This is a genomic window from Streptomyces sp. NPDC006691 (assembly GCF_042869955.1).
Taxonomy (GTDB): Bacteria; Actinomycetota; Actinomycetes; order Streptomycetales; family Streptomycetaceae; genus Streptomyces.
The window spans coordinates 1-55941 of the sequence record NZ_JBIAGW010000014.1 but is presented as its reverse complement, the minus strand read 5'-3'; the positions used below and the strand labels follow the sequence as shown (position 1 = coordinate 55941).

Sequence of the window (55941 nt, the reverse complement as noted above, 5' to 3'; positions counted from 1 at the left end):
CTCGGCCTCGTACATGCGGCTGTCCGGGACCGTCTTCAGGGTCGTCACCGCGTGGGCCAGCGGGGCCATCACGATGTCGGTGCCGCGCAGTGCCGTCATGTTGCCGAACTCGCCGCGGTGCACGGCCTCCACCGCGTGCCAGCCGAAGCGGGTCGCCAGGACGCGGTCGTAGGCGGTCGGGACGCCGCCGCGCTGGACGTGGCCGAGGATGACCGGGCGGGCCTCCTTGCCCAGGCGGCGCTCCAGTTCGACGGCGAGCCGGTTGCCGATGCCGGCGAAGCGCTCGTGGCCGTACTGGTCGATCGCGCCCTTCTCGTACGGCATCGAGCCGTCGGCGGGGTGCGCGCCCTCGGCGACGCAGACGACCGCGAACTTCTTGCCGCGCGCGAAGCGCTCCTCGACCATCTTGACCAGGTCGTCGACCTGGAAGGGCCGCTCGGGCAGGCAGATGCCGTGGGCGCCGCCGGCCATGCCGGACTCCAGGGCGATCCAGCCCGCGTGCCGTCCCATGACCTCGACGACCATCACGCGCTGGTGCGACTCGGCGGTCGTCTTGAGCCGGTCGATGGCCTCGGTGGCGACGCCGACCGCGGTGTCGAAGCCGAAGGTGCGGTCGGTGGCGGAGATGTCGTTGTCGATGGTCTTGGGTACGCCGACCACGGGCATGCCCGCGTCGGACAGCATGCGGGCCGCGGTGAGCGTGCCCTCGCCGCCGATCGGGATGAGCGCGTCGATGCCGTAGCGCCTGGTCAACTCGGCGCAGTTCTCGGACGCTTCGCGCAGCCGGTCGCGCTCCAGGCGGGCCGAGCCGAGGATGGTGCCGCCGCGGGCCAGGATGCCGCTCACCGCGTTGAGGTCGAGCGGGCGGAAGTGGCCGTCGAGCAGGCCCTTGAACCCGTCCTCGAATCCGATGACTTCATCGCCGTGACCGACCACGGCTCGGTGCACGACCGACCGGATCACTGCGTTCAGGCCGGGGCAGTCGCCGCCTGCGGTGAGAACTCCGATGCGCATCGTGGTCAATCTCCTGCTTCGCTGGTGCTGGGAGGTCACGCCCTAATCCCCCGTAACGTGAGCAATTCAGATTGTCCCACGCACCCTGGGCCACCCGCCCGTCCTGCTACTCCGACCATCATGGGGGGCGGGTCTTCCGACCCTTCCGCCGGGCCTTTCGTCCGGCGGGCGTCCTATCCATTGGCAGAGGTATTGTCAAGGGGGCAAGACCGCCCTATATGGACAATTTCCTGCGATGCAGAACGGGAGAGCACGCGTGACGCGCAGCGTGTACGTGACCGGGATCGACCGGGGAGACGGCCGCCAGGTCATCGAGCTGGGAGTCATGGAGCTCCTGACCCGCCAGGTGGACCGGGTGGGCGTCTTCCGCCCCCTGGTGCACGACGGACCGGACCGCCTGTTCGATCTGCTCCGCGCCCGCTACCGGCTGGCGCAGGACGCCGCCACGGTGTACGGGATGGACTACCACGAGGCGTCCGCGCTCCAGGCGGAGCAGGGTACCGACGAACTGGTCTCACGGCTCGTCGACCGCTTCCACCGGGTCGCCCGCGACTACGAGGTCGTCCTGGTCCTCGGCACCGACTTCGCCGACACCCAGCTCCCCGACGAGCTGGCGCTCAACGCCCGGCTCGCCAACGAGTTCGGCGCCTCGGTGATACCCGTGGTCGGCGGCAAGGGCCAGATCGCCGAGTCCGTACGGGCCGAGGCGCGCAACGCCTACCGGGCCTACGACGGGCTCGGCTGCGATGTGCTGGCCATGGTGGTCAACCGGGTCGCCCCGGCCGACCGGCACGAGATCGAGGAGCGCCTGGCGGCCCGGCTGCCCGTGCCCTGCTACGTCCTGCCGGACGAGCCCGCGCTCTCGGCGCCCACGGTCGCGCAGATCACCGCGGCCCTGGACGGCACGGTGCTGCTCGGCGACGACGCGGGGCTCGCGCGCGACGCCCTCGACTTCGTCTTCGGCGGCGCCATGCTGCCGAACTTCCTGAACGCGCTGACCCCGGGCTGTCTGGTCGTGACCCCGGGCGACCGCGCGGACCTGGTCGTCGGCTCGCTCGCCGCGCACAGCGCCGGCACCCCGCCGATCGCGGGCGTGCTGCTCACCCTCGACGAGCGGCCGGGCGAGGCGATCCTGACCCTGGCCGACCGGCTCGCGCCGGGCACCCCCGTGGTCGCGGTCAGCCACGGCTCCTTCCCCACCGCGCAGGAACTCTTCGCCCTGGAAGGGAAGTTGAACGCGGCGACCCCCCGCAAGGCGGAGACCGCGCTCGGCCTCTTCGAGCGGCACGTGGACACCGCCGACCTGCTGCGCCGGGTCTCGGTGGCCCGCAGCGGCCGGGTCACCCCGATGATGTTCGAGCACGTGCTCCTGGAGCAGGCCCGCGCCCACCGGCGCCGGGTCGTGCTGCCCGAGGGCAGCGAGGACCGGGTGCTGCGCGCGGCCGACGTGCTGCTGCGCCGGAACGTGTGCGAGCTGACACTGCTCGGAGACGTGGAGGCCATCCGCAAGAAGGCCGCCGACCTCGGCATCGACGTCACCAAGTGCCAGATCATCGACCCGGCGACCTCCGAGCTGCGCCAGCCGTTCGCCGAGCGCTACGCGCAGCTGCGCGCCCACAAGGGCGTGACCGTGGAGCTGGCGTACGACGTGGTCGCGGACGTGAACTACTTCGGCACGCTGATGGTCCAGGAGGGCCTGGCCGACGGCATGGTGTCGGGCTCGGTGCACTCCACCGCGGCCACCATCCGCCCCGCCTTCGAGATCATCAAGACGAAGCCGGAGGCCTCGATCGTCTCCTCGGTCTTCTTCATGTGCCTCGCCGACAAGGTGCTCGTGTACGGCGACTGCGCGGTCAACCCGGACCCCGACGCCGAGCAGCTCGCGGACATCGCGGTGCAGGCCGCCGCCACCGCGCAGCAGTTCGGCGTGGACCCGCGGATCGCGATGCTCTCGTACTCGACGGGCACCTCCGGTTCGGGCGCGGACGTCGACAAGGTGCGCGAGGCCACCAAGCTGGTGCGGGCGGCGCGGCCCGACCTGAGGATCGAGGGCCCGATCCAGTACGACGCGGCCGTGGAGCCCTCGGTGGCGGCGACCAAGCTGCCGGACTCGGAGGTCGCCGGACAGGCGACCGTGCTGATCTTCCCGGACCTCAACACCGGCAACAACACCTACAAGGCCGTGCAGCGCTCGGCCGGCGCCGTGGCCGTGGGCCCGGTGCTCCAGGGTCTGCGCAAGCCGGTCAACGACCTCTCGCGCGGCGCCCTCGTCCAGGACATCGTCAACACCGTCGCCATCACGGCCATCCAGGCCCAGGCGCAGGGGCAGGAGGCCTCCGCATGACCACCGCCAACCAGGGCACCCGCGTCCTCGTGCTCAACTCCGGGTCCTCGTCGGTGAAGTACCAGCTCCTCGACATGCGCGACGCCTCACGCCTGGCCGTGGGCCTGGTCGAGCGGATCGGCGAGGAGACCTCCCGGCTCAAGCACACCCCGCTGGTCACCGGCGGCGAGGCCCGTGAGCAGAACGGCCCGATCGCCGACCACGCGGCCGCGCTCAAGGCGGTCGCGGCGGAGCTCGCGGTGGACGGACTCGGCCTGGATTCCCCCGAGTTGGCGGCCATCGGCCACCGGGTGGTGCACGGCGGGCTCAAGTTCAGCGCGCCGACCGTGATCACCGACGAGGTGCTCGCGGAGATCGAGCGCCTGGTGCCGGTCGCCCCGCTGCACAACCCGGCGAACATCACCGGCATCCTCACCGCCCGGGCGCTGCGCCCCGATCTGCCGCAGGTCGCGGTGTTCGACACCGCGTTCCACACGACGATGCCGGAGTCCGCGGCCCGGTACGCGATCGACGTGGCGACGGCCGACGCGCACCGCATCCGGCGCTACGGCTTCCACGGCACCTCGCACGCGTACGTGTCGCGCGAGACGGCACGGCTGCTCGGCAAGGCGCCCGAGGACGTCAACGTGATCGTGCTGCACCTGGGCAACGGCGCCTCCGCCTCGGCGGTCCGCGGCGGCCGGTGCGTGGACACCTCGATGGGGCTCACGCCCCTGGAGGGCCTGGTCATGGGCACCCGGTCCGGTGACATCGACCCGGCGGTCACCTTCCATCTCAAGCGGGTCGCGGGAATGTCGGCGGACGACATCGACGCGCTGCTCAACAAGAAGAGCGGTCTGGTGGGCCTGTGCGGCGACAATGACATGCGGGAGATCCGTCGCCGCTGCGACGAGGGCGACGAGAAGGCACAACTCGCCTTCGACATCTACATTCACCGTCTGAAGAAGTACATCGGCGCCTATTACGCCGTGCTCGGCAAGGTTGACGCGATCGCGTTCACGGCGGGTGTCGGCGAGAACGCCGCCCCCGTCCGCGAGGCCGCGATCGCGGGTCTTGAGGAGCTGGGCCTCGCGGTGGACGGCGAGCTCAACGCCGTACGGGCCGACACGGCGCGGCTGATCTCGCCGGAGTACGCCAGGGTCGCGGTGGCCGTGGTACCGACGGACGAGGAGCTGGAAATCGCCTCGCAGACGTATGCGCTGGTGACACCGGGGGCGAATTCCTGACCGAATTTCCGGTTTGCCTGGACGACACCTGAGCGTCATCCCGCCCATTTGTACATTCCACCAGACGGAATATTCCGTAGCGAAACAAACCGATAGGATCCGCCTTATGCGCCGTTCCAAAATCGTCTGCACCCTGGGCCCCGCCGTCGACTCTCACGAGCAGCTTGTCGCTCTGATCGAGGCCGGCATGAGCGTGGCCCGCTTCAACTTCAGCCACGGCTCCCAGGCCGAGCACCAGGCCCGGTACGACCGGGTCCGCAAGGCCGCCGAGGAGACGGGCCGCGCGGTGGGCGTGCTCGCCGACCTCCAGGGCCCCAAGATCCGCCTCGCCAAGTTCGCCGAGGGCCCGGTCGAGCTGGTCCGGGGTGACGAGTTCACCATCACCGCCGAGGACGTCCCCGGCGACAAGTCGATCTGCGGCACCACGTACAAGGGGCTGCCGGGCGACGTCGCCAAGGGCGACCCGATCCTGATCAACGACGGCAACGTCGAGCTCAAGGTCGTCTCGGTGGACGGCCCCCGGGTGAAGACCATGGTCATCGAGGGCGGTGTCATCTCCGACCACAAGGGCATCAACCTGCCCGGCGCGGCGGTGAACGTCCCGGCGCTGTCCGAGAAGGACATCGAGGACCTGCGGTTCGCCCTGAACATGGGCTGCGACCTGGTCGCGCTCTCCTTCGTCCGGGACGCCGACGACGTCAAGGACGTCCACAAGGTCATGGACGAGGTCGGCCGCCGCGTGCCGGTCATCGCCAAGGTCGAGAAGCCGCAGGCGGTCGCCAACATGGAGGGCGTCGTTGCCGCCTTCGACGGTGTCATGGTGGCCCGTGGCGACCTCGCGGTCGAGTACCCGCTGGAGAAGGTCCCGATGGTGCAGAAGCGCCTCGTGGAGCTGTGCCGCCGCAACGCCAAGCCGGTGATCGTCGCGACCCAGATGATGGAGTCGATGATCACCAACTCGCGGCCGACGCGCGCCGAGGCGTCCGACGTCGCCAACGCCATCCTGGACGGCGCGGACGCGGTCATGCTCTCCGCCGAGTCCTCGGTGGGCGCGTACCCGATCGAGACGGTCAAGACGATGTCGAAGATCGTCGAGGCGGCCGAGGAGGAGCTCCTGTCCAAGGGCCTCCAGCCGCTGGTGCCGGGCAAGAAGCCGCGTACGCAGGGTGGTTCGGTGGCCCGTGCCGCCTGCGAGATCGCGGACTTCCTCGACGGCAAGGCGCTCGTCGCCTTCACCCAGTCCGGCGACACGGCCCGGCGCCTCTCGCGCTACCGCACGTGCCAGCCGATCCTCGCGTTCACCACGGACCCGAGCACCCGCAACCAGCTCGCGCTGAGCTGGGGCGTCGAGACGTACGTCGTCCCGCACGTGGACTCCACGGACGCGATGGTCGACCTGGTCGACGCCGAGCTGCTCAAGCTCAACCGCTACAACGAGGGCGACACCATGGTCATCACGGCCGGTTCGCCTCCCGGCATCCCCGGCACCACGAACATGGTCCGGGTGCACCAGCTCGGCGGCTCCGAGCAGCGGTAGCCCTCGGCTCCACCGCTTCGGAGGGCGGCATCCCGTCGTGGACGGGTGCCGCCCTCCGGCGTGCCGTCGGGTGCGCGCAGGCGCGGGCTTCGATACCTGTGCTTCCGACGTGCACATGCTTACGGCATCCATGCGCTTCCGACGTGTACGCGCTGGTGCCGCACGGCGCTTCGGTGCGCCGACGCGTGGTTCGTACGCCCTCCGGGGGGGGCGGGCCACAGCTGTGTCCGGGGCGGCCGGGAGGCGTGCGACGCGGCCGGTGTCCTGAGGTGTCCCATGGCGGACGGGCTGCGGCGCTTGGCCGTTCCATGAACAAGACGTGGCAAATTCCACGGTCGGACGGCTCAGAACCGTGACACCTCCTGAGGTACGTTCGCGTGCATGCGTCCTCCCATATCGCCGCAGGTCCGACGCGCACTCGTGGCGCTCACCGCCACCGCGGTCACCGCCGCCACCGCCGTCGCCCCGGCCGTCGCGAGCGGTCATCCCGCGAAGCCGGTCAAGGCGGTGAAGTCGGCGACGCCGGGGGCGCCCGGCGGCGAGCCGAAGAAGGAGCCGCCGGCGAACATGTCGGAACTGGGCGGCGCGCAGTTGGGCCGGGCGGGCGATCAAGTCGGCCCGGGCGCACCGGCGTTGCCGCCGGGACTGTCCGCGCTGTCCTGGGTGGTGGCGGACGCCGACACCGGCCAGGTGCTCGGCGCGCGGAACGCGCACTGGCCGCTCCCCCCGGCCAGCACCCTGAAGATGCTCTTCGCCGACACCGTGCTGCCCGGGGTGCCGCACGACGCGAGCCGCAAGGTCAGCGACGAGGACCTCAAGGGCATGGGCGACGGCAGCAGCGCGGTGGGCATCGTGCCCGGCCAGACGTACCAGGCGCCCGATCTGTGGCGCGGCGTCTTCCTGCGCTCGGGCAACGACGCGGTGCACGTCCTCGCGGCGATGAACGGCGGCGTCCCCAAGACGGTCGCCGACATGCAGAGGAAGGCGGAGGCACTCGGCGCCAAGGACACCCACGTCCTGAGCCCGGACGGCTATGACGCCCCCGGCCAGGTGTCGTCCGCGTACGACCTGGCGCTGTTCCTGCGCTCCGGTCTGAAGAACCAGGACTTCAAGACGTACTGCGGTACGGCGTCGGCCGACTTCCCCGGCGGCCCCAACACCAAGGGGAAGCCCTTCGGGATCTCCAACACCAACCGCATGCTGTCCGGCATCGACGGGGTGGCCAAGTACCCCGGCCTGATCGGCGGCAAGAACGGCTACACCACGAACGCCGGCAACACCCTGGCCGAGGCCGCCCAGCGCGATGGACACACCCTCGTGGTGACGGTGATGAACCCGCAGGAGAACAAGCACGACAAGGTGTACACCGAGATGCGCCAGCTCCTGGACTGGGGCTTCGCTGCGGCCGGCAGGGCCAAGCCGGTCGGCACCCTCGACCCGAAGCCGCCGGCCACCGGACTCCAGGCCTCCACCTCCGGGACGGCGGCCGGCTCGGCGGACTCCTCCGGGATCGGCGCGCTCGGCTGGACCGGGATCGGTGCCGCCGTGGTCGTGGCGGCCGGCGCGGGCGTACTGGTCGTGACCCGGCGCAAGCGGAGCAGTCCTCAGACCGACACGGTGGGCTGAGCGGGGACCACTGCCCCGGCCGTCGGGACCTCGGCCGCCCGGACCCCGGTCATCCAGTCGATGACCTCGGCGGCCGTGTAGGGACGGCCGTCCGGGCTGATGGCGTCGAGGAAGCCGAGGTCCTGCCCGATGGTCACGACGGGCGGCTCGACCGTGCCGCCGGGCCGGCGCTGGCCGAGCCCCACCGTCGCGAGCAGCCCGTTGCACAGACACACCCGCCCGGCGGTGTCCACGGCTTCGCCGCCCTTGCGCACGTACGCGGCGATCGGCTCGGCGGCGCAGCGGTAGACGAGGGCGCCACTCGCGGAGCGGGCGGGGGTGCGCAGGTAGCCGAGGTCGCACACGGGCCGGCGGGCCGCGCGTACGGCCTCCTCGGACAGGGTGCCGGGGAGTTCGGCGACCTTGAACGGGAAGGCGGTCGGCGAGGCCCGGGGATCGTTGCGCACCCGCAGGGTCCCGGCGCGGGCCCGCGTCCTCAGCTCCGCACGCAGATCGTCCCGCAGCCCCGACTCCTCGCAGAGCGCGAACACGCTCCCGAGCTGCACCCCGACGGCCCCCAACGCCCGTGCGGCGGCGAGCCGTTCGGGATGGGCGGCGCCACCCGCCAGCCAGAACGGGATGCCGAGGGCAGCCACCTTGGCGAGGTCCGGGTGGTCCCGGGGCCCGTAGACGGGCTCCCCCGCCCCGTCCAGCACGAGCTTCCCGCGCGGCGGCGCGCTGTGCCCGCCGGCCCGGTGCGTCTCGATGACGAATCCGTCGGGGCGGGTGGCGGGATCGCGCACGAGGTACGAGGCGAGCACGGGCAGCGAGACGATGGCGAGCACGTCGGGACGCCTCAAGGACGGTGCGCCGGCCGGGAGTTGTCCCATGAGAGCCTGTCCCGGATCGAACGTATACGGAAGCGGCTCGTCGTCCCCCTCCACGTCGATCAGGGTGGTCACGGGCTCGGCGTGGGCGAGCCGGGAGGCCAGGGCGGGAATCTGCCCGGGAATCCCGGCGCCGACCAGGACATGATCGACGCCCGCGAGGATCGCGCCGAACAGGGCGGGCGCGGTGGCCAGCTGGATCTTCGCGAGGTAGTTGACCCCGACGGGCCCGTCGTGGCCCTCCTTGGCGAGCCACACCTCGGCGAAATTGCCGAGCACGGTGAGCAGTTCGGCACTCTCGCCCCGGTCCACCCGCAGCCGCGCCATGGCCCGCATCCGCTCCCCCGGCGCGACCCCGCCCTCGACGAAGTACCGGTCGAGCACGTACGCGGCGGCCTCCTGCACGGGGAAGGCGGCGAGGGCCCGCCGCATGTGCCCACCGGGGTCACCGAGCTGGAGCCGCCGCGCCAGCACCGCGTCGAGCGCGGTCCCGGACACCACCCCGAGCTGCCCCCGCTCCGCCACGGCCCGGGCGAGCTGCCATCCGGACACGGCGACGCCCATGCCGCCCTGGATGATCTGGGGCTGGGCTCGGCGGAGTGTCGCCATCGGCGTGGTCCATTCGTCGGGGCGCGCGAGGACGCCCGGGCCGCACAACCTACGGAACCGTAGGTTGCTGCTCCGAGTCTCGGCCAGAGCGCCCCGGCGTGACCCCGCCGAAGGTCCCCACTTGGGGTGCCGTCAGCCCCGGGCGCACGGGGAATTGGGCCCGGCGCCGAACGGGACCCGGGCGTGGCCGTGGCCCGCACCCCCGGAGGGAGATGCGGGCCACGACTCAACTGCGGCTCCCGGATGGGCACTTTGGGTTACGTCGTCGGGTTGCCGTTCGTGATGTAGTTGTGCAGGCCGGGGACGGTCAGGGTGCCGCCGAACTGGCCGGCCTGACGGACCGTCACATTGGTGAAGAAGACGGCCGGGATGTTCAGCGGAGGCGGGGTGGCCGGGCTGAAGGTGATCGGGATCAGGCCGAGGAGATTGCCTTTCAGCTCCTCCGTGTACATCGTCACGGTGCCGTTGGTGATGGTCGAGGTCGAGCCGGAGCGCGCCACGACGTGGGCGGTCGTGGGCTTGCCGTTCACCTCGGGCCCGTACACCTGCTGGTCCAGGTTGTCGATGCTCACGGACGAGGCCGTGAACTTGAGGACCTTCTTCGTCGTGTCGCCCGCCTTGACCTCGACGATGCCCTCGTAGTTCAGGCCCAACAGGGTGAGCTTCGAGCTCTTGAGGATCCATGGCTGCGTGGGCAGTACCGGGACGCCGCCGTCCAGCTTGGCCGCCGCGAGCGCCTTCGGGTCGGCGGTCGGGCACGGGAAGGGGGGCTTGGCGCCATCGGGGATGGCCGCGTCTTTCTTGGGGTCCAACCCCTTGGCCGAGTCCGGGAGTTCGGAGACTTTCTGGCCCGCCTCCTCGGCCGCCTTCTTGATCTCCTCCGCCGTCTTGTCCAGCGCGCCGGCGCCCGGCTTCGCCGCGGGAGCGGTCGGCTTGGCCGACTTCGTCGACGGCTTCGCCGAGGACTTGGGCGTGGCCGTGCTCGCCGACGGCTTCGGCGCGGGCGGCGTCGAGTCGCTCGGCTTGGGCGTCGGAGTCGGCGTGTCGTGAATGCCGAACAGGTCCTTGAGCGCGTCGCCCAGACCCAGCGGGTCCAGCGGGTTCTTCGTCTTGGCAGCCGGCGGCGTCGCGGGCGCGGACTTGCCCGCCGGCGGCTGGGCCGTGGACGGCTTGCCCGAGGGCTGGGTCGCGGGCTTCAGGAGCTTGTCCACGGCGTCCCCGGCCGAACCGGAGGCGGTGGGCGTGGGCGTCTTGGAGTCGGCGGCCTTGTCGTCCGGCTTCTTGTCCGCCGACGCCGACGCCGACGGGCTCGGCGACGCCTTGCCGGACGCGCTGCTCGACGGGCTCGGCGAGCCCGAGGGACTGTCGGAGCGGGTCACACACGGGCCGGGAGCGAACGGAATGTCCGTCTTCTCGTCGGCCATCGCGAGCTTGGGCGTGAGGCTCATTCCGACCAGCACGGCCGTGGGCATGGCGGCGAGTGCCATCGCCTTGCCCGCGGGCATGTGCCACTTGGTCAGCAGTGACTTCCTCGGGGCCGCGTGCCGCGGCCCCTTTCTTCCCCGCGGGTCGCCGCCTCCGGTCGAGTCCAGCTGCGTCTCGTCACCCCGCACTGTTCCTCCCGCCGTTGGCGTCAACTGTCGTTTCGGTGGCGGCGGTTGCCGACGGCTCCGACTCGCCCTCCGGCGCGGGACCGGCGGGCGTGACGTCCGTCGACTCCGTCTGCTTGTCCCCTCGTCGCGGCTTGGCCGGCACCCAGGCACAGGCGAGCGCGCCGCCGAAGAGGGCGAGCAGGAAGCCGATGACGAAGCCGCCGATGTTGGCGATGGGGATGGAGATCAGCGCCAGCAGAATCGCCGCGATGCCCGCGAACGTCCGCACCACGCTGTGGAACCACATGGTGAGGCCGAGCGTGACCAACAGGACGCCAATGATGAGCGAACCCGCACCAGCCGTCGTGGACATCGCCAGCGTGACGTTGCCGAGGTGCATGTTGGCGTACGGGAAGTACATGATGGGCACGCCGCCGGCCATGGTGAAGAGCCCGGCCCAGAAAGGCCGCTGCCCCCTCCACGCCCGGAACCGAAGCCGCCAGTATCGGAAGTCGCGGGAACCCGTGGTCTCGGCGCTCATGGAAACAGCTCCCTGGTACCGCAATTGCTGTGAGAAAGATGGAGAGGTTCCAGCGGCCGCCGAACTCCGAAGCGGTCAGCGGCCACTGGACGGAGTGCTTACTGGTTGCGCCACTCCGTGGCCCAGGGCTGGCACTCGTTCTTCTTCGGATCCTTGTCCACGGCCAGACTGAGCTTGAGACCGGGAAGCTTGAAGGACCCGGCCGTGGTGGCCCACGCCCGCTGCTCCACGTCGCTCAGCACCGCCTTGTCGGCGCGCTGGGCGAAGCCGTACTGCGAACCGGCCGGGATGTTCCCGTCCTTGTCCCGCTGCATCTGCGTGACGAGGTTGCCGTCCTTGTCCCTCTTGCCCTCGCCCGCCGCGACACCGATGTCGATGTGGGTGAACTGGGCGTTGGTCGAGAGCTCGGAAACATCCAGGTAGATGTTGTCCGCCTCGATCTGCTGCTGGCCGCCGGCCTTCAGCTTCATCGTCACGTAGCCGAGGCTGAACGGCAGCGGCTGCACGACCGACTGACACATCTTGTCGATCCCGGCGTGACTGAAGCCCGAAACCACGACAGGGTTGTTCTGGTCCTCGCCCTTGAGCGACTTACCCGACGCGACGCTTCCGTACTGCAACAGATTGTCGCCGTCCAGCTTCTGCGCCGTCACCTTGAAGTCGACACCCGACACACTGAACGACGCCGCGAGCGCGCCCTGCGCCAGGCCGACGCCGATCGCGGCCGTCGCGGCCACGCTCGGCACCATGACCAGAGCGAACCGCTTCCATCTGGTCCCGCCACGTACTTGGGACTCCATGACTTTCCTCCTTCTCGGACGTACATCTCCGGGACGGACCCTCAAGGGCTGTCACGGGATGGGAGAAGTGCTACGTCCTCGGGAAGGGGAGCGCACGGGAGGTCGACCGCGTACGACTCGCGCACTTCGTCCGACACCGGCGATCACCCCCGAGCGACAACCACTGGCCACGCGTTCGCGCAACCTCTGGACAGGCCCTGCCGGAGAGCAGAGACCCCCCTGTCCACGGCCGGTGCCACTGTCACCGGCCGGCCCGGTGGGGACCCAAGTGGGCGGCAGCGCCGAGTGGCTGTCGGGCTGGTGCGTTATTGGACCGAGCGTGGCCGATCGTGGTCCATTCGGGGCCGTGGCACAAGGGGGTTCGTTACTAGCCAGTAACGGCCTGATAACCGAGGCGCGACCGGCGGGTATCGACCGGGCACGCAGGGTGCCGTCGAGGTGCCGGACAGAAGGTGAAATCGCCGCAGAAAAGCGGACGTAAGATGCGGCTCAACTTACTGGAAGTAACAGCGGCCGCGTTTACCAAGTTTTGGTAAAACGCGGCCGCCTCTTGTCTCTCTGTCGCCAAATCGTCCGCCGCGTATCGCGTTTCAGGACTCACTCGGTGACAGGTTCATGAACGTCCGAGGACGTTCAGAGGTGGGTCAGAAGAGCACCCTCGCCAGCGCGGTTCGGGCCGCCGAGACGCGCGGGTCGTCCCCGCCGATCACGTCGAAGAGCTCCAGGAGTCGGACCCGGGCGGCATCCCGGTCGTCACCGAACGTGCGCCGAACGGTCTCGACGAGCCGCCCGAAGGCGTCCTCGACATGACCGCCGACCAGATCGAGGTCGGCCGCGGCGATCTGGGCCGCCACGTCGGACGGCTTGTCGGCGGCGTCCTTGCGGACCTGGACGGGGTCGAGCGACTGGACGCGCTGGAGCAGTTCGGCCTGCGCCAGGCCCAGCTTGGCCTCGGGGTTGCCCGGGTCGTCGCTCAGCACGTTCCTGTACGCCTGGACCGCACCGGCCAGATCGCCCGAGTCGAGGGCGACGACGGCCGCTTCGAGCAGGGCGTCGTAGGGGCCCACCGGGGCCGGCGCCTCGGCCGCGGGGGCGGCTGCCGCGTCCGGGTCGACCGCGATGCCGGTCAGGCCGAAGCGCTCCTCGGCCACCTGCACCAGCTGGTCCAGGGTCTCGCGGATCTGCGCCTCCGGAGCCGCGCCCTGGAACAGGGGCAGCGCCTGGCCGGCGACGACCGCGAAGACAGCCGGGATCCCCTGGATTCCGAACTGCTGCATCAGCATCTGGTTCGCGTCGACGTCGATCTTGGCAAGGAGGAAACGGCCGTTGTACTCGACGGCGAGGCGTTCGAGCAGCGGGCCCAACTGCTTGCAGGGCTCGCACCACTCGGCCCAGAAGTCGATGACGACGGGCACCTCGGCGGAGCGGGTCAGTACGTCGCGCTCGAAAGAGGCCTCGTCGACATCGATGACGAGGGCGGACGGCGCGACCGCCGGGACCCCGCCCTGCCGGGCGGCCTCGGCTCGCGCCTGCTCCGCCTTGCTCTTGGCCTCACCGGCCGCCTTCACCGCGGCGAGGTCGACGACGCCGCTCATGGACATGTTCCTAGGCTGCATGCGTACATCCTCCCCCTTCCGCGACGGTGCGTGGTGATCCGGTGGCAGGATCCGGGTCCGCCCGACGCCTCCCGCCGGATTGCGAGACATCGAAGCGCCCGGATCGAGCCAGGCGTAACTTTTCTTGTGGCGCCCGGGTCCCCACCCGGTGCCCTCACATGTGGTTGTCGCGGAAGGCCGCTCAAAGGCTTTCGCTACGAGCCGTAGCGTAACTGGTGCGGGCCCTCGCGCGCAGGGTGATCTCGCGCACACCGCACGCCCCCTGGCGCGATTGCTACCGGCCGGTATGGTCGCCGTCATGCCTTCTTCATCCCGCGCCGCGAGCCCGTCCTGTACGGGTCGTACGGGCCGCCCCCGCAGCCCCGAGGCCGATGCCGCGATCCTGCTGGCGACCCGGGAGGCGCTGGTGGACCTGGGCTGGTCGAAGCTGACGATGGGGGACGTGGCGACCCGGGCCGGTGTCGCCAAGACGACGCTCTACCGACGGTGGGCGGGCAAGAACGAACTCGTCGTGGACGCGGTCGCGGTCCTCTTCGACGAGCTCGAACTCCCGGACCTGGGCAGCCTGATGGCCGATGTGGAGGGCGTGGTCCTCCAGTTCGCGGCGTTGCTCGAACGGCCCGAGACGAAGACCGCCCTGATGGCGGTGGTGGCCGAATCCACCCGGGACGACGCACTGCGCGGGCGGATCCGCTCGGCCATCGTCGACCGTCAGAAGCGGCTGGTCCTGGTCGGCCGCGAGCGCGCCCAGGCCCGGGGCGAACTCCCCTACGAGCCCGACCCCACGGCCTCCGCCCGCCACACCGACCTCATCTTCGACGTGGTGGCCGGCGCGGTCGTGCACCGGGCGCTGGTCAGCGCGGAACCGGTGGACGAGGAGTGGGCCCGCGACTTCACCCTGCTGATCTGCACGGGGCTCGCCGCGACGGCCTGACGCCGTATCGGAGAGTGGCCCGGATCAGCCGGTGGCCGGGATCAGCGGGTGGCCCCGGCATCAGCCGGTGGCCCGGTCGGCGGGTGGCCCCGGTGTGGCCGGACCGTGATCCTCCCGGTTCCGCGATGTGCCCCCGGCCTGCCACGCTCGCGGGATGGGACAGACACCGGGGTGGCCCGACGAACCCGACGGGGTGCATCAGGAGGGCAAGCCGGGCAACGAGGTCGACTGCTGCCTGGCCTCCTGCTGCCTCCTCGTCATCGGCGCCCTAGCCCTCGTGTGGTGGACGCTCGCGCACACGGACCATCTGTTCACGTTCTGAGGGCCCAGCCCCGATAGCAGCTCGGACCTGCCGACGGCTCAGCCCTGCCGGCGGCTCAGACCTGATAGCGGCCCGGCGCGAACAGGGCGAGGTTCTCCTCCACCCACGCCGAGGTCCGCTTCAGGCCTTCCTCCAGGGTGACTTCCGGGCTCCAGCCCGCCCACTCGCGGGCCCGGGTGTTGTCCGAGAGCAGTCGCTCCACCTCGCTGCCCGAGGGCCGCAGGCGGGCCGGGTCGACCACGACGGAGGCCTCTCGGCCGGACGCGGCGATCAGGGCCTCGGCGAGGTCCCCGATCGCTATCTCGCGGCCCGTGCCGAGGTTCACCGTATGGCCGAGCGCCCGGTCGCACTCGGCGACCGCGAGGAAGCCCCGCGCGGTGTCGGTCACGTAGGTGAAGTCGCGCGTCGGGGTCACCGAGCCCAGCTTGATCTCCCGTACGCCCGCGTGCAGTTGGGCCAGGATCGTGGGAATCACGGCGCGGGCCGACTGGCGCGGGCCGTAGGTGTTGAAGGGGCGCACCACGGTGACCGGGAGCTCGAAGGCGTGCCAGTGGGAGAGCGCCATCATGTCGGCGCCGATCTTGGAGGCGGAGTACGGAGACTGCGGCTGGAGCGGGTGCTCCTCGCTGATCGGCGCGGTCAGGGCGGTCCCGTACACCTCGCTGGTGGAGGTGTGGACGAGACGGCGGACGGAGTGGCGCCGGCAGGCCTCGGCGATGTTCTCGGTGCCGACCACGTTCGTCTGGACGTAGGCGCCCGGGGAGTCGTAGCTGTACGGGATGCCGATGAGGGCGGCGAGGTGGAAGACGGTGTCGCAGCCGGCCACCGCGTCCGAGACCCGGCCCGCGTCGCGGACGTCCCCGGCGATCATCTCCACCGCGGGGTGGTTCATCAGATGGGCCAGGAAGCCCTTCTCCGCGTACGGCTTGTAGTGCACGAACGCCCTGACGTTCGCGCCGAGTTCGACCAGCAGGTCGACGAGGGTGGAGCCGATGAAGCCCTCGGCGCCGGTGACGAGGACGGTGCGGTCGTGCCATGCGGTGGCGGTGTTCATGCCGACGGTGCTCATGCTGCGTACTCCCTGGTGTACGAGGTGGGGTAGGAGGCGAGTTCGAGGACCCGGGCGGCCAGCAGATCGGCGGCGCGGGCGTGGTTGCCGGGGTCGGCGGCGCCGCTCATCGCGGCGAGCCGGGCCGGGTCGGCCAGGAGCGGCTCGACGAGTCCGGCCAGGCGGAACGCGGTGGTCTCGGCGTCCGGCACGAGCAGTCCCGCACCCGCGTCGGACAGGACCCGCGCGTTGTGGGTCTGGTGGTCGCCGGGCGCGTGCGGGTAGGGCACGAGGACGGCGGGCACTCCGGTCGCGGCGAGTTCGGCGACGGTCGCGGAGCCGGCCCGGCACACGACGAGGTCGGCGGCGGCGTAGGCGAGGTCCATCCGGTCGAGGTAGGGCACGGCCCGCGCGCCCGGAAGTCCCGCCAACTGACGTTCGGTGTCGGCCAGTTGGGCCGGTCCTGTCTTGATGAGGAGGTGGACGTCGCGCCGGTCGCGCCACCGCTCGGCCAGGCCGATGGCCGCCGCGGTGAGCCGGGCCGCGCCCAGGCTGCCGCCGTTGACCAGCACGAGCCGCGCCCCCGGCGGCACGCCGAGCGCCCGCCGGGCCTCGGTGCGCAGCGCCGGGCGGTCCAGCGCGGCGAGTGCGGCGGCGATGGGCATGCCGGTGGTGAGGGCGTCCTGGCCGCCCGCGAGGTGGGCGCGGCTGCGGTCGAAGGCGACCGCGATATGGGGGGTGAGCCGGGCCGCGAACTGGTTGGCGCGCCCCGGCACCGCGTTGGACTCGTGGATGAGGCTGGGCAGCCCGGCCATCCTGGCGCCGACGATCACGGGCGCGCTCGGATAGCCGCCCATGCCGACGGCGACCTGGGCGCCCTGCGCCTTGAGGATGGCCCGGCACTGCGCGCCCGACCTCAGCAGCGCGGCGGGCAGCAGATACCGCTTGGCACCGAGCGAGGGGTCGAAGGGGATCATGTCGACGGTGTGCAGCCGGTACCCGGCGCGGGGTATCAGCTCGCCCTCCAGGCCCCGGGTCGTACCGACGAAGGAGATCACCGCGTCGGGTACGGCCCGCCGCAGCGCCTCGGCGAGCGCGAGCCCGGGGTAGATGTGCCCGCCGGTACCGCCCGCCCCGATCACTACTGACAATGGTGTGCGCATGGCACCGAGGTTCACGGGGCGGCTTAAGAGGGTTCTAAGAGCGCTGTTTGGCAGGCTTTGCCCATGAGCACCACGCGCGCGGTCAGAATTCTCGTCGTCGACGACGAACCGGAGGTACGGGCGGCCGTCGAGGACGGCCTGGCGGTGGAGGGGTACGAGGTCCACGGCGCCTCCGACGGACTCGCGGCCCTCTCCGAGGTGGCCGCCTGGCGCCCCGACGCGATCGTCCTGGACGTGATGATGCCGGTGCTCGACGGCCTCGGGGTGTGCCGTCAGCTGCGGGCCATGGGCGACCGCACGCCGGTCCTGGTCCTGACCGCCCTGGACTCGGTGAGCGAGCGCGTGGACGGCCTGGAGGCGGGCGCGGACGACTACCTGGTCAAGCCCTTCGCCCTGGACGAACTCATCGCCCGGGTAAGGGCGTTGCTGCGCCGGGCGGCTCCCGACCCGGCCGAGCCGCAGGAGCTGCGGTACGCGGACCTCGTGCTCGACCCGGTCGCGCACACGGCCCGGCGGGGCGAGCGGCCGATCGACTTCACCCGCACCGAGTTCGCGCTGCTGGAACTGCTCATGCGCAACCCGGGGCAGGTGCTGCCGAGAGAGCTGATCCACGAGCTGGTGTGGGGACGCGACTTCGGGCCCGACTCCAACTCCCTCGCGGTGTATGTGGGTTACCTGCGCCGGAAACTGGAGGCGGCCGGCGAGACGCGTCTGGTCCACACCGTGCACGGCGTGGGCTACCGACTGGACGCCTCGTGAGTGCCCGGCGTCGTCTCGGCGCCCGCTGGCGCCGGCACCGCCCGCTGCGCACCCGGCTGGCGATGGCCGCGTCCGCGGCGGTGGCCCTGGTCGCGGTCGGCGTGTGCACGGCCGCGTTCTTCGTGATCCGCTACGAGCTCTACCACCAGCTGGACCTGAACCTGACGCAGTCCGCGACGCTGGCCACCCAGCAGAACCGCGGCGCGGCGCCGGGGGTGCTGGCGGGCGAGTGCCGCTTCCTCTCCGCCCCGGCGTGTGCGCAGGTGGTCCCCGCCGACCCGGCCAGGGACCCCGCGAAGCCGTATCTGCTGCCGGTGAGCCCGCCCGTGCGCCACGTCGCATCGGGTGCGCGCAACGCGTACTACACCAACATCACGCTGCCCGGCGGGCAGCCCGCCCGGATGCTCACCCAGCGCTTCGGCGAGGACAAGTCCCTTCAGGTGGCACTGCGTTCGGACGGCGTGCGCAAGGGGGTGGGCCAGGCGGCCGGGCTGCTCGGCGGGGTCGGGGCGGCGGGGGTGCTGCTCGCCGCCGCGCTCGGGTACTGGGTCTCGCGCACCGGGCTCGCGCCCGTGGCCCGGCTCACCGCGACGGCCGAGCGCATCGCGGCCACCCGCGACCCGAGCCACCGCATCGAGCTGCCGCCGGGCCCGCCGGACAAGGAGGACGAGGTGACGCGGCTCGCGGCCTCCTTCAACACGATGCTGGGCGAGCTGGAGCAGTCGGTGACGGCCCAGCGGCGGCTGGTCGCGGACGCGTCCCACGAGTTGCGCACACCGCTGACGGCGCTGCGCACGAACGCCGAACTCCTGGCTCGGGCCGACCGGTTGACCGAGGCACAGCGCGATCGGGCCTCGGCGGCGCTCGGCCGCCAGATCCGGGAGGTGTCGGTGCTGGTCAACGATCTCATCGACCTGGCGAGGGACGAGGAGCCGACGCCCCTTCTGGAGGAGGTCCGGCTCGCTCCCCTGCTCGCCCACACCGTGGACACGGCGCGGGCGCACTGGCCGGCCACACCGTTCCAGCTGGATCTCGCCGACGCCTCGGTGACGCTGCCCGGCGTACCGGCCCGGCTCGCGCGGCTGGTCTCCAACCTCCTGGACAACGCGGCGAAGTTCAGCCCGCCCGGGGCGCCCGTCGAAGTCGCCCTGTCGGCAAGCGAGTTGACGGTACGGGACCACGGACCCGGCATCGCGGAGGCCGACCTCCCGCATGTTTTCGACCGCTTCTACCGTGCGGAGCAGGCGCGGGCACTGCCCGGCTCGGGGCTGGGCCTGGCGATGGCCCGCCAGATCGCCCGCGCCCATGGAGCCGAGCTGACGGTCCATCAAGCCTCGGGCAGGGGCGCGCTGTTCCGGCTCGTGCTGCCGGACGGCCCCCGGGTCAGGTCCAGCACAATGCCCTGACAGGACTCGTCGGACGACCGGGAAGAACGCGATGCCCTCCACCCCCACCTGCATACTCGCCGGCTTCCAGGAGCCCGTGGCACACGACGGCCACGCTCTCGACGCGTATGTTCAGATCGGCTCGCTCACCAAGCCGCTCACCGGCACCGCGATGATGCGCCTCGCCGCCGAGGGCGAACTCCAACTGGACGCACCCATAGCGGAGTTGCTGCCCGCCGTGCCACCGGGCACCGGCATCACCCTGCGTCACCTGGCGGAGCACACCTCGGGGCTGCCGCGCCTGCCACCGGGTCTGGGCGGGCGCGACCCCTACGCCCGCTTCGACGCGGCTGCCCTGGACACCGTCCTGCGCGGTCTCGACGGGCTCACCGTCCGGGCGCCGGGGACGGCGGAGGAGTACTCGAACCTCGGCTACGCCGTACTGGGGGCGGCGCTCTCGTCGGCGGCGGGACTGCCGTACGGGGAACTCCTGCGCCGGTACGTTCTCGCGCCGCTCGGCGTCGACGAGGTCACCGCGTGCCCGCCCGCGGAGCGGCGACTGGTCGCGCGGGGCCTGTTCGGCCGTCCGCGCCGGCCCTGGACCATGGACGGGGCGATCCTGCCGGCCGGCGGACTGTGGGCCACCCCGCGGGCGGCCGGGCGGCTCGTGACGTCACTGCTGGTGGAGCGGCGGCTCGGCGAGCCCGCGCCGTCGTGGCAGCGGGCGGGGTCCCTGTACTGGCACAACGGGGCGACCCGGGACGCGTCGGTCTTCGCGGGGGCGCTGCCGGACGGACGGTGGGTGCTGGTCCATCGGCTGGACGGGCGCGCGGAGTTGACGGACGAGCTGGGTGTGGGCCTGCTGCGGGGGCCGTCCGGGGGTGCGGGTGGGTGAGGCTGGGTGGCGGTGCGCGGACGTGCGCGGGGAGCGTGCGCCAGATCGGGCTTCAGGGGCGGGGGAACCGTGCGCACGGCCGTGTGCGGGCCGCGCGCACGGTCTCCGCACCCCGAGCCCCTCCGGCGTCTGAGGAAGCCGGAGGGGCAGGAGGAGGGGCAGGAGGAGGAGGTCAGAAGCCGGGCGGTTCCGTGTACGTGCCCCACTCCTCGCGGAGCACCCCGCAGATCTCGCCCAGCGTCGCCTCCGCCCGCACCGCGTCCAGCATGGGCGCGATCATGTTCGAGCCGTCGCGCGCCGCGGCCAGCATCGCGTCCAGGGCCACTTGGACCGCCGCGTCGTCGCGGTGGGACTTGCGGTCGGCCAGGGCGCGTACCTGCTCCCGCTCCACTTCGTGGCTGACCCGCAGGATCTCCAGGTCACCCGTCACCGAGCCGTGGTGGCAGTTGACGCCCACCACTCGCTTGTCGCCCTTCTCCAGGGACTGCTGGTAGCGGAAGGCCGACTCGGCGATCTCCCCGGTGAACCAGCCGTCCTCGATGCCGCGCAGGATGCCCGAGGTGATCGGGCCGATCGGGTGCTGTCCGTCGGGGTGGGCCCGGGTGCCCCGCTCCCGGATCTGGTCGAAGATCTTCTCCGCGTCCGCCTCGATGCGGTCGGTGAGCTGCTCGATGTACCAGGAACCGCCGAGCGGGTCGGCGACGTTGGCGACGCCGGTCTCCTCCATCAGCACCTGCTGGGTGCGCAGCGCGATCTCCGCCGCCTGCTCGCTCGGCAGCGCGAGGGTCTCGTCGAGCGCGTTGGTGTGCAGCGAGTTGGTGCCGCCGAGGACTGCGGCGAGCGCCTCGACCGCGGTGCGCACGACGTTGTTGTACGGCTGCTGTGCGGTCAGCGACACCCCGGCGGTCTGGGTGTGGAAGCGCAGCCACTGCGCCTTGTCGGAGCGCGCCCCGTACTCCTCCTTCATCCAGCGGGCCCAAATCCGGCGCGCGGCACGGAACTTGGCGATCTCCTCGAAGAAGTCGACGTGCGCGTCGAAGAAGAACGAGAGCCCCGGTGCGAAGACGTCCACGTCAAGGCCCCGGCTGAGGCCCAGCTCCACATAGCCGAATCCGTCGGCGAGGGTGTACGCCAGCTCCTGCGCGGCCGTCGCCCCGGCCTCGCGGATGTGGTACCCGGAGACGGAGAGCGGCTTGTACGCGGGGATGCCCTGCGCGCAGTGCTCCATGAGGTCGCCGATGAGACGCAGATGGGGCTCGGGCTGGAAGAGCCACTCCTTCTGCGCGATGTACTCCTTGAAGATGTCGGTCTGGAGCGTGCCGTTGAGCACCCCCGGGTCGACGCCCTGGCGCTCCGCGGCGACGAGGTACATGCAGAACACCGGCACGGCCGGCCCGCTGATGGTCATGGACGTGGTGACGTCACCGAGCGGGATGTCCTGGAACAGGACCTCCATGTCGGCGGCCGAGTCGATGGCGACTCCGCAGTGGCCGACCTCGCCGAGGGAGCGGGGGTCGTCGGAGTCCCGGCCCATGAGCGTCGGCATGTCGAAGGCGACGCTCAGGCCGCCGCCGCCGGCGGCCAGGATCATCTTGTAGCGCTCGTTGGTCTGCTCGGCGTTCCCGAACCCGGCGAACTGCCGGATCGTCCAGGTGCGGCCGCGGTATCCGGTCGGGTACAGGCCGCGCGTGAAGGGGTACTCGCCGGGCCAGCCGATGCGCTCGAAGCCGTCGTAGGTGTCGCCGGGCCGGGGCCCGTACGCCGGGTCGACGGGATCTCCGGAGAGCGTGGTGAAGTCCGCGTCGCGCTTGCGGGCCTTGTCGTAACGGGCCTGCCAGCGGCGGCGGCCCTCTTCGATCGCGTCAGCGTCCATGGCTCAAATTTACTTGGACGTCCTAGTAAATGTCGATGGGGGACCGCCGCGGATTGCTCGCGCGGCGGTGGGGGTGCGGCTCGGGCTTGCCCGGGTGGCGGCTCCGGGTGCGCTCGGGGCGAGCCGGTTCGGGCTCGCCCAGGTGCGGGCGGGTCAGGCGCGGGCGGGTGCCGGGGCGCCGTCGGCGACCTTGGACTCCAGCTCCTTGGAGACCTTGCGCTCGACGAAGAAGGCGGCGGTGGGGATCGTGCCGGCGATCAGCACCCACAGCTGCTTGCCGACCGGCCACTTCGCCTTCGAGCCGAGGTCGAAGGCGAAGACCAGGTAGATCACGTACAGCCAGCCGTGGGCGATGCCGACGATCTTCGTGAAGTCCGCGGCGCCGTTCATGTCCAGGATGTACTTGGCGATCACGCCCAGGGTCAGCAGGACCAGCAGTACGCCGGTGACGTACGCCATCACCCGGTAGCGGGTCAGTACGCTCTTTTTCATGCGGTCGAGCGTAACGGGACATGCGGGGCGATCTTCCCCCGGGTACCCCGCCCGGCCCCCTTCGAGGGGCTGCGCCCCTCGGACCCCCGCAGGGGGCTGCGCCCCCTGCACCCCCGGTTCGGGGCTCCGCCCCGGGCCCCGTATCGCGCCTTAAGGGCGCTCGTCCTCAAACGCCGGACGGGCTAAAGGTGCCCGATGCCGGCCCGTATCGATCAGCCGGACGGGCGGGAGATACCTCCACCGGCCCGTACCGATCAGCCAGACGGGCTGAAGGTGCCCGATGCCGGCCAGCACCGAGGCATGCAGGGCCACCTACAGGGGCGCGAGGAACTGCGCGAACGGCCCCCGCGGCCCGCGGACAAAAACGGGGTTTCAGGGGCGCGAGGAACTGCGCGAGCAGCCACGCACGGTGCGAGGCCGACAGAGGGTTAGGGGCGCGGGGAACTGCGCGAACGGCCCCCGCGGCCCGCGGACGAAAACGGGGTTTCAGGGGCGCGGGGAACTGCGCGACCAGCCACGCACGGCGCACGGCCGAGAACGGGGTTTCAGGGGCGCGGGGAACTGCGCAATCAGCCACGCACGGCGGACAGCCGCGTACCGGGTTGGCTGCGCGGGCGGGCGGGCGGGCGCGGCTCGCGGGCGGGAACGTGTTCCCTGAGTTCCCCCGGGCGCGGCCGTGGCCAGCCGCGAACCGCACCTCCCCCCACCCCCAGGGGGCTACTCCTCGAAGTCCTCGGCCGCGACCCGCAGCGGGCGGAGCATCGCGAAGATCTCCCCGCACTCCTCCGCGTCGTACGCACCGAGACCGAACTCCATCGCCATCAGGTCGCGCGTGGCCTGCTCCACCACCTCGCGGCCCTTGTCCGTGATGGACGCCAGCGTCCCGCGGCCGTCGTTCGGGTTGGGGCGCTTGTCCACGAGGCCCGACTTCACGAGGCGGTCCACCGTGTTGGTGACCGAGGTCGGGTGGACCATCAGGCGTTCGCCGATCTTGGACATCGGCAGCTCACCCGCCTTGGAGAAGGTGAGCAGCACCAGCGCCTCGTACCGCGCGAACGTCAGGCCGTACGGCTTGACCACCGCGTCGACCTCCGCCAGCAGGATCTGGTGCGCCCGCATGATCGAGGTGATCGCCCCCATCGCGGGCACGGGGCCCCAGCGCTGCTGCCAGAGTTCATCGGCTCGGGCGATCGGATCGAAGGGAAGGCTGAGCGGCTTGGGCACCCGTTGACCTTACCCACTGGTCACATGCCGGTCAGCCCCGTCTCGGAGTTCGATATCCCAGCGGGATTCCGCACCAGGTGCCGTCGGTGTCCCTCCCGGCACGGGAAGGGCCGGGCCGCACCCCCTCCGCCGGGCCCTCCCGCACCCCCGCCCGTACCGCCCGGCATGGCGCTCCCCCACACAGAGTGACCGTCATGTCACGATTGCCCGGTCCCGCGCATGCCCTCTCGACCCCCAGGGGGCCGGATGTCCCGGTACCGAATCGTCCTCGCCGCCATGCTGCTCGCCGCCGCCACCGGCTGCTCATCCGGCTCCGACGAGGCCTCCGTGGTCCAGGGCCGTGCCCGGGCCGAGGCCGCCCCCGCGCCCGCGCCCGGCTCCCCCTTCTGGGTCGACCCGGAGAGCGATGCCGCCCGGCAGATCAGGCTCTGGCAGGGGCAGGGGCGTACCGCCGACGCCCAGGTGCTGCGGCGGATCGCCGACCGGCCGGTGGCGGTGTGGCCGTCCGGGGACAACCCGCGGCCCCGCATCCGCAAAGCCGTCGAGGGCGCCGCCAAGGAGCATCGGACCGCGCTGTTCGTGGCGTACAACATCCCCCACCGCGACTGCGGCAAGTACTCGGCGGGCGGCGCGAACGACGTCGACGGCTACCGCGCCTGGTACGGGAAGTTCGCGGACGCCATCGGGGACGCCCCGGCGGTCGTGGTCCTCGAACCCGACGCGGTCGCCCACATGGTCGACGGGTGCACGACCCCCGACCATCACGCCGAGCGGTACCAGCTGCTGAACGAGGCGGTCGAGCACCTCAAGACACTGCCCCGCACCAAGGTGTATCTGGATGCGGGGAACCCGTCGTGGATCCCCGACCCCGGCAGTCTCGTGGAGCCGCTGCGGCGGGCCGGGGTCGACCGGGCGGACGGGTTCGCCCTGAACGTGTCCAACTTCCAGACCGACGAAGCGGTCCGGGCGTACGGGGCGAAGGTGTCCCAGGGCCTGGACGGCAAGCACTTCGTGATGGACACCAGCCGCAACGGCGACGGCCCGCTGCGCGACGACCGCGACCAGGCCTGGTGCAATCCCCCGGGCCGCTCGCTCGGGGCGCCGCCCTCGGTCAGCACGGGGGATCCGCTCGTCGACGCGTTCTTGTGGATCAAACGGCCCGGGGACTCGGACGGGCCCTGCCGCGGGGGCCCGTCCGCCGGCACCTGGTGGCCGGAGTACGCGCTCGGGCTCGCCAAGCGCGCACGGTACTGAAGTCCCCCGGTCCGCCCGGACCGTCGACCCGGATCAGTCCACCCGGAGCCACTTCGCCTCGGACGGGGTGCCCTCCTGGTCGCTGACGAAGACCATGTACCAGCCGGGCGGTACGAGCGCGTGGTCCTTCGGGACGGTGATCGTGACCGAGTTCTTGTCCTTGGTCAGCCCCAGCTCGATCGAACGCTGCTCCACGTCCGTGGTGTGGGTGACCGCGCTCGGCCGCATCAGCCGGGCCTTGACGACGCGCTCGGGGTGGTCCGTCCTGAAGGTCGCCCTCCCGTCGGCGGCCGCGGCCTCGGGGCCGTCACCGAGCGCGGGACGCCTGCCCTTGTCGCGGTAGAGGTAGGGCGGGGTGTAGACCTCCATGCGCTGCTCGAACTTGCCGAGCTTGGTGTTGTTCTTGTCGCCGAAGAGCGAGTCGGAGCCGAAGGTGGCGACCCGGCCGTCGGGCAGCAGCAGCGCCTCGGAGTGGTAGTTGCGGCCGATCGTGGGGTCGGCCGCCTCGCGGAAGGCGTTGGTCTTGGGGTCGTAGAACTGGGCCTTGAGGATGTTGGAGCCGCCCCGGCCCCGGTAGTCGGACGAGCCGCCGCTGGTGAAGACGGAGTCGTCCGGCATCAGCACACTGTTCAAGTACCGCGTGCCCTGCGGGAGTTCGGGACCGGACTGGAAGACGGGGCTGTTCTGCTTCAGGTCCACCACGGCGGTGCGCGGGGTGGCCTTCTCGGACTCGCCGACCCCGCCGCCGCCCAGCAGCATGAAGCGCTGGTCCTGGGCGGGCGGCAGCAGGAGTGAACTGGCCGTCTCCAGCTGGTCGGTGGCGTTCAGACCGCCGATCTTGGTGAAGGTGTTCTTCTCGACGTCCCACACGCCCGGCTCGCGCCCCTTGTTGGCGGGCCCGTAACCCGAGTTGGCGCCGGAGTAGAAGAGCTTGCCGCCCTTGGTCAGGAACAGTGAGGGGTAGGTCGGGAAGTAGCGGGTGGGACCCTTGGACCACTTCTTGGTCTTGGGGTCGTAGATCTCGTTGTCACCCTGGATGATGGCGCCGACGTCGTCGAGCCCTGAGACGGCGAGCACCTTGCCGTCCTGGAGCGTGGTGAGCGTCGGGTACCAGCGGGCCTCCTTCATGGGGGCCACCGGGACGTACTTCTCGGCCTTGGGGTCGAACTCGTACGCCGCCCTGATCCCCTGGTAGTCCTGCTTGTCCAGGGTTATCTTCTCGGCGAGCCCGTACACGTTGTCGGCGTCCTTGCCGGTCAGGCCCTCGACCTCGTACTGGGCCTGGTCGGTGGCGACCGACTGGGCGCCCGGCGCGACGGCCTCGACGAAGACGCGCGCCTCGGCGGCGGTGGTCTTGGTCTTCCAGGGCTTCATCTGCCCGGTGGCGTAGTACGAGATCTCGAACTCGCGCTTGGCGCGCGGCACCGTGACGTCGAACCGGGAGACGTACTCCACGCCCGACGGGGAGCGGAACTTGGTGCCCTTCTTGAGGGTGACGGGCTTGTTCGGGTCCTCGTTCTTGACCCGCATGCCGCCGCCGGCCCGCTTCACCTCGCCGTCCAGGACCTCGTAGCGGGCCGTGCCGCCGGCCACCAGGAGGTTGCCGTCGGGGAGTTGGGCGTGACCGCCGCAGAAGAAGTCCTCGGGGGTGGGGATCTTCTTGAAGGTGTTGTCCTTCGGGTTCCACAGGACGGTGTCGAAGGTGCCCGCGTCGAAGTGGTCCTGCTTGTTGCCGGAGCCCGCGATGATCAGGACCTTGCCGGTGTGCAGCAGGGCCGTGTGGATGGCGTTGGTGCGGTACTCCTTGGGGATGTCGACGTCCTGCCAGGCGCCGAACTTCGCCATGTACTCGGGCTGTGCGATCTCGTAGGCGTGGTACTGCTCGGTCGCGAAGGAGACCGCGGCGGGTGCGTTGAGCCCCGCGAGGACCACGACGGCGCCACCGCCGAACAGGGTCTTCTTCGTCCGTTTCGAGGGCCGGTAGGCCATGGCTCAGTTCCCTCCTGTCGTCGTGGCGATGGCGGGTTCCGCCTCGCCCGTGGTCTTGGGCTTGTGGTCGGCGGGCTTGGCCGCACCGCGGGCCGCGGCGCGTTCACGCATCGTGGTCCAGGCCCAGATCGCGGCCGGGGCCAGCGCGATGCACAGGGCGAGCACGGCCCAGGTGCGCATCGCGGCGTGGGTGTGCCGGTAGTACACGGAGGCGACCAGCGAGCTGGTGAGCACGGCCGCCCAGAACAGGTGGATCCGGAACGTCCACAGCCGGTCGGGGCTGGTCTGGCCGCCCTTGGGGGTGACGACGAACCGGCCGCGGGTGCGCAGCACGGCCGAGCCGAGCGACTTGAGGTAGATGGGCGCCGAAAGGGCGGACATGCCCATCCCGGCGAGCCCGCCCGAGCCCTCGGGTTCGTGCGGCGAGACGTTGTGCCGCCGGTTCCAGAGGTAGAGCCCGATCTGGAGGGCCGCCGCATCGCTGTAGAGCATCAGCCAGACCGACGCGGTGACCTCGGTGCCGGAGGCCCCGAACCACAGGAACAGGACGCAACTGACAATGCCCAGAAGCCAGTTGACGGCCGTCATGGGGTAGTACACGAGCATCAGGGTGTACGAGAGCAGCCGGCCCGGCGGCATGGTGAACGGCGCCTTCCAGTACTGCTTGAACAGCGTCTCGTAGGTGCCGCGCGACCAGCGCATCTGCTGGGTGAAGAAGTCGGTCCAGGAGGCCGGGCCCTCGCCGACGGCCAGCACGTCCGGGGTGTACACGGAGCGCCAGTGGCGGCCGGTCTTCGGGTTCTTGTGCCGGTGCAGTTCGAAGCCGGTGGCCATGTCCTCGGTGATCGAGTCGTACAGGCCGCCGATCTGCCGCAGCGCCGCGATCCGCACCACGTTGTTGGTGCCGACGAACATGGGCGCCCGGTAGCGGTTGCCGGCCCGCTGGATCAGCGCGTGGAAGAGGAACTGCTGGGACTCGGCGGCCTTGGTGACGGGCGAGTCGTAGTTGCCGTACACCTGCGGTCCGACGACGAAGGCGACGTCCGGGTCGCGGAAGTAACCCATCATCCGCTCAAGGAAGTTGGGGAGCGGGGCGTGGTCGGTGTCGACGGAGGCGAAGAAGTCGTAACCGCCGCCGTGCATCGCGATCCAGGCGTTGTAGTTGCCGTGCTTGGTGCGCGCCTTGTGGACGCCCTTCTTGCGGTTCCACTCGGGGACGCCCTTGCGGGTGAAGTGGCGTACGCCCAGCTCGGCGCAGAGCGCCCGGGCCTGTTCGTCGTCGCCCTCGTCCAGGAGCCAGATGTCCAGCTTCCCGGGGTGGGTGAGCCGGACGGCCGCCTCCAGGGTGTTCCGCACCATGGATATGGGTTCCTTGCCCGGCACGTACGTGGTGAGGAAGGCGACCCGGGTGCCCTCTTCGGGGGTGACCGGGACGGGGTCGCGGGCGACCAGCGTGGCGTGGGCGACGGAAGCGACGTTGGCGACCATGAACAGTTCGATGAGGCCGATCGAGACCAGCATCGCGATGTCGAGGCCCACCAGCCAGCGTTCGCCGCCCTCGCGCTCGACCCAGTGGGAGGGCCAGACGAGGTAGACGAGCAGCAGGCCGGTGAGTATCGGAGCCAGGGTCATCAGGAGGACGGCGCGTATGCGGTGCGGCTCCTGGGAGAGGAGGCTCCGGTACTGCACCCGGTAGGGCGAGGGGCCCGGATCGGTGAGCGGTCCGGCTAGCCGGCTGTGGGTGTCGTAGTCGTAGCCCTCCGGGCGCACGGTGCCCTCCAGCGGAATCGTCGAGCAGGGTTTCGAACGGGGTTGATATCCCCACAAAAGTGGAGAAAGCCCGGCGTGTCGACTGGAGTACTCCGAGTGAGCGGTTCTAGATTGAATGCCTTTTTCCGGGGGCGGGCCCTCCAGGACGCGCGAAGTGCCCCCGGCCTGGGCGGCCGGGGGCACTTCGCGACTGGTTCCTCGGGGTGGGTGCTATTCGGCGGCCAGATGCCGCTCCACCGTCTCCACCTTGGACGTCAGGCCGTCCGTGACGCCGGGACGGATGTCCGCCTTGAGCACGAGGGAGACCCTGTTGGAGCGGGCCTCGACGGCGGCGACGGCGCGCTTGACGACGTCCATGACCTCGTCCCACTCACCTTCGACGGAGGTGAACATGGCGTCCGTGCGGTTGGGCAGGCCGGACTCGCGCACCACGCGGACCGCTTCCGCGACGTACTCCCCCACGTCCTCGCCGACACCGAGCGGGCTGACCGAGAAGGCGACGATCATGCGTTGACCACGCCTTCCTTGCGGGCCCGGGTCGCGATGACCGCGTCGTCCAGCTCGCGCCGGATCTTGCGCTCGGCGAAGAAGCCGCCGAAGGGCAGCACGGCGAGCACGAAGTAGAGCACGCCGGTCTTCGCCGGCCACTTGGTGCGGTTCCAGGCGTCCAGCCAGAAGAGCACGTACAGCGTGAACAGGATGCCGTGGACCATGCCCATCACCATGACCCCGTCGAAGGAGGTGGTGCGCTTGAGCACGGAGCAGACCAGCAGGATCGGGAACGAGATGGCCTCGGGGAGCGAGACCAGTCGGAGTCGATGCAGGGCGGAGGCTGTCTTGATGTCCACGGGCGGGGGCACCTTCGCTGGGAGGGGCGGACGGCGGACCGTCTGGCGGCGATCCGTCGGCAGCGATCTTGTGAACGCATGCACAAACGTTCCCCATTCTGACATCGCGCCCTTGCCCCTGTCGGGGCGGGTCCCCGCCCGCTAACGTCGGGCCGTGGCAATGTTCCGACTCCAGGGCAGCAAGGTGCTCGCCGTCGACATGACCGGCGACGCCGTGAAAGCGAAGAACGGCTCGATGGTCGCCTACGACGGCCAGATGGCGTTCAAGAAGATGACCGGCGGCGGTGAGGGCCTGCGCGGCATGGTCACCCGCCGCCTCACCGGCGAGCAGATGACCGTCATGGAGGTGAAGGGGCACGGCACGTGCTACTTCGCCGACCGTGCGAGCGAGATCAACCTGGTGAACCTCGACGGGGACAAGCTCTACGTCGAGTCCAGCAATCTGCTCGCCACCGACGCCGGGCTGCGCACCGGCACCACCTTCACCGGCCTGCGCGGCGCGAGCCAGGGCAACGGCCTGTTCACCACGACCGTCGAGGGCCGGGGCCAGGCGGCGATCATGTCGGACGGACCCGCCGTGGTGTTGCGGGTCAGCGGCCAGTACCCGCTGGCCGTCGACCCCGGGGCGTACATCGCGCACCAGGGCGACCTCCGGCAGCACTTCCAGTCCGGGGTCACCTTCCGGACCTTCCTCGGCGAGGGCTCGGGCGAGGCCTTCCAGATCCGGTTCGAGGGCGAGGGTCTGGTGTACGTGCAGCCCAGCGAGCGCAACACGATCGGCGGGGACGTCTGATGCCCTTCCGCGAGATCAATTCGAAGATGGTCGAGGCGACGGTCAACCCCGGCCAGAAGATGTTCAGCCAGCGCGGCGCGATGCTGGCGTACAAGGGCGAGGTGTCCTTCACGCCCAACATCCAGGGCGGGCAGGGCGGCCTGATGTCGATGATCGGCCGCCGGGTGGCCAACGAGGCGACCCCGCTGATGACGGTGGAGGGCAGCGGCACGGTGATGTTCGGTCACGGCGGCCACCACATCCAGGTCATCAACCTCCAGGGCGACACCCTGTACGTGGAGGCCGACCGGCTGCTCGCCTTCGACGGCAGCCTCCAGCAGGGCACGATGTTCCTGGGCTCGCAGGGCGGGGTCATGGGCATGGTGCGCGGCCAGGTGAGCGGGCAGGGCCTGTTCACCACAACACTCAAGGGCCACGGGGCCGTCGCCGTGATGGCGCACGGCGGTGTGATCGAGCTGCCGATCACCCCGCAGCGCCCGGTGCACGTCGACCCCCAGGCCTATGTCGCCCACCACGGCGACGTACGCAACAAGCTCTCGACCGCGCTCGGCTGGCGCGACATGGTGGGCCGGGGCTCCGGCGAGGCCTTCCAGCTCGAACTGTCCGGCCAGGGCGCGGTGTACGTGCAGGCCTCGGAGGAGAAGCTGTGACCGCCCCGGTGATCTTCGATCCCTACTCGCTGCCGGCCGACGACAACGTCAACAAGTACACCTTCTGCGTGGAGCTCAAGTCGAGCCAGTGGTTCCTTCAGAAGGGCAAGATGATCGCCTACTACGGGCGGATCGAGTTCAACGGCATCGGGCACGGCCGGCTCGACCGGCTCCTGCGCACGAGCTTCCACTCCCCGCTGCACGCCAGCGACTGGGTGGTGGCCGACGGCAGCGGCAAGATGCTGCTCGCGGACCGCGCCTTCGACGTGAACAGCTACGACCTGGACGACGGCAATCTGACGGTCCGCTCGGGCAACCTGCTCGCCTACCAGCCCTCGCTCGCCCTGAAGCAGTCGATCGTGCCGGGCTTCCTGACGCTGATCGGCACCGGCAAGTTCGTGGCGGCGTCCAACGGCCCGGTGGTCTTCATGGAGCCGCCGATCCGGGTGGACCCGCAGGCCCTGGTCGGCTGGGCGGACTGCCCCTCGCCCTGCCACCACTACGACCACGGTTACATGACGGGTGTCCTGGGCGGAATCCGGTCACTCACCGGGCTCGGCGGAACGTCCGGCGAGGAGCACCAGTTCGAGTTCGTGGGCGCGGGTACGGTCCTGCTCCAGTCCACCGAAGTCCTGATGGCGGAGCAGGCGACCGGACAGGTCGCCGACGAGCCCGGGGTGCCGGGCGGCGGCCAGGACGGCCCCGGTCAGGCCGGTGCGGCACCGCGTCTTCCCGGCCAGCTGGGGGACCTCCAGCGTCGCTTCGGCCTGTGAGCGGTAGTCTGCGGAGTGTGACGTCGAACGCCTGAGCCCTTCGGGGCTCGGCGCGGGCACGTATGCACATACGGGCCGGGGGAACGGCGCACGTGCCGGGCGTCACACGCCCTCACTTGGTTCAGAATTCAACTTCTTAGGTAGAATCCACATATGGAGACCGAGACGGCCACGAACTGGCTGAGCGACGACGAGCAGTGTGCCTGGCGCACCTATCTGGACGTCAACAGGATGCTGACGTACCAGATGGAGAAGGACCTACAGCCGTTCGGCCTGACCAACAACGACTACGAGATCCTGGTGAACCTCTCGGAGTCGGCGGACAAGCGGATGCGGATGAGCGACCTCGCGGCCGCCACCCTCCAGTCCAAGAGCCGCCTCTCGCACCAGATCACCCGGATGGAGAACGCGGGCCTGGTCCGGCGCGAGAACTGCGAGTCGGACCGGCGCGGGCTCTTCGCCGTCCTGACCGAGCAGGGCACGGAGACCATGGAGAAGGTCGCCCCGCACCACGTGGCCTCCGTACGGCGCCACTTCATCGACCTGCTGTCGAGCGGGGCGCTCGCCGACCTGCGCGAGTCCCTGATCCCGGTCGCGGACCATCTGCGCGGGCACCGCGGCAAGATCTGAGGCCAGGGCCCGCCGTCCCGCGCCATCCGGCCGGGACCGGCCCAGCCGTCCCGGCCGCTCGGACCGCCCGGGTCGGCCTCAGGCTCCGGTGATCCCCGCCACCAGCTCGTCCGCCGCCGCGTAGGGGTCGAGCTCGCCGTCGACGATCCGCTGGGCGAGCGCGTCCAGGCGGCGGTCGCCGTGCAGCGAGCCGATGCGCTCGCGCAGCGCGGTGACCGCGATGGTCTCGACCTCGCGGGCCGCACGGGCCCGGCGGCGCTCCGCGAGGACGCCGTGCTCGGCCATCCACGCGTGGTGCTTCTCCAGCGCTTCCAGGACCTCGTCGATGCCCTCACCGCGGGCCGCCACCGTCTTGACGATGGGCGGGCGCCAGTCCCCCGGGCCGCGTGATTCGCCCAGGCCCAGCATGTGGTTGAGCTCGCGGGCCGTGGCGTCCGCGCCGTCCCGGTCCGCCTTGTTGACGACGTACAGGTCGCCGATTTCGAGGATGCCCGCCTTGGCCGCCTGGATGCCGTCGCCCATGCCGGGCGCGAGCAGCACCACCGAGGTGTCGGCCTGCGAGGCGATCTCGACCTCGGACTGACCCACGCCCACCGTCTCGACCAGGATCACCTCGCAGCCCGCCGCGTCCAGCACCCGGATCGCCTGCGGCGCGGCCCAGGCCAGGCCCCCCAGGTGGCCCCGGGTCGCCATCGAGCGGATGTAGACCCCGGGGTCGGAGGCGTGCTCGGACATCCGCACCCGGTCGCCGAGCAGGGCCCCGCCCGAGAACGGCGAGGACGGGTCGACGGCGAGGACGCCGACCCGCTTCCCGGCCCGCCGGTAGGCGGTGACGAGGGCCGAGGTGGACGTCGACTTGCCGACACCGGGCGAGCCCGTCAGACCGACCACGTACGCGTTGCCCGCGAGCGGGGCCAGCGCCGCCATGACCTCCCGCAGCTGCGGGGACGCCCCCTCGACCAGCGAGATCAGCCGGGCGACGGCCCGGGGCCGGCCTTCCCGGGCCTGGGCCACCAGTTCGGGGACGTCCACCATTGCCGCTCCGTTCAGTCGCGTACGCACCGCAGGGTTCAGGGAGTTGCTGTCCGGGCCACCCGCTGCGCGCAGCCGTCGCCCGGACCACGTGCTACTTGCCCGGGACGCGCACGATCAGCGCGTCGCCCTGGCCGCCGCCGCCGCACAGGGCCGCAGCGCCGACCCCGCCGCCGCGGCGCTTCAGTTCGAGGGCGAGGTGCAGCACCACGCGGGCGCCGGACATGCCGATGGGGTGGCCGAGCGCGATGGCGCCGCCGTTGACATTCACCTTTTCCGGGGACACCCCGAGGTCCTTCATTGACTGGACGGCGACCGCCGCGAAGGCCTCGTTGATCTCGATCAGATCGAGGTCCTCGACCGCGATGCCCTCCTTGCCGACCGCGTGCCGGATCGCGTTGGAGGGCTGCGACTGGAGCGAGTTGTCGGGGCCCGCCACATTGCCGTGGGCGCCGATCTCGGCGATCCACTCCAGGCCCAGCTCCTCGGCCTTGGCCTTGGACATGACGACGACCGCGGCCGCGCCGTCCGAGATCTGCGAGGAGGTGCCGGCCGTGATCGTGCCGTCCTTGGCGAAGGCCGGGCGCAGCTTGCCGAGGGATTCGACGGTGGTGTCGGCGCGCACGCCCTCGTCCTTGGCGAACAGGACCGGGTCGCCCTTGCGCTGCGGGATCTCGACGGGGGTGATCTCGGCCTCGAAGACACCGTTCTTCTGGGCGGCCGCGGCGCGCTGGTGCGAGGCCGCGGCGATCGCGTCCTGCTCGGGGCGGGCGATGCCCAGGCGGGTGTTGTGCTTCTCCGTGGACTCCCCCATGGGGATGTTCTCGAAGGAGTCGGTCAGACCGTCGTACGCCATCGCGTCGAGCATCTCGATCGCGCCGTACTTGTATCCCTCGCGGGACTTGGGCAGCAGGTGCGGGGCGTTGGTCATGGACTCCTGGCCGCCGGCGACCACGATGTCGAACTCTCCGGCGCGGATGAGCTGGTCGGCGAGCGCGATCGCGTCCAGGCCCGACAGACACACCTTGTTGATGGTGAGCGCGGGGACGTTCATCGGGATGCCGGCCTTGACGGCGGCCTGGCGCGCGGGGATCTGCCCGGCCCCGGCCTGGAGCACCTGGCCCATGATCACGTACTGCACCTGGTCGCCCCCGATGCCGGCCCGGTCCAGGGCCGCCTTGATGGCGAAGCCGCCGAGGTCGGCGCCGGAGAAGGACTTGAGGGAGCCGAGGAGCCGGCCCATGGGCGTACGGGCGCCCGCGACGATCACTGAGGTGGTACCGGTCGTTCCAGACATGAGGCACGGCCCCTTGGGAGGTGAGGATGTGAACGAGGGTTTACTTCGAATGTACTGAGCGGTACTGCCCCACGTCACCGGGCAGCCGGTGTGATCGCGCGCACGTTGCGTAACCACCCCTGCGAGCGCTGCACTAAGAGCATGCTGACGCGAATCGACCACATCGGGATCGCCTGTTTCGACCTCGACAAGACCGTCGAGTTCTACCGTGCCACGTACGGATTCGAGGTGTTCCACACCGAGATCAACGAGGAGCAGGGCGTGCGCGAGGCCATGCTCAAGATCAACGAGACCTCCGACGGCGGGGCCTCCTACCTCCAGCTCCTTGAGCCCACCCGCGAGGACTCGGCGGTCGGCAAGTGGCTGGCCAAGAACGGCGAGGGCGTCCACCACATCGCCTTCGGCACCGGGGACGTCACCGCCGACTCCGAGGCCATCCGCGACAAGGGCGTACGCGTCCTCTACGACCAGCCCCGCACCGGTTCGATGGGCTCGCAGATCACCTTCCTGCACCCCAAGGACTGCCACGGCGTGCTCACCGAACTCGTCACTTCGGCCCCCCAGGACACCGCCGCCCACTGAGCCCACACAATGGAGGCCGGACCTCCGGATACTCGGCCCGGTACAGTGGGCGGTTCCGGGCCGGGGTCGGGTCGGGGCCTGGGACCCACGCCCCTGTTTTCATCTGACACCATTCACCGGGGGCCCGTCCGCTGTCACTCGCGGTCGGACGGCGCTCGTACGGGCAGTGTTCGCGACCAGGGGACGGATGGGACCGCGCAGTGCGGGGCTACGAACGCCAGGAGAGCCAGAGCCACCGGCCTGACGACCACCTCTCGCGGTTCGAGGCCGAGATGGAGCGGCTGAAGACCGAGCGGGAGAAGGCCGTTCAGCACGCCGAGGATCTCGGCTACCAGGTCGAAGTGCTGCGCGCCAAGCTCCACGAGGCGCGCCGCAATCTCGCGACCCGTCCCGCCTACGACACGGCGAACGTCGGCTACCAGGCCGAACAGCTGCTCCGCAACGCCCAGATGCAGGCCGAGCAGCTGCGCACGGACGCCGAGCGCGAGCTGCGCGACGCCCGTGCCCAGACCCAGCGCATCCTCCAGGAGCACGCCGAGCACCAGGCCCGGCTCCAGGCCGAGCTGCACGCCGAGGCCGTCAACCGCCGCCAGCGCCTGGACCAGGAGCTGGCCGAGCGCCGGGCCACCGTCGAGTCCCACGTGAACGAGAACGTGGCCTGGGCCGAGCAACTGCGGGCCCGTACCGAGGCGCAGGCCCGCCGGCTGATGGAGGAGTCCCGCGCCGAGGCCGAGCAGTCCCTCGCCGCGGCCCGCGCGGAGGCCACCCGGATCGCCGAGGAGGCCCGCCAACGCCTGGGCTCCGAGGCCGAGTCGGCGCGCTCCGAGGCGGAGGCGACGCTGCTGCGCGCCCGCAAGGACGCCGAGCGGCTCCTGAACGCGGCCTCGGAGCAGGCCCAGGAGGCCACCTCCCACGCCCAGCAGCTCCGTACGACCACCACCGCCGAGTCCGACCAGGCGCGCCAGCAGGCCGCCGAGTTGAGCCGCGCCGCCGAGCAGCGGATGCAGGAGGCGGAGGCCGCGCTGCGCGAGGCGCGCGCCGAGGCCGAACGGGCCGTCACCGAGGCCAGGGAGTCCGCGGCCAAGCAGGTCGCGAGCGCCGAGTCCGCGAACGAGCAGCGCACCCGCACCGCGAAGACCGAGATCGCCCGTCTCGTCGCGGAGGCCACCAAGGAGGCCGAGACCCTCAAGGCCGAGGCCGAGCAGGCCCTTGAGGACGCGAAGGCGGAGGCCGAGCGGCTGCGCGCGGAGGCCGCCGAGAAGGCGCGCACCAGCGCCGCCGAGGACGCCGCGGCCCAGCTCGCCAAGGCCGCGCGCACGGCCGAGGAGGTCCTGACCAAGGCGTCCGAGGACGCCCGCGAGACCACCCGCAAGGCGTCCGAGGAGGCCGAGCGGATCCGGCACGAGGCGAACGCCGAGGCCGAGCGGCTGCGCGGCGAGGCGGCCGAGCAGGCCGACGAGCTCAAGGGCGCGGCCAAGGACGACACCAAGGAGTACCGGGCCAAGACGGTCGAGCTCCAGGAGGAGGCCCGCCGGCTGCGCGGCGAGGCCGAGCAGCTGCGCGCCGAGGCGGTCGCCGAGGGCGAGCGGATCCGGGGCGAGGCGCGGCGCGAGGCCGTCCAGCAGATCGAGGAGGCGGCCAGGACCGCCGAAGAGCTGCTCGCCAAGGCGAAGGCGGACGCCGACGAACTGCGCACAACCGCGGGCAACGAGTCCGAGCGGGTACGGAACGAAGCGGTCGAGCGGGCCAACACCCTGCGCAAGCAGGCCGAGGAGACCCTGGACCGCACCCGCGCCGAGGCCGAGCGGATGCGCGCGGAGGCCGAGGAGCAGGCCGAGCAGACCACAACGGACGCCGAGCGGGCGGCCGTTGGCCTGCGCGAGGAGACCGAGCGGGCGATAGCGGCCCGTCAGGCCGAGGCCGCCGAGGAACTGACCCGCCTGCACACCGAGGCCGAGCAGCGCCACGCCGCCGCCGAGCAGGCCCTCACCGACGCCCGCGCCGAGGGCGAGCGAATCCGGCGCGAGGCCGCCGAGGAGACCGAGCGGATCCGCACCGAGGCCGCCGAGCGCGTCCGTGCGCTCCAGGCCCAGGCCGAGCAGGAGGCCGAGCGCCTTCGCACCGAGGCCGCCGCCGATGCCTCGACCGCCCGTTCCGAGGCGGAGGGCGCGGCCGTGCGGCTGCGCGCCGAGGCCGCCGCGGAGGCCGAGCGGCTCAAGTCCGAGGCGCAGGAGACCGCCGACCGGATGCGCGCGGAGGCCGCGGCCGCCGCCGAGCGGGTCGGCGCCGAGGCCGCCGAGGCGCTGGCCGCCGCCCAGGAGGAGGCCACCCGGCGCCGCCGCGAGGCCGAGGAGACGCTCAACTCGGCGCGCGCGGAAGCCGATTCGGAGCGCTCCCAGGCCCGCGAGCAGAGCGAGGAGCTCCTCGCCTCCGCCCGCAAGCGGGTCGAGGAGGCGCAGGCCGAGGCGCAGCGGCTCGGCGAGGAGGCCGACCGGCGCGCCACCGAGCTGGTGTCGACGGCCGAGCAGACCGCCAAGGACGTACGGGATTCGGTGTCCGGGCTCCGCGAGGAGGCCGAGCAGGAGATCGCGGGTCTGCGCAGCGCAGCCGAGCACGCGGCGGAGCGCACCACGAGCGAGGCGCAGGCGGAGGCGGACCGGGTCCGCGCCGACGCGCACGCCGAGCGGGAGCGGGCCGGCGAGGACGCGAGCCGTGTCCGTACGCGCGCGCAGGAGGAGTCCGAGGCCGCGAAGGAGCTGGCCGAGCGGACCGTCGCGGATGCCATGGCCGAGGCGGAGAAGGCCCGTTCGGACGCCTCCGAGTACGCGCAGCGCATGCGCACCGAGGCCTCGGACGCGCTGGCCTCCTCCGAGCAGGACGCGGCCCGCACCCGGGCCGAGGCCCGCGAGGACGCCAACCGGATCCGCTCCGACGCCGCGAGCCAGGCCGACCGCCTGGTCACCGAGGCGACGGCGGAGGCCGAGCGGCTCGCCGCCGAGTCGACCGCCGAGGCCGAGCGCCTCACCACCGAGGCCCAGCAGGTGCGGGTCGAGGGCCAGGCCGAGGCCGACGCGCTGCGCGCCGAGGCGCGCGAGGAGGCGGACCGGGTCACGTCCGCGGCGCTCGCGGAGGCCGAGCAGGTCACCACGGCGGCGCTCGCCGAGGCCGAGCAGGTCACGACGGCCGCCCGTGAGCAGGCCGAGCGGGTCACCAGTCAGGCGCGGGCGGAGGCCGAGCGCACCACCAACGAGGCGAACGCGTATGCCGAGTTGGTCACCACCGAGGCCCGGGCGGACGCCGGCTCCACGCTGGGCGCGGCCAACGCCGAGGCCGAGCAGACCGTGAACGAGGCGCGCGCCGAGGCCGACCGGCTGCTCGACGAGGCGCGCCGGGCCGCCGACAAGCGACGCTCCGACGCGGCCGAGCAGGCCGACCAGTTGATCGCGGAGGCGAGCGGCGAGGCCGAGCGGCTGCGGGCCGAGGCCGCCGAGACGGTGGGCTCCGCTCAGCAGGCCGCCGAGCGGATCCGCGCGGAGGCCGAGAAGAACCGGGCCCGTGCCGACGAGGCCGCCGAGAAGACACGTACCGAGGCCCGCGAGGAGGCGGACCGGCTGCTCGACGAGGCGCGTACGGCCGCCGCCAAGCGGCGCGGCGACGCGGCCGAGCAGGCCGACCAGCTCATCAACAAGGCCCGGGAGGAGGCGCTGCGCGCCGCCACCGAGGCCGAGGAGCAGGCCGACACGATGGTCGGCGCGGCCCGCAAGGAGGCCGAGCGGATCGTCGCGGAGTCCACGGTCGAGGGCAACTCCCTGGTGGAGAAGGCCCGTACGGACGCGGACGAGCTGCTCGCCGGGGCCCGCGCGGACGCCACCGCCATAAGGGAGCGCACCGAGGAGGTGCGCTCGCGTACCGAGGCGGAGATCGAGGAGCTGCACGAGCGGGCCCGCCGCGAGAGCGCCGAGCAGATGAAGACGGCGGGCGAGCGCGTCGACAAGCTGGTGAAGGCCGCGACCGAGCAGTCCCAGGAGGCGCAGGCCAAGGCCAAGGAGTTGGTGTCGGACGCCAACTCCGAGGCGGGCAAGGTGCGGATCGCCGCCGTGAAGAAGGCGGAGGCGCTGCTCAAGGAGGCCGAGACCAAGAAGGCCGAGCTGATCCGCGAGGCCACCGCACTGCGCGACGAGGCGGCCGCCGAGGCGCGCCGCACGGTCGAGGAGGGCAAGCGTGAACTCGACGTCCTGGTCCGTCGGCGGGCCGACATCAATGCCGAGATCTCCCGTGTCCAGGATGTACTTGAGGCGTTGGAATCATTCGAGGCGCCGACCTCGGGCGGCAAATCCGGCTCCGGCAGCGGTACTTCCGCAGGTGTCAAGGCAGGTGCGGCAGCCGGGGCGACTCGTTCGGGTGGCAAGTCTTCGGAGGGCTAGCCACTCAAAAGGCTGGACATTCTCCAGATCAAACGGGCATCCGCTCGATGACACGCCGCTTGGGCCCCTAGGATTCCCCCTATCACCTCACCGGTCTCATTCGACAGGAACCCCATGAGCGACACTTCCTCCCCCTTCGGCTTCGAGCTCGTGCGGCGTGGTTACGACCGCGGTCAGGTGGATGACCGCATTACCAAGCTCGTCGCCGACCGTGACAGTGCTCTGGCACGGATCACTTCTCTGGAAAAGCGCATCGAGGAGCTCCACCTCGAAACGCAGAACGCCCAGGCCCAGGTGAGCGACGCGGAGCCGTCGTACGCCGGTCTCGGTGCGCGGGTCGAAAAGATCCTGCGGCTGGCCGAGGAAGAGGCGAAGGACCTGCGCGAGGAGGCCCGTCGGGCCGCCGAGCAGCACCGGGAACTCGCCGAGTCGGCCGCCCAGCAGGTGCGCAACGACGCCGAGTCGTTCGCCTCCGAGCGCAAGGCGAAGGCGGAGGACGAGGGCGTTCGGATCGTCGAGAAGGCGAAGGGTGACGCCTCTCAGCTCCGTTCCGAGGCGCAGAAGGACGCGCAGTCCAAGCGCGAGGAGGCGGACGCGCTCTTCGAGGAGACCCGCGCGAAGGCCGCCCAGGCCGCCGCGGACTTCGAGACGAACCTCGCCAAGCGCCGCGAGCAGTCCGAGCGCGACCTGGCGTCGCGTCAGGCCAAGGCCGAGAAGCGCCTCGCGGAGATCGAGCACCGCGCGGAGCAGCTCCGCCTGGAGGCCGAGAAGCTGCGTACGGACGCGGAGCGCCGGGCGCGCCAGACGGTGGAGACGGCGCAGCGCCAGGCCGAGGACATCGTGGCCGACGCCAACGCCAAGGCCGACCGCATCCGTTCGGAATCCGAGCGCGAGCTGGCGGCCCTCACCAACCGCCGCGACTCGATCAACGCGCAGCTCACCAACGTCCGCGAGATGCTGGCGACGCTGACCGGTGCGGCCGTGGCCGCCGCCGGTTCCCCCGTCGACGACGAGCCCGTCTCGCGCGGCGTTCCGGCGCAGCAGTCCCGCTAGCCGCCCCGCAGCCCCTCCCCCGTGGGCTGCGGCCGCAGGCCCCGAAGCCCCCTGCCACTCCGGTGGCGGGGGGCTTTGTCCGCATTTAGCGTTGCCGCATGATCGAGCTTGAGGGCCTCACCAAGCGCTATGGCAGCAAGGTCGCCGTCGACCAGCTGTCCTTCCAGGTCAGACCCGGTGTGGTGACCGGCTTCCTGGGGCCGAACGGGGCCGGCAAGTCGACGACCATGCGCATGCTGCTCGATCTGGACAACCCGACCAGCGGTTCCGTACGCATCGACGGGAAGCACTACCGCGAACTCGCCGAGCCGCTGAAGTACATCGGGGCGCTGCTCGACGCCAAGGCGATGCACGGCGGCCGCACCGCGTACAACAACCTGCTGTGCCTGGCCCAGTCCAACCGGATTCCGGCCGCGCGGGTCTCCGAGGTCTTGGACACGGTGGGTCTGACGGCGGTGGCGAAGAAGAAGGCGAAGGGCTTCTCGCTCGGCATGGGGCAGCGCCTGGGAATCGCCTCCGCGCTGCTCGGCGACCCCGAGATCCTGATGTTCGACGAACCCGTCAATGGTCTGGACCCCGAGGGAATTCACTGGATCCGCAATCTGATGAAGCAGCTCGCGAGTGAGGGACGAACGATCTTCGTTTCGTCTCACCTGATGAGCGAAATGGCGCTCACGGCGGATCACTTGATCGTTATTGGGCAGGGCCGACTGCTCGCCGATACCTCGATGGCGGATTTCATCCGGCAGAACTCACGGAGTTTCGTACGGCTCCGCTCGCCGCAGTGGGAGCGGCTCCTGGACGTACTGCACCAGGCCGGCGTGCCCTTCCTCCAGACCGGGGACGGCGCCATTGAGGTCGACAACGGCAGGATCGAGGCGCTCGGTGAGCTGGCCGCCCAGCACCAGCTCGTGCTGCACGAGCTGTCCGGCCAGCAGGCCTCGCTCGAAGAAGCGTTCATGCAGATGACAGCGGGTTCGGTGGAGTATCACGCACACGGCGCGACCACCCCCGGCGGGCCGCCGGCCGCGCCGCCCGGCGCCAAGGACGCGCCGCGCTGGGGCACCCCCGGCCAGGGCAAGGGGGTCTGAGCGATGGCATCCGTACCCGCGGTCCTGAAGTCCGAGTGGACCAAGATCCGTACGGTCTCCTCGACGACCTGGACCCTGGCCTGCGCCCTGATCGTCACGGTCGCGATCGGCGCCGCGCTCTGCGCGCTGATGAGGTCGCAGTTCGACGATCTGGGGCCGGCCGAGCGGCTGACCTTCGACCCGACGCTCATCAGCTTCTCCGGCATGGTCCTGGGGCAGCTGGCGATGGTCGTCTTCGGCGTCCTGGTGGTCGGCACCGAGTACAGCTCGGGCATGATCCGCTCCTCGCTGGCCGCGGTGCCCCGGCGCGGCACCTTCCTGTTCTCTAAGCTCGCCGTGGCCACCCTGCTCGCGCTGGTGGTGGGCATCGTGACCAGCTTCCTGACCTTCTTCCTCGGTCAGGCGCTGCTCGGCCCGCACCGGACGACCATCGGCGCGCCCGACGTGCTGCGGGCGGTCGTCGGGGCCGGGCTCTACATGGCGCTGATCGCGCTGTTCTCGATGGGCGTCGCCGCGATGCTGCGCAGCTCGATGCTCTCGCTCGGCATCCTGATGCCGTTCTTCTTCCTGATCTCGCAGATCCTCTCGGCGGTGCCCGGCGCCAAGACCGTGGCCCGCTACTTCCCCGACCGGGCCGGCTCCCAGATCATGCAGGTGGTGCCGGACGCCATGAACAGCGACCCGGCGCCGTACGGGCCGTGGGGCGGGCTCAGCATCATGGCGCTGTGGGTGATCGCCGCGCTCGCGGGCGGCTACCTCGTCCTCCGGCACCGGGACGCCTGAGCCCGGACGACCGCCGCCCCATAGATCACGGCTTGGCCGGAACCGTCAAGGCCTGGATAAGCTCCTCACTCATACGGGGGCATGCCGGCCGCACGCCGGACACCGCCCCGACGACCCGAACCGTCGATGGGGCTGGAGAATGATCGAGGCAGTCGGCCTGACGAAGCGCTACGGCGCCAAGACGGCCGTGCACAACCTTTCCTTTCAGGTCCGCCCGGGCACGGTCACCGGGTTCCTGGGGCCGAACGGCTCCGGCAAGTCCACGACCATGCGCATGATCCTCGGCCTCGACCGGCCGACCTCGGGACACGTCACCATCGGCGGCCACCCCTTCCGCGGTCTGCCCAACGCACCACGCCAGGTCGGCGCACTGCTCGACGCCAAGGCCGTGCACGGCGGGCGCAGCGCCCGCAGCCACCTGCTCTCGCTCGCCCAGCTCGCCGGCATCCCGGCCCGCCGGGTGGACGAGGTGCTCGGCGTGGTCGGCCTCAAGGAGGTCGCCAAGCAACGCTCCAAGGGGTTCTCGCTCGGCATGGGCCAGCGGCTCGGCATCGCCGCGGCACTGCTCGGCGATCCCCAGGTGCTGCTCTTCGACGAGCCGGTCAACGGGCTCGACCCCGAGGGCATCCTGTGGGTGCGCAACCTGATGAAGCAGCTCGCCGCCGAGGGCCGCACGGTGTTCGTCTCCTCGCACCTGATGAGCGAGATGGCGGTGACCGCGGAGCACCTCATCGTCATCGGCCGCGGCCGGCTGCTCGCGGACATGAGCGTCAAGGACTTCATCTCGCACAACTCCGCCGACTTCGCCCGGGTCCGTGCGCCCGGCACCGACCCCGCCCAGCGCGAGAAGCTGACGTCCGCGTTGACCGAGGCGGGCGGCCAGGTGCTGCCCGAGCCGGACGGCGCGCTGCGCGTGACGGGCCTGCCCCTGCCCCGCATCAGCGAGGTGGCGCACGAGGCGGACGTACGCCTGTGGGAGCTCTCGCCGCACCAGGCCTCGCTGGAAGAGGCGTACATGCGCATGACGCAGGGCACGGTCGACTACCGCTCGACGGACGACCTGAAGGCCGGACTCCAGCCCGCCGTGCCGCCCGGGTACGCGCCGCCGGTCATCCCCGAGGTGCCGCAGCAGAGCTGGTACGCCCCGCCGCCGCCCGGCCGGAACCCGTACGCGGCCGCGCCCCCGCAGGCCCCGGTGAGCCCGCCGCTCGGCCCGGAGGCGGTCCCGCGGCCGGACCCGCAGGCCCCGGCCCAGCAGCCCGCCTCGCAGCCGCCTGCCGCTCCCCCGGTTCCGCAGGCCCCGGCCACGCCTGCCGCCCCGACCAAGCCCGAGGACGCCCGATGACCACCCCGTACCAGCAACAGCCGCATACACCGCAGGCGCCGGGCCCGCAGCTCGGCACCTACACCTCGCCGATCGCCCAGCGGCGGCCGGGCTTCGGTGACGCGCTCGCCTCCGAGTGGACCAAGATCCGGTCGGTGCGTTCCACGATCTGGACGCTCGGGGTGCTGGTCGTGCTCATGCTCGGCCTGGGCCTGCTCTTCGCCGTCCTCCTCCGGGCCAACGGCACGGGGGAGACCAACACCCCGGTCCTGGTGTTCGGCGCCTTCGGCGTGCTCCTCGGCTCGATCTGCGTGATCACCCTCGGCGTGCTCACCATCTCCTCCGAGTACGGCACCGGGATGATCCGCACGACGTTGACGGCCTGCCCGAGCCGCGGGCGGATCCTGGCCGCGAAGTCGGTGGTCTTCTTCCTGCTCTCGTTCGTCATCGTGACGGCCGGAGCCACCCTCGTCGCGATCCTCCAGACCTCCATGGTGACGTTCGGTCCGAGGCCGTCCGCCGGGGACTGGCTGCGGGCCACCGTCGGCGTCGGGCTCTACATCGCGATGCTGGGCCTGCTGTCGCTCGCGGTGGGTGCGCTGATCCGGCACTCCGCCGGCGCGATCACCATCATGATCGGGGTGGTGCTGCTGCCCCTGGTCCTCGCCATGTTCATGTTCGCCGCCTCCCTGAGCGGTCTGCGGGACTTCCTCATGTCCTACTCGATCCCCAGTCAGCTGATCGCTCTCTACGGCGACTCGCTCTCGACGCCGGGCCCCTCCGGCTGGGAGTCGCTGTGGATCATCACCGGCGTCACCGCGGTCGCCCTCGGCGGTGCGTTCCTGTCACTCAACTCCCGCGACGTATAGGGAAGTTCGACCCGAAATCTCGGCACCCGGGCGCGTTCGCCCCGTGCCGGGCGGGCCTCGCTCAGTACCTGGGCGCGTTCCTGGACCGCTGCACCCGCGTGGTGCGGCGGTCCTTCGCGTTCCAGCAGGCCTTGTGCCAGTGCCGGCGCTCGTCGACGCCCCCGTACTCGGGCCAGGCCACCAGGTGCGGGGCGCCGGAGGGGATCTCCTGGTCGCAGCCGGGGCAGCGGTAGCGCTTGCCCGCCGCGCTGGCCCCCGCCACGTGCCGCACCGACCACTCCTCGCCCTGCCAGGACTCGGTGCCCTGGACGCCGAAACGGTCGCCGCCCGTCCGGCTCTCGGACTCGGGCGGGTTCTCGCCGCCCTTGGGGCGGTTGCGGCGCGGGGACACGTAGACACCTCACGGGGCGGGCCGGACGTTTCTCCCCAGCCTAGGCCCACCCGGTCCGGGTACCCGCCCGGGTGAGGAGTGCGGAGGTCGCCGGAGTCACTCGTTCGAGGGACTCTTAGCGGACAATCGCAAGAAGTTGGCGACGGGCCGTGCCTTTGGCACTTGTCAGACGTTCTTGCCAGTAAGAGGGGGAGAGCCGCGTCGGCCGCAAGGAGGCAGAAGGCGATGCGTGTCGGAACTTTTGTACTGGCGGCCCAGTTTCCGGGCCAGGGGCAGGGAGAAACGCTCCATCGTGCGGTCAGGTCCGCCGAGGTGGCCGAGGAGTCCGGGCTTGACTCGGTGTGGCTGGCCGAACACCACTTCGTACCGTACGGCGTGTGCCCGTCCGCCGTGACGCTGGCGGCGTTATTGCTCGGGCGCACCCGGCGGATCAGGGTCGGTACGGCGGTCTCCGTGCTGCCGACGGCTCATCCGGTGGCGCTCGGTGAACAGGCCGCGCTGCTGCACCTCACCTCCGGCGGGCGGTTCTCGCTCGGCGTGGGGCGCGGCGGCCCGTGGGTGGACCTGGAGGTGTTCGGCTCGGGCCTCACGGCGTACGAGCAGGGCTTCCCCGAGTCGCTCGATCTGCTCCTGCGCTGGCTGCGCGAGCCCCGCGTGTCCGGCGAGGGGGAACGGTTCAGCTTCCGGGAGGTCCCGGTCGTGCCGCGGCCCGAGGAGATCCTGGACGGCGGCCCGGAGGACGCCTGCCCCGAGGTGATCGTCGCGTGCACCTCGCCCAGGAGCGTCAAGCTGGCCGCGGAGCGCGGGCTTCCCATGCTGCTCGGCATGCACTGCGGCGACGAGGACAAGGCCGAGATGGTCGCACTGTGGCGCAGGCAGGCGCTCGCGGCCGGGCACGCGCCCGAGAAGGTCGCGGCGGCCGGCCATGTGTCGGCCGGAGTGGCGCAGCTCGCCGACCGGCGGGCCGAGGCCGCGGAGACGCTGGTGAAGTCGATGCCGGGCTGGTTGAAGCAGGGGCTCGACGCCCATGTGACGGTCGACGGCCGCCACCGTGCGATGCGCGACCCGGTGGCGTACACCGAACTGCTCTGCGGCCTGCACCCGGTGGGCACGCCCCGGCTCGCGGCGGACCGCCTCGCGGCCACCTCGGAGCGCACCGGCATCACCCGCTTCGCCCTCCTGGTGGAGGGGTCGGGCGACCTGTCGGCGACGGAGGAGAACGTACGCAGGCTGGGCACGGAGGTGCTGCCGCTCCTGACGTAGTCCGGGCGGACGGACACCGGCACCGGCGGCCGCCCAAGTGGCCGCCGCTCCGCGTCAGTTGCACCTCCCGCGACGCGGAGCGGCAGCGAAGACTTCAGCAGTCCCGAAGCTCCGGAGACTGGTTGAGCAGCTGACCCCTGATCGAGGTGAAGCGGGCGAGCCGCTCATCGGACGAGGGGTCCAGAGGGAACACCGCGACACGGTGGCAGTTCTGGAACGCCAGACGGACACCGAAGTGCCGCTGGAGCGCACCGCGAATGGCGTCACTCGCAAGGGCACGCAGCAGCTGGCCGCGCGCCTGCTCGTCCGGCGGAGGCGTCTGGTTGTCGGCGAACGCTCCGCCGTCGACCTTCAGCTGGGCCACCAGAGAGCTGATCATCTCCCACGCGTAGGGCAGGGAGGTCCGGACGCAGTCGACGAAGGCGGCTTCGTCGACCTCGCCTCGCTCGGCCTGTTCGAGTAGGGCCGGTGAGACGTCGAGCGACATGGTTTCTCCTCTCGCGACCCCGGGGAGCGGGGCCTTACGGGCAGGGAAAGGGAGCATGACGGCCGTCTCTCCCGACAACGCAGCGTGCGCGGCCGACAACCTCCCGCTTCCACGGTAGGCGCGATGTCGGGCCCATGGCAGGTACTTGGCACATAACCGGCCAATAACGAACAGTGCACTCCAGGGCGAATCGCGTTCCGCGGGGAGAGTCGAGTAGCGTTGCCCACCATGCGTCTCGTCATCGCCCGCTGCTCCGTCGACTACGCGGGCCGCCTCACCGCCCATCTTCCGTCCGCCCCCCGCCTCATCCTGGTGAAGGCGGACGGCAGCGTCTCCATCCACGCTGACGACCGGGCCTACAAGCCCCTCAACTGGATGTCTCCGCCGTGCACCCTGAAAGTGGGGTCCGGGGACGACGAGGGCGTCTGGACCGTCATCAACAAGGCGGGCGAGAAGCTCATCATCACGATGGAGGAGGTCCTGCACGACTCCTCGCACGAACTCGGCGTAGACCCCGGCCTGATCAAGGACGGCGTGGAAGCGCACCTCCAGGAGCTGCTCGCCGATCGGATCGACACCCTCGGCGAGGGCTACACCCTGATCCGCCGCGAATACCCCACCGCCATCGGCCCGGTGGACATCCTCTGTCGTGACGGTGACGGCAAGACGGTGGCGATCGAGATCAAGCGCCGCGGCGAGATCGACGGCGTCGAGCAGCTGACCCGCTATCTGGAGCTGCTCAACCGCGACCCGCACCTCGCCCCGGTCCAGGGCGTCTTCGCGGCCCAGGAGATCAAGCCCCAGGCCCGGGTGCTCGCCACCGACCGCGGCATCGGCTGTGTGGTCCTCGACTACAACGCCCTGCGCGGCATCGAGGACGACAAGCTCCGCCTGTTCTGACCGCGGGACCGCGGCAGCGGTACGTACGACGAAGGGGCCCGCAGAGTGCTGCGGGCCCCTTCTCGTGTGTGCTGTCACGCGTTCCGCGCGGCGGTCTGTCCTACGCGGCGGTCTGTCCTACGGGGTGCTCGACGCCGTCGGAGGCTTGGAGCCGGCCGGGCCGCCGGACGTCGGGGAGTGGGAGGCCCCGCTCGAAGGCGGCGGCGGTTTGGTGGAGGCCGGCGGACTGCTGCCCCCGCTGTTCGACGGGGTGGGCGTGGGCGACCCCGTGGGCGAGGAGGAGCCGCTCGGCGAACCCGTGGGCGGCTTCGACGAGTGCGACGGCTGGCCCGACGGCGACGACGGCCTGCCCGAGGAGGACGGCTTGGTGGTGCCGGGGCTCGACGAGCCGCTGGAGGGGCGGCCCGAGGTGCTCGGGCTGCCGCTGGTCCCGGGGACCGGGTGGCCCGAGGCGCCGGGCGTGGGGGTGGTGCCCGGCCTGCTCGGGCTCACCGGGCCGCCGCCCTTGTTGTCACCCGGCTTGGCGCCGCTGCTGGGGTTGTTGGGGTCGGCGTCCAGACCGCCGGTCGAGCCGTCCTCGTTGGCGGACTGCTGTTGCGTCACATCGCCGTCCTGGCCGCCACCCTTGTCGTTGGAGGTCGCGCCGAGCGTGACCACGGTGCCGAGCACGGCGGCCAGCAGCGCGCCGGCGCCGGCCGCGACGAGGTTGCGCCGGGCTCCCCCGAACAGTGCCCGGCGCCGCGCCCTGGGCATCGCGCCGCCGACCGGGGCGGCCCGGCGGGTCACCAACGTGGCATCGGGGCGCGGGAGTTGGGCCGTCGCTGCGGCCGAGGGCACGCCCCCGGGCGGCGCCTTGGACTCCTCGTGCCGGGCCGCGGGCACCTCTTCCCCGACGGGCGTACGGGGAAGCACGGGCAGGCCCCCCGAGCGGTCCTCGACGAGGGCGAGCGCCCGGCGTCCGGCGACGGTGCCGCGCTTGTCGGAGAGTGCGCCGCGCAGCGCGATCGAGGCCTCCAGCTCGGCACGGGCCCGGTCCAGGCCGCCGTTGCAGAGCGCCAGGACGCCCAACTCGTGGTGGAAGTAAGCCTCTTCGCCCACCTCGCCGGTGAGCCGGGCCGCCTCGGAGCCGACCCGCAGGCTGCGCTCCCAGGCGCTCCAGTGCAGTCCCGCGGCGAGCGCGGGCGCCGCGGTGCGGGCCAGCTTGACGGCGGTGGCCGGGTGGTCGTCCTGGTCGCCGGGTACCAGCGCGCTCAGGGCGGCGAGCACCGCGTCCGCCTCGCCGGCGGCCCGCTCGGGGGTGACCGAGGGGTGCCCGGTCCACCAGGTGTAGTGCTGGGCGGCTGCGTGGGCGCGCTCCCCCGCTCCGGTGTCGTAGCCGTTGCTCTCCAGTTGGGTGAGGACGCCGGCGGCGAGGCGGTAGCGGGAGCCGACCGGGGACAGGAGCCCGCCGGCGAGGAGTTCACCGAGGGCGGCGTCCGCGTGGGTGTCGCCGATGAGCGCGGGCAGATGGGCCTGGTGCGGCACCTCGCCGCCGAGTGCGACCGCGAAGCGCAGGGTGTCCCGGGCGGCCTCGCTCAGCCGGGAGGCGAGCAGGGCCGCGGGGGCCGCACCCTCGCCGAGCGTGGGCAGCGGGATCTCGCGGCCCTCGCCCGAGAACACCGACGCGTCGGCGGTCTCGTCGAGCGGAAAGCCGTACGCGTCAAGGGAGTTGGGCTCGCCGCGCAGATGGTCGCGCTGGCGCAGCAGGGCGCCGGCCTGGACGAAGCGCAGCGGCAGGCCCTCGGACTCGAACCAGAGGTCGCCCGCCCAGTTGGCCTCCTCGTCGGTCAGCGCCCGGTCGACGGCCTGCTCCAGGAGTTCGAGCGAGGCGCTGCGGCCGAGGCCGCCGAGGAAGACCTCCTCGATGCCCGAGTCGGGGTGCGGGGCGGGGACCTCGGGGGTCGCGGCGAGCACATAGGCGCACTCGGGCGTGGCCAGCAGGAGTTCTTCGAGGGGGGCGCCGCCGAATTCGAGGTCGTCGAGGACCACGACGGCGCCGATGTCGTGGACGCGGCCGAGGAGTGTGGCCCGGTCGGGCCGGTGCAGCGAGGTGTGGAACACCGTGGCGTACAGCTCGTGGAGCAGGTCGGTGGAGGTGCGGCGGTGTCCCGAGAGGCGTACGACGCCGTCGGGTGCGAGCTCCGCGCAGTCGCCGGCGACCGCGTCGAGCAGGGCGCTGCGCCCGGAGCCCGCGGGCCCGGTGAGCCGCACGGAACGGCCGCGGCCGAGGAGGCGTACGAGCCGGGCTCGTTCCTCCTCGCGTTCGAGCAGGGCGGGGGTGGGTGTCATCAGGCCGGGCGGCAGGGGTGGCCGGGCGGCCCGCTCGCTCTCGGCCCGCTCGGCCGCGCTGCGCCGCACCGGAGATCCGGGTATCTCACCCGGCGGGCAGTTCTCGATCTCGCTGCCGTCGATCGGATTGACCGTCAGGAGGAAGTCGCCGGCGACGAGCTGGACCGTGCGCGCGAGTCCGGCCGCGCGCTGTCCGAAGTCGGGTGTGACGGGCTCCCTGTCGCGTGCGGAGCGCTGCGGTCCGGCGCCCGGTTCCGCGTGTGCGCCCGCAACGCCGACCGGGTCGTCGGCATGGCTGAACTCTTCCGGTCCCCGGTTCATCGGGTCCATGGTGAAAGCCCCCCAGATGCGTGGTGCGTAAGGATTGCCCCTCCCGGCCCTTACACACTTCGCTCTTCGCTGTCGCTTCTGGTCCGGTGCCCGCCGTGTGGGTTCGTCGATCGGCGGGAAGCCGAACCCTAGACTCCGCACAGTATCTACGAACGGGCGGGGTGCCGCCCCGCCCAAGACGTCACAGTCTCGTGAGGATTGCGCGCGGAGTCCGTTTCCCGCACTCGTGTCCCGACACCTCCCGCCTGGCGGCCGTCCGCCGGGCAGGGCCGCTAGACGCGGGGCAGGGCCTCGGCGACGATGCCGCCCTCGATCGCGAGGATGCGGTGCAGCCGGGTGGCGACCAGGAGGCGCTGCATCTGGGGCGGCACGCCCCGCAGCACGAGGCGCCTGCCGCACCGCCCGGCCCGGCGGTGGGCTCCCATGATCACGCCGAGTCCGGTGGCGTCCCACGAGTCCAGTTCGGTGAGGTCGAGCACGAGGTCACCGGCCCCGTCGTCGACCGCCGAGTGCAGGGCCGTACGGGCGTCCGCCGCGCTGCGGACGTCGAGGCGGCCCCCGACGACCAGCTCGACGTGGTCGCCCCTGATGTGCATATGCGCTCCCGAGAGTGCTTGGCTTTTCGACAACCGACTCAACAACTGACTGCCCCACGGCCACAGAAGTTGCCGCCCGTGAGCGAACCGATACCTAATTCACCCCATGGAGTGAGGTCCGGGGGCGGTCGGCGGTTCAGTGCTTGTAGAAGCCCTGCCCGCTCTTGCGACCGATGTCACCCGCGTCCACCATCCGGCGCATCAGCTCCGGCGGGGCGAACTTCTCGTCCTGGGACTCCGTGTAGATGTTGCTGGTGGCGTGCAGCAGGATGTCCACGCCGGTGAGGTCGGCGGTGGCGAGCGGGCCCATCGCGTGGCCGAAGCCCAGCTTGCAGGCGAGGTCGATGTCCTCGGCGCTGGCCACGCCCGACTCGTACAGTTTGGCCGCCTCGACGACGAGCGCCGAGATGAGCCGGGTGGTGACGAAGCCGGCCACGTCGCGGTTGACCACGATGCAGGTCTTGCCCACCGACTCGGCGAACTCCCGTGCCGCGGCGAGGGTTTCGTCGCTGGTCTTGTAGCCGCGCACCAGCTCGCACAGCTGCATCATCGGGACCGGCGAGAAGAAGTGGACGCCGACGACCCGTTGGGGGTGCCGGGTGGCCGCCGCGATCTTGGTGATCGGGATGGCGGAGGTGTTGGAGGCGAGCACGGTCTCCGGGCGCACGATCGTGTCGAGCGTGCGGAAGATCTCGTGCTTGACCTCCAGCTTCTCGAAGACGGCCTCGACGACGATGTCGGCGTCGGCGGCCGCGTCCAGATCGGTGGTCGTGGTGATGCGCGCGAGGGCCGCCTCGGCGTCCTCGGCGGCCAGCCTGCCCTTGCTCACGAACCTGTCGTACGAGGCCTTGATGCCGTCGGTGCCGCGGGTGAGGGCCTCGTCGGTGACGTCGCGCAGGACGACGTCCCAGCCCGCCTGGGCCGAGACCTGCGCGATACCGGACCCCATGAGTCCGGCTCCGATGACGGCGAGCTTCCTGGCCACGACGCTTCCCTCCAACAGGTTTCCAACCAAGCCTTCTTGAGCCTTCTTGGCGGAGGCTATCGGCCGGGCGGGCTTCTGGGAGTGCTTAGAGATGCGCGTCACGTCTCAGATGACGGACATCACACCTGGCGGCGTGAGGTGGGTCTCAGCGGGCGCCCCGTACGGCGTAGTTGAGCACCCTGCCCCCCAGGAGTCCCTCCATCTCGTCGATCAGGACGAGCACCTCGCGGGAGACCGCCCTGGGGTCGCGGCCGGCCGTCATCTCACGGCCGATGGCGGACATGGCCGTCTGGTGGACCCAGTTGATCTGACCCGCGATCAGGGCGGGCAGCGGCTCGTCCGGGCCGGCGCCGACCTCCTCGCGCAGGGTCGCCTCCAGGTTCGCGAGCACGTCCTGGCCGACCGCCCACAGCCGGGCCTTGAGCGCGGGCGAGCCGTCGATGACGGCCATGAACCGGCTGTAGCCCTCCATCAGGCCGACCCTCGGCGAGACGGACTCGACCTCGGCGCGCAGTTCGCGAAGGACCGCCCCGGCGGCCGACTCCCCGTCGTCGCGGCCGCGCACCCAGCGCGAGAGCCGGTCGACGATCCCCCGGCTGCGGTCGAGGAACAGGTCCTCCTTGGCAGGGAAGTAGTTGTAGACGGTGTTCACCGAGACGTCGGCCACCTCGGCGATCTCCGCGATCGTGACCGCCTCGAAGCCGCGCTCCAGGAAGAGCCCGGTGGCCAGGTCCGAGATCCGCTGCCTGGTCTCGCGCTTCTTCCGCTCCCTCAGCCCTTCTGCCATGCCCCCAGCGTAGGCGATCCCCTGCACCCTCTTAAATTTTGGAGGCATTGCAAACTTTAAGTGACTCTGTTTTTCTGTCCTCATGGCAATCATCAGCACGGCCGGGCTCGCCCGGACGTTCCAGAGCAAGGCGGGTCCGGTCGAGGCGGTGCGCGGCATCGACCTGACGGTCCGGGCCGGCGAGATCCTCGGCTTCCTCGGCCCCAACGGCGCGGGCAAGACGACCACCCTGCGGATGCTCACGACCCTGCTCCCGCCGACCGGCGGCGCCGCGACCGTGGCGGGCCACGACCTGCTGCGCGATGCGGCCGGGGTGCGCCGGGCGTGCGGTTACGTGGCCCAGTCCGGGGGTGTCGACCCGAACATCTCGGTACGCGAGGAGCTGGTCACCCAGGGCCGCCTCTACCGCCTGACCAAGCCCCAAGCCGTGCTGCGCGCAAAGGAGTTGGCGGCGGAGCTCGGCCTCGACGGGCTCCTGGAGCGCAGGACGTCGACGCTCTCGGGCGGTCAGCGCCGGCGCCTGGACATCGCGATGGGCCTGATGCACCGGCCCGAGGTGCTCTTCCTCGACGAGCCGACCACCGGGCTGGACCCGGGCAGCCGCGCCGACCTGTGGGACCTGGTCCGGCGGATCCGCGCCGACCACGGCACCACGGTCTTCCTCACCACCCACTACCTGGACGAGGCCGACGCCCTCGCCGACCGCCTGGTGATCGTCGACAAGGGCACGATCGTGGCCGACGGCACCCCGGCCGCCCTCAAGGCCCGTTACGCGGACGGCCCGGACGCCTCGCTCCAGGACGCCTTCCTCGCCATCACCGGGCGCAGTGCCGCGCCGCGGGACGCCGCCCCCGTAGCCGTCTAGGACTCCCCCATGAACATCGCCCCGCTGCTCTCCGACACCGCCCTGATCTTCGGCAGGTACGCCCGCCAGACGCTGCGCTCCAAGTTCCAGATCCTCTTCGGCGTACTGATGCCGCTGCTCTACCTCCTCTTCTTCGGCCCACTCCTGACCGGCATGCCGCTGGGCTCAAGCGGCAGCTCCTGGCAGGTCCTGGTTCCCGGCCTGCTGCTCCAACTCGCGCTGTTCGGAGCCTCGTTCGCGGGGTTCGCGGTCATCATCGAGAACAGCTGGGGCGTCGTGGAGCGCATGCGCGTCACCCCCGTCTCACGGCTCGCGCTGCTGCTCGGCCGGGTCCTGCGCGACTCCGCGCTCTTCGTCTTCCAGGCGGTGCTGCTGGTGCTCGCCGCCCTGCTGATGGGCCTGCGCGCCCCTCTCGCGGGCATCCTCATCGGCTTCGCCTTCGTGGCGCTCCTGACCCTGTCCTTGGCCTCGCTGTCGTACGCGCTCGCCATGAAGGTCCGTACCCCGCAGGGGTTCGGCCCGGCGGTCAACGCCATCGCGATGCCGTCGATGCTGCTCTCCGGCCTGATGCTGCCGATGTCGCTCGCGCCCGGCTGGCTGAACGTGCTGTCGCACTTCATGCCGTTCCGCTATCTGGTGGACGCGGTGCGCTCCGCCTACCTGGGCTCGTACGCGACCACGACCATGCTGTACGGAGGCCTGGTGGCGGCCGGTTTCGCCGCGCTCGCCGTGACGGTGGGCACACGCGTCTTCCGGACGGCCGGAGCGTAACTACTCTGGCGGCATGGTCAATCTGACGCGCATCTACACCCGCACCGGCGACCAGGGCACGACCGCCCTCGGCGACATGAGCCGGACCGCCAAGACCGATCTGCGGATCTCGGCGTACGCCGACACGAACGAGGCGAACGCCGTCATCGGCACGGCGATCGCACTCGGGCAGCTGTCCGAGGAGGTCGTGAAGGTGCTGGTCCGGGTCCAGAACGACCTGTTCGACGTGGGGGCGGACCTCGCCACGCCGGTCGTCGAGAACCCGGAGTACCCGCCGCTTCGGGTGGAGCAGTCCTACATCGACAAGCTGGAGGCGGACTGCGACCGCTTCCTGGAGGACCTGGAGAAGCTCCGCAGCTTCATCCTGCCTGGCGGCACGCCCGGCGCGGCGCTGCTGCACCAGGCGTGCACGGTGGTGCGGCGCGCGGAACGCTCGACGTGGTCGGCCCTGGAAGTGCACGCCGCCGTCATGAACCCCCTGACGGCGACCTACCTCAACCGCCTCTCCGACCTCCTGTTCATCCTGGCCCGCACGGCGAACAAGGCGGTGGGGGATGTGCTGTGGGTGCCGGGTGGGGAGAGGTAGGGCTCGGGGGGTCGTGCGTCTCTGGGGGCGGCTCCCGGGGCCCCATTGCGCAGTTCCCCGCGCCCCCAACCCCGCCTTGGGCTGCGGGCCGCCCTCGCTGGCTCGCGCCCCCAACCCCCGCCTTCGTCCGCGGACCGTGCCCGCGTGCTCGCGCAGTTCCCCGCGCCCCTCAAACCCGCCTTCCCCCGCAGACCGTGGTCGCGTGCTCGCGCAGTTCCCCGCGCCCCTCAAAGCCGCCTTGGGCTGCGGGCCGTTCTAGCTGGCTCGCGCCCCCCCAACCCCCGCCTTCGTCCGCGGACCGTGCCCGCGTGCTCGCGCAGTTCCCCGCGCCCCTCAAACCCGCCTTCGTCCGCGGACCGTGCCCGCGCAGTTCCCCGCGCCCCTCAAATCCGCCTTCGTCCGCGGACCGTGGTCGCGTGCTCGCGCAGTTCCCCGCGCCCCCGTAGGTGGCCCTGCATGCCTCGGTGCTGGCCCGCGTCGGGCACTTCAGCCCAGCCGGCTGATCGGTACGGGCCCGCATCGAGGCATTTTCAGCCCGTCCGGCGATTGAGGACGAGCGCCCTTAAGGCGCGATACGGGGTCCGGGGCGGAGCCCCGAACCGGGGGTGCAGGGGGCGCAGCCCC

General features: G+C 71.4%; 49 protein-coding genes (1 of these 49 only partly in view). 26 read left to right on the top strand and 23 right to left on the bottom strand.

Annotated elements, in window-relative coordinates:
- Window positions 1-1014, bottom strand: partial view of an ATP-dependent 6-phosphofructokinase gene (locus tag ACFYNP_RS27080; protein ID WP_388411869.1) — the 5' portion only. Its footprint begins 12 nt before the window's first position; 1014 of the gene's 1026 nt are visible here — the first part of the coding sequence; it begins with the start codon at window positions 1012-1014; its stop codon lies beyond the left edge, outside the window.
- Between the two features lie 256 nt (window positions 1015-1270).
- Here ACFYNP_RS27080 and pta point away from each other — a divergent pair, with 256 nt between their 5' ends.
- The 4 genes from pta to ACFYNP_RS27060 all read left to right on the top strand — a co-directional run bounded on the left by pta (window position 1271) and on the right by ACFYNP_RS27060 (window position 7747).
- Window positions 1271-3358, top strand: coding sequence for a phosphate acetyltransferase (pta, locus tag ACFYNP_RS27075; protein WP_388788930.1), 2088 nt, complete (start codon window positions 1271-1273; stop codon window positions 3356-3358).
- Entirely contained in the window at window positions 3355-4584 is a 1230-nt protein-coding gene (locus ACFYNP_RS27070; RefSeq protein WP_388788928.1) for an acetate kinase, read from the top strand. The genes pta and ACFYNP_RS27070 overlap by 4 nt, the downstream gene beginning before the upstream one ends.
- Window positions 4585-4690: 106 nt before the next feature.
- The gene (gene pyk, locus ACFYNP_RS27065; protein WP_388411863.1) at window positions 4691-6121 is read left to right on the top strand and encodes a pyruvate kinase; all 1431 of its coding nucleotides are present in this window, start codon (window positions 4691-4693) and stop codon (window positions 6119-6121) included.
- Between the two features lie 381 nt (window positions 6122-6502).
- Window positions 6503-7747, top strand: a complete 1245-nt coding sequence (locus ACFYNP_RS27060) for a D-alanyl-D-alanine carboxypeptidase family protein (RefSeq protein ID WP_388411862.1) — start codon at window positions 6503-6505, stop codon at window positions 7745-7747.
- On the opposite strand, the gene ACFYNP_RS27055 is transcribed toward ACFYNP_RS27060, so the two are convergent.
- The 5 genes from ACFYNP_RS27055 to ACFYNP_RS27035 form a co-directional block, all read right to left on the bottom strand.
- On the bottom strand, window positions 7726-9222 hold the full coding sequence (locus tag ACFYNP_RS27055) for a nitronate monooxygenase (RefSeq protein WP_388788924.1): 1497 nt from the start codon (window positions 9220-9222) through the stop codon (window positions 7726-7728). The genes ACFYNP_RS27060 and ACFYNP_RS27055 overlap by 22 nt on opposite strands.
- A 257-nt stretch (window positions 9223-9479) precedes the next feature.
- Window positions 9480-10835, bottom strand: coding sequence for a hypothetical protein (locus ACFYNP_RS27050; protein ID WP_388788921.1), 1356 nt, complete (start codon window positions 10833-10835; stop codon window positions 9480-9482).
- Complete coding sequence (locus tag ACFYNP_RS27045; RefSeq protein ID WP_388788918.1) at window positions 10825-11355, bottom strand: DUF6114 domain-containing protein; 531 nt, start codon at window positions 11353-11355, stop codon at window positions 10825-10827. Before ACFYNP_RS27045 ends, ACFYNP_RS27050 begins: the two co-directional genes overlap by 11 nt.
- A 98-nt stretch (window positions 11356-11453) precedes the next feature.
- Window positions 11454-12155 carry a DUF6230 family protein gene (locus ACFYNP_RS27040; protein WP_388788915.1) on the bottom strand — a complete coding sequence of 234 codons (702 nt, stop codon included), beginning with the start codon at window positions 12153-12155 and terminating at the stop codon, window positions 11454-11456.
- A 644-nt stretch (window positions 12156-12799) separates the two neighbouring features.
- Entirely contained in the window at window positions 12800-13771 is a 972-nt protein-coding gene (locus ACFYNP_RS27035; protein ID WP_388411852.1) for a tetratricopeptide repeat protein, read from the bottom strand.
- Between the two features lie 298 nt (window positions 13772-14069).
- On the opposite strand from ACFYNP_RS27035, the gene ACFYNP_RS27030 reads away from it, so the two are divergent.
- Window positions 14070-14705: a TetR/AcrR family transcriptional regulator gene (locus ACFYNP_RS27030; RefSeq protein ID WP_388411849.1), complete on the top strand. Its 636-nt coding sequence runs from the start codon at window positions 14070-14072 to the stop codon at window positions 14703-14705.
- 154 nt (window positions 14706-14859) lie between these two features.
- Window positions 14860-15027: a hypothetical protein gene (locus ACFYNP_RS27025; RefSeq protein WP_388411847.1), complete on the top strand. Its 168-nt coding sequence runs from the start codon at window positions 14860-14862 to the stop codon at window positions 15025-15027.
- 55 nt (window positions 15028-15082) lie between these two features.
- Here ACFYNP_RS27025 and ACFYNP_RS27020 read toward each other — a convergent pair whose 3' ends face one another.
- A complete protein-coding gene (locus ACFYNP_RS27020; RefSeq protein ID WP_388412370.1) occupies window positions 15083-16081 on the bottom strand; it encodes a GDP-mannose 4,6-dehydratase in 999 nt (332 codons plus the stop codon).
- A gap of 11 nt (window positions 16082-16092) precedes the next feature.
- A complete protein-coding gene (locus ACFYNP_RS27015) occupies window positions 16093-17238 on the bottom strand; it encodes a glycosyltransferase (protein WP_388788912.1) in 1146 nt (381 codons plus the stop codon).
- 63 nt (window positions 17239-17301) lie between these two features.
- On the opposite strand from ACFYNP_RS27015, the gene ACFYNP_RS27010 reads away from it, so the two are divergent.
- From ACFYNP_RS27010 to ACFYNP_RS27000, 3 genes are read left to right on the top strand one after another with little or no spacing between them, the layout of a single operon-like run.
- Window positions 17302-17997, top strand: coding sequence for a response regulator transcription factor (locus tag ACFYNP_RS27010; RefSeq protein ID WP_388411843.1), 696 nt, complete (start codon window positions 17302-17304; stop codon window positions 17995-17997).
- On the top strand, window positions 17994-19403 hold the full coding sequence (locus ACFYNP_RS27005; protein ID WP_388788909.1) for an ATP-binding protein: 1410 nt from the start codon (window positions 17994-17996) through the stop codon (window positions 19401-19403). The genes ACFYNP_RS27010 and ACFYNP_RS27005 overlap by 4 nt, the downstream gene beginning before the upstream one ends.
- A gap of 31 nt (window positions 19404-19434) precedes the next feature.
- Complete coding sequence (locus tag ACFYNP_RS27000; protein WP_388788906.1) at window positions 19435-20277, top strand: serine hydrolase domain-containing protein; 843 nt, start codon at window positions 19435-19437, stop codon at window positions 20275-20277.
- 172 nt (window positions 20278-20449) lie between these two features.
- Here the strand turns inward: ACFYNP_RS27000 and ACFYNP_RS26995 are convergent, their stop codons facing one another.
- The 3 genes from ACFYNP_RS26995 to ACFYNP_RS26985 form a co-directional block, all read right to left on the bottom strand.
- Window positions 20450-22150 (bottom strand): methylmalonyl-CoA mutase, encoded by a 1701-nt coding sequence (locus ACFYNP_RS26995; RefSeq protein WP_388411837.1) that lies wholly within the window; start codon window positions 22148-22150, stop codon window positions 20450-20452.
- 153 nt (window positions 22151-22303) lie between these two features.
- On the bottom strand, window positions 22304-22642 hold the full coding sequence (locus tag ACFYNP_RS26990) for a DUF3817 domain-containing protein (RefSeq protein WP_388411835.1): 339 nt from the start codon (window positions 22640-22642) through the stop codon (window positions 22304-22306).
- A gap of 717 nt (window positions 22643-23359) precedes the next feature.
- On the bottom strand, window positions 23360-23866 hold the full coding sequence (locus ACFYNP_RS26985; RefSeq protein ID WP_388411833.1) for a MarR family winged helix-turn-helix transcriptional regulator: 507 nt from the start codon (window positions 23864-23866) through the stop codon (window positions 23360-23362).
- A gap of 246 nt (window positions 23867-24112) precedes the next feature.
- Here ACFYNP_RS26985 and ACFYNP_RS26980 point away from each other — a divergent pair, with 246 nt between their 5' ends.
- Window positions 24113-25120, top strand: a complete 1008-nt coding sequence (locus ACFYNP_RS26980; RefSeq protein ID WP_388411830.1) for a glycoside hydrolase family 6 protein — start codon at window positions 24113-24115, stop codon at window positions 25118-25120.
- Between the two features lie 33 nt (window positions 25121-25153).
- Here ACFYNP_RS26980 and ACFYNP_RS26975 read toward each other — a convergent pair whose 3' ends face one another.
- From ACFYNP_RS26975 to ACFYNP_RS26960, 4 genes are all read right to left on the bottom strand, one after another.
- Window positions 25154-27109 carry a galactose oxidase-like domain-containing protein gene (locus tag ACFYNP_RS26975; protein WP_388411827.1) on the bottom strand — a complete coding sequence of 652 codons (1956 nt, stop codon included), beginning with the start codon at window positions 27107-27109 and terminating at the stop codon, window positions 25154-25156.
- 3 nt (window positions 27110-27112) lie between these two features.
- Window positions 27113-28879 carry a glycosyltransferase family 2 protein gene (locus tag ACFYNP_RS26970; RefSeq protein WP_388411824.1) on the bottom strand — a complete coding sequence of 589 codons (1767 nt, stop codon included), beginning with the start codon at window positions 28877-28879 and terminating at the stop codon, window positions 27113-27115.
- Window positions 28880-29089: 210 nt separating this feature from the next.
- Window positions 29090-29386 carry an MTH1187 family thiamine-binding protein gene (locus ACFYNP_RS26965; protein WP_388420219.1) on the bottom strand — a complete coding sequence of 99 codons (297 nt, stop codon included), beginning with the start codon at window positions 29384-29386 and terminating at the stop codon, window positions 29090-29092.
- The gene (locus ACFYNP_RS26960) at window positions 29383-29727 is read right to left on the bottom strand and encodes a DUF3817 domain-containing protein (protein WP_388420220.1); all 345 of its coding nucleotides are present in this window, start codon (window positions 29725-29727) and stop codon (window positions 29383-29385) included. The genes ACFYNP_RS26965 and ACFYNP_RS26960 overlap by 4 nt, the downstream gene beginning before the upstream one ends.
- A gap of 160 nt (window positions 29728-29887) precedes the next feature.
- Here ACFYNP_RS26960 and ACFYNP_RS26955 point away from each other — a divergent pair, with 160 nt between their 5' ends.
- The 4 genes from ACFYNP_RS26955 (at window position 29888) to ACFYNP_RS26940 (ending at window position 32573) form a co-directional block, all read left to right on the top strand.
- Window positions 29888-30520, top strand: a complete 633-nt coding sequence (locus ACFYNP_RS26955; protein ID WP_388420278.1) for an AIM24 family protein — start codon at window positions 29888-29890, stop codon at window positions 30518-30520.
- Window positions 30520-31170, top strand: coding sequence for an AIM24 family protein (locus tag ACFYNP_RS26950; RefSeq protein WP_388788904.1), 651 nt, complete (start codon window positions 30520-30522; stop codon window positions 31168-31170). The genes ACFYNP_RS26955 and ACFYNP_RS26950 overlap by 1 nt, the downstream gene beginning before the upstream one ends.
- Window positions 31167-31943 (top strand): AIM24 family protein, encoded by a 777-nt coding sequence (locus tag ACFYNP_RS26945; protein WP_388788901.1) that lies wholly within the window; start codon window positions 31167-31169, stop codon window positions 31941-31943. The genes ACFYNP_RS26950 and ACFYNP_RS26945 overlap by 4 nt, the downstream gene beginning before the upstream one ends.
- 153 nt (window positions 31944-32096) lie before the next feature.
- Entirely contained in the window at window positions 32097-32573 is a 477-nt protein-coding gene (locus tag ACFYNP_RS26940; protein WP_388420223.1) for a MarR family winged helix-turn-helix transcriptional regulator, read from the top strand.
- A 78-nt stretch (window positions 32574-32651) separates the two neighbouring features.
- On the opposite strand, the gene meaB is transcribed toward ACFYNP_RS26940, so the two are convergent.
- The gene (gene meaB, locus ACFYNP_RS26935) at window positions 32652-33608 is read right to left on the bottom strand and encodes a methylmalonyl Co-A mutase-associated GTPase MeaB (protein WP_388420224.1); all 957 of its coding nucleotides are present in this window, start codon (window positions 33606-33608) and stop codon (window positions 32652-32654) included.
- A 91-nt stretch (window positions 33609-33699) separates the two neighbouring features.
- Window positions 33700-34902 carry an acetyl-CoA C-acetyltransferase gene (locus ACFYNP_RS26930; protein ID WP_100577471.1) on the bottom strand — a complete coding sequence of 401 codons (1203 nt, stop codon included), beginning with the start codon at window positions 34900-34902 and terminating at the stop codon, window positions 33700-33702.
- 141 nt (window positions 34903-35043) lie between these two features.
- Here ACFYNP_RS26930 and mce point away from each other — a divergent pair, with 141 nt between their 5' ends.
- The 7 genes from mce to ACFYNP_RS26895 all read left to right on the top strand — a co-directional run bounded on the left by mce (window position 35044) and on the right by ACFYNP_RS26895 (window position 45028).
- A complete protein-coding gene (mce, locus tag ACFYNP_RS26925; protein WP_388420225.1) occupies window positions 35044-35484 on the top strand; it encodes a methylmalonyl-CoA epimerase in 441 nt (146 codons plus the stop codon).
- A gap of 200 nt (window positions 35485-35684) precedes the next feature.
- Window positions 35685-39908 (top strand): polarized growth protein Scy, encoded by a 4224-nt coding sequence (gene scy / locus ACFYNP_RS26920; protein ID WP_388788899.1) that lies wholly within the window; start codon window positions 35685-35687, stop codon window positions 39906-39908.
- Window positions 39909-40022: 114 nt separating this feature from the next.
- The gene (locus ACFYNP_RS26915) at window positions 40023-40961 is read left to right on the top strand and encodes a cellulose-binding protein (RefSeq protein ID WP_100577468.1); all 939 of its coding nucleotides are present in this window, start codon (window positions 40023-40025) and stop codon (window positions 40959-40961) included.
- Between the two features lie 98 nt (window positions 40962-41059).
- Entirely contained in the window at window positions 41060-42052 is a 993-nt protein-coding gene (locus tag ACFYNP_RS26910) for an ABC transporter ATP-binding protein (protein ID WP_388420227.1), read from the top strand.
- 3 nt (window positions 42053-42055) lie between these two features.
- Window positions 42056-42835: an ABC transporter permease gene (locus tag ACFYNP_RS26905; RefSeq protein ID WP_388788896.1), complete on the top strand. Its 780-nt coding sequence runs from the start codon at window positions 42056-42058 to the stop codon at window positions 42833-42835.
- 139 nt (window positions 42836-42974) lie between these two features.
- Window positions 42975-44180, top strand: a complete 1206-nt coding sequence (locus tag ACFYNP_RS26900; RefSeq protein ID WP_388788893.1) for an ABC transporter ATP-binding protein — start codon at window positions 42975-42977, stop codon at window positions 44178-44180.
- Window positions 44177-45028, top strand: coding sequence for an ABC transporter permease (locus ACFYNP_RS26895; protein ID WP_388788891.1), 852 nt, complete (start codon window positions 44177-44179; stop codon window positions 45026-45028). Before ACFYNP_RS26900 ends, ACFYNP_RS26895 begins: the two co-directional genes overlap by 4 nt.
- Window positions 45029-45089: 61 nt before the next feature.
- Here ACFYNP_RS26895 and ACFYNP_RS26890 read toward each other — a convergent pair whose 3' ends face one another.
- Window positions 45090-45419 (bottom strand): ATP/GTP-binding protein, encoded by a 330-nt coding sequence (locus tag ACFYNP_RS26890; RefSeq protein ID WP_388420231.1) that lies wholly within the window; start codon window positions 45417-45419, stop codon window positions 45090-45092.
- Window positions 45420-45644: 225 nt separating this feature from the next.
- On the opposite strand from ACFYNP_RS26890, the gene ACFYNP_RS26885 reads away from it, so the two are divergent.
- Window positions 45645-46682 (top strand): LLM class flavin-dependent oxidoreductase, encoded by a 1038-nt coding sequence (locus ACFYNP_RS26885; RefSeq protein WP_388420232.1) that lies wholly within the window; start codon window positions 45645-45647, stop codon window positions 46680-46682.
- A gap of 94 nt (window positions 46683-46776) precedes the next feature.
- Here the strand turns inward: ACFYNP_RS26885 and ACFYNP_RS26880 are convergent, their stop codons facing one another.
- The gene (locus ACFYNP_RS26880; RefSeq protein ID WP_100577461.1) at window positions 46777-47169 is read right to left on the bottom strand and encodes an SCO5389 family protein; all 393 of its coding nucleotides are present in this window, start codon (window positions 47167-47169) and stop codon (window positions 46777-46779) included.
- A 228-nt stretch (window positions 47170-47397) separates the two neighbouring features.
- Between ACFYNP_RS26880 and nucS the strand changes: the two genes are divergently transcribed.
- Window positions 47398-48069: an endonuclease NucS gene (gene nucS, locus ACFYNP_RS26875; RefSeq protein WP_199846560.1), complete on the top strand. Its 672-nt coding sequence runs from the start codon at window positions 47398-47400 to the stop codon at window positions 48067-48069.
- A gap of 117 nt (window positions 48070-48186) precedes the next feature.
- Here the strand turns inward: nucS and ACFYNP_RS26870 are convergent, their stop codons facing one another.
- The 4 genes from ACFYNP_RS26870 to ACFYNP_RS26855 all read right to left on the bottom strand — a co-directional run bounded on the left by ACFYNP_RS26870 (window position 48187) and on the right by ACFYNP_RS26855 (window position 53095).
- Window positions 48187-50727, bottom strand: a complete 2541-nt coding sequence (locus tag ACFYNP_RS26870) for an ATP-binding protein (RefSeq protein WP_388788888.1) — start codon at window positions 50725-50727, stop codon at window positions 48187-48189.
- 272 nt (window positions 50728-50999) lie between these two features.
- A complete protein-coding gene (locus ACFYNP_RS26865; RefSeq protein ID WP_100577458.1) occupies window positions 51000-51323 on the bottom strand; it encodes an STAS domain-containing protein in 324 nt (107 codons plus the stop codon).
- A gap of 136 nt (window positions 51324-51459) precedes the next feature.
- Entirely contained in the window at window positions 51460-52308 is an 849-nt protein-coding gene (locus tag ACFYNP_RS26860) for a 3-hydroxyacyl-CoA dehydrogenase family protein (protein ID WP_388788885.1), read from the bottom strand.
- A gap of 145 nt (window positions 52309-52453) precedes the next feature.
- Window positions 52454-53095 carry a TetR/AcrR family transcriptional regulator gene (locus tag ACFYNP_RS26855; RefSeq protein WP_388788883.1) on the bottom strand — a complete coding sequence of 214 codons (642 nt, stop codon included), beginning with the start codon at window positions 53093-53095 and terminating at the stop codon, window positions 52454-52456.
- A gap of 82 nt (window positions 53096-53177) precedes the next feature.
- On the opposite strand from ACFYNP_RS26855, the gene ACFYNP_RS26850 reads away from it, so the two are divergent.
- From ACFYNP_RS26850 to ACFYNP_RS26840, 3 genes are read left to right on the top strand one after another with little or no spacing between them, the layout of a single operon-like run.
- Window positions 53178-53960 (top strand): ABC transporter ATP-binding protein, encoded by a 783-nt coding sequence (locus ACFYNP_RS26850; protein WP_388788880.1) that lies wholly within the window; start codon window positions 53178-53180, stop codon window positions 53958-53960.
- A 9-nt stretch (window positions 53961-53969) separates the two neighbouring features.
- Complete coding sequence (locus ACFYNP_RS26845; protein ID WP_388420237.1) at window positions 53970-54731, top strand: ABC transporter permease; 762 nt, start codon at window positions 53970-53972, stop codon at window positions 54729-54731.
- A gap of 13 nt (window positions 54732-54744) precedes the next feature.
- Window positions 54745-55317 (top strand): cob(I)yrinic acid a,c-diamide adenosyltransferase, encoded by a 573-nt coding sequence (locus ACFYNP_RS26840; protein ID WP_100577455.1) that lies wholly within the window; start codon window positions 54745-54747, stop codon window positions 55315-55317.
- Window positions 55318-55941 lie beyond the last annotated feature (624 nt).

Excerpts from the sequence above, each read along its gene's own strand:
- ACFYNP_RS26955 (WP_388420278.1), top strand. The coding sequence starts at position 29,888 with ATGTTCCGACTCCAGGGCAGCAAGGTGCTCGCCGTCGACATGACCGGC.
- ACFYNP_RS27020 (WP_388412370.1), bottom strand. The coding sequence starts at position 16,081 with ATGAACACCGCCACCGCATGGCACGACCGCACCGTCCTCGTCACCGGC.
- ACFYNP_RS27030 (WP_388411849.1), top strand. The coding sequence starts at position 14,070 with ATGCCTTCTTCATCCCGCGCCGCGAGCCCGTCCTGTACGGGTCGTACG.
- ACFYNP_RS27015 (WP_388788912.1), bottom strand. The coding sequence starts at position 17,238 with ATGCGCACACCATTGTCAGTAGTGATCGGGGCGGGCGGTACCGGCGGG.
- meaB (WP_388420224.1), bottom strand. The coding sequence starts at position 33,608 with ATGGTGGACGTCCCCGAACTGGTGGCCCAGGCCCGGGAAGGCCGGCCC.
- ACFYNP_RS26845 (WP_388420237.1), top strand. The coding sequence starts at position 53,970 with ATGAACATCGCCCCGCTGCTCTCCGACACCGCCCTGATCTTCGGCAGG.
- ACFYNP_RS26975 (WP_388411827.1), bottom strand. The coding sequence starts at position 27,109 with ATGGCCTACCGGCCCTCGAAACGGACGAAGAAGACCCTGTTCGGCGGT.
- ACFYNP_RS26870 (WP_388788888.1), bottom strand. The coding sequence starts at position 50,727 with ATGGACCCGATGAACCGGGGACCGGAAGAGTTCAGCCATGCCGACGAC.
- ACFYNP_RS27060 (WP_388411862.1), top strand. The coding sequence starts at position 6,503 with ATGCGTCCTCCCATATCGCCGCAGGTCCGACGCGCACTCGTGGCGCTC.
- pyk (WP_388411863.1), top strand. The coding sequence starts at position 4,691 with ATGCGCCGTTCCAAAATCGTCTGCACCCTGGGCCCCGCCGTCGACTCT.
- ACFYNP_RS26910 (WP_388420227.1), top strand. The coding sequence starts at position 41,060 with ATGATCGAGCTTGAGGGCCTCACCAAGCGCTATGGCAGCAAGGTCGCC.
- ACFYNP_RS27010 (WP_388411843.1), top strand. The coding sequence starts at position 17,302 with ATGAGCACCACGCGCGCGGTCAGAATTCTCGTCGTCGACGACGAACCG.
- ACFYNP_RS26965 (WP_388420219.1), bottom strand. The coding sequence starts at position 29,386 with ATGATCGTCGCCTTCTCGGTCAGCCCGCTCGGTGTCGGCGAGGACGTG.
- ACFYNP_RS27070 (WP_388788928.1), top strand. The coding sequence starts at position 3,355 with ATGACCACCGCCAACCAGGGCACCCGCGTCCTCGTGCTCAACTCCGGG.
- ACFYNP_RS26915 (WP_100577468.1), top strand. The coding sequence starts at position 40,023 with ATGAGCGACACTTCCTCCCCCTTCGGCTTCGAGCTCGTGCGGCGTGGT.
- ACFYNP_RS27035 (WP_388411852.1), bottom strand. The coding sequence starts at position 13,771 with ATGCAGCCTAGGAACATGTCCATGAGCGGCGTCGTCGACCTCGCCGCG.
- ACFYNP_RS27055 (WP_388788924.1), bottom strand. The coding sequence starts at position 9,222 with ATGGCGACACTCCGCCGAGCCCAGCCCCAGATCATCCAGGGCGGCATG.
- ACFYNP_RS26980 (WP_388411830.1), top strand. The coding sequence starts at position 24,113 with ATGTCCCGGTACCGAATCGTCCTCGCCGCCATGCTGCTCGCCGCCGCC.
- ACFYNP_RS27000 (WP_388788906.1), top strand. The coding sequence starts at position 19,435 with ATGCCCTCCACCCCCACCTGCATACTCGCCGGCTTCCAGGAGCCCGTG.
- ACFYNP_RS26850 (WP_388788880.1), top strand. The coding sequence starts at position 53,178 with ATGGCAATCATCAGCACGGCCGGGCTCGCCCGGACGTTCCAGAGCAAG.
- ACFYNP_RS26885 (WP_388420232.1), top strand. The coding sequence starts at position 45,645 with ATGCGTGTCGGAACTTTTGTACTGGCGGCCCAGTTTCCGGGCCAGGGG.
- ACFYNP_RS26855 (WP_388788883.1), bottom strand. The coding sequence starts at position 53,095 with ATGGCAGAAGGGCTGAGGGAGCGGAAGAAGCGCGAGACCAGGCAGCGG.
- ACFYNP_RS27025 (WP_388411847.1), top strand. The coding sequence starts at position 14,860 with ATGGGACAGACACCGGGGTGGCCCGACGAACCCGACGGGGTGCATCAG.
- ACFYNP_RS26880 (WP_100577461.1), bottom strand. The coding sequence starts at position 47,169 with ATGTCGCTCGACGTCTCACCGGCCCTACTCGAACAGGCCGAGCGAGGC.
- ACFYNP_RS26990 (WP_388411835.1), bottom strand. The coding sequence starts at position 22,642 with ATGAAAAAGAGCGTACTGACCCGCTACCGGGTGATGGCGTACGTCACC.
- ACFYNP_RS26900 (WP_388788893.1), top strand. The coding sequence starts at position 42,975 with ATGATCGAGGCAGTCGGCCTGACGAAGCGCTACGGCGCCAAGACGGCC.
- ACFYNP_RS27045 (WP_388788918.1), bottom strand. The coding sequence starts at position 11,355 with ATGAGCGCCGAGACCACGGGTTCCCGCGACTTCCGATACTGGCGGCTT.
- ACFYNP_RS27040 (WP_388788915.1), bottom strand. The coding sequence starts at position 12,155 with ATGGAGTCCCAAGTACGTGGCGGGACCAGATGGAAGCGGTTCGCTCTG.
- ACFYNP_RS26950 (WP_388788904.1), top strand. The coding sequence starts at position 30,520 with ATGCCCTTCCGCGAGATCAATTCGAAGATGGTCGAGGCGACGGTCAAC.
- mce (WP_388420225.1), top strand. The coding sequence starts at position 35,044 with ATGCTGACGCGAATCGACCACATCGGGATCGCCTGTTTCGACCTCGAC.
- ACFYNP_RS26865 (WP_100577458.1), bottom strand. The coding sequence starts at position 51,323 with ATGCACATCAGGGGCGACCACGTCGAGCTGGTCGTCGGGGGCCGCCTC.
- ACFYNP_RS26905 (WP_388788896.1), top strand. The coding sequence starts at position 42,056 with ATGGCATCCGTACCCGCGGTCCTGAAGTCCGAGTGGACCAAGATCCGT.
- ACFYNP_RS26840 (WP_100577455.1), top strand. The coding sequence starts at position 54,745 with ATGGTCAATCTGACGCGCATCTACACCCGCACCGGCGACCAGGGCACG.
- ACFYNP_RS26995 (WP_388411837.1), bottom strand. The coding sequence starts at position 22,150 with ATGGACGCTGACGCGATCGAAGAGGGCCGCCGCCGCTGGCAGGCCCGT.
- ACFYNP_RS26940 (WP_388420223.1), top strand. The coding sequence starts at position 32,097 with ATGGAGACCGAGACGGCCACGAACTGGCTGAGCGACGACGAGCAGTGT.
- ACFYNP_RS26895 (WP_388788891.1), top strand. The coding sequence starts at position 44,177 with ATGACCACCCCGTACCAGCAACAGCCGCATACACCGCAGGCGCCGGGC.
- ACFYNP_RS26930 (WP_100577471.1), bottom strand. The coding sequence starts at position 34,902 with ATGTCTGGAACGACCGGTACCACCTCAGTGATCGTCGCGGGCGCCCGT.
- nucS (WP_199846560.1), top strand. The coding sequence starts at position 47,398 with ATGCGTCTCGTCATCGCCCGCTGCTCCGTCGACTACGCGGGCCGCCTC.